The sequence below is a fragment of the Microbacterium immunditiarum genome (assembly GCF_013409785.1).
In the GTDB taxonomy this organism is placed as follows: Bacteria; Actinomycetota; Actinomycetes; order Actinomycetales; family Microbacteriaceae; genus Microbacterium; species Microbacterium immunditiarum.
Genome location: NZ_JACCBV010000001.1, coordinates 227,555 through 284,924, shown reverse-complemented (window position 1 = coordinate 284,924; position 57,370 = coordinate 227,555). Strand labels below are relative to the sequence as shown.

At 70.7% G+C, this 57,370-nt stretch carries 50 protein-coding genes (2 of these 50 cut by a window edge); 36 read left to right on the top strand and 14 right to left on the bottom strand.

Annotated features, from left to right (window positions below; genetic code table 11):
- The 5 genes from BJ991_RS01285 to BJ991_RS01265 all read left to right on the top strand — a co-directional run.
- On the top strand, positions 1–890 hold the 3' portion of the coding sequence (locus BJ991_RS01285) for a sugar phosphate isomerase/epimerase family protein (protein WP_179486772.1). The gene continues 145 nt to the left of window position 1, outside the view; only the last 890 of its 1,035 coding nucleotides appear in the window; its start codon lies beyond the left edge, outside the window; it ends in the stop codon at positions 888–890.
- Between the two features lie 20 nt (positions 891–910).
- Positions 911–1,693, top strand: coding sequence for a nuclear transport factor 2 family protein (locus BJ991_RS01280; RefSeq protein ID WP_179486770.1), 783 nt, complete (start codon positions 911–913; stop codon positions 1,691–1,693).
- Between the two features lie 9 nt (positions 1,694–1,702).
- On the top strand, positions 1,703–2,119 hold the full coding sequence (locus BJ991_RS01275; protein WP_179486768.1) for a C-glycoside deglycosidase beta subunit domain-containing protein: 417 nt from the start codon (positions 1,703–1,705) through the stop codon (positions 2,117–2,119).
- Between the two features lie 19 nt (positions 2,120–2,138).
- A complete protein-coding gene (locus BJ991_RS01270) occupies positions 2,139–3,008 on the top strand; it encodes a ThuA domain-containing protein (protein WP_179486766.1) in 870 nt (289 codons plus the stop codon).
- A gap of 83 nt (positions 3,009–3,091) precedes the next feature.
- Positions 3,092–4,249, top strand: a complete 1,158-nt coding sequence (locus BJ991_RS01265) for a Gfo/Idh/MocA family protein (RefSeq protein ID WP_179492371.1) — start codon at positions 3,092–3,094, stop codon at positions 4,247–4,249.
- A 17-nt stretch (positions 4,250–4,266) separates the two neighbouring features.
- Here the strand turns inward: BJ991_RS01265 and BJ991_RS01260 are convergent, their stop codons facing one another.
- Positions 4,267–5,718 carry a sugar phosphate isomerase/epimerase gene (locus BJ991_RS01260; RefSeq protein WP_246300998.1) on the bottom strand — a complete coding sequence of 484 codons (1,452 nt, stop codon included), beginning with the start codon at positions 5,716–5,718 and terminating at the stop codon, positions 4,267–4,269.
- A 51-nt stretch (positions 5,719–5,769) separates the two neighbouring features.
- Positions 5,770–7,038, bottom strand: a complete 1,269-nt coding sequence (locus BJ991_RS01255) for an ROK family protein (protein ID WP_179486764.1) — start codon at positions 7,036–7,038, stop codon at positions 5,770–5,772.
- A gap of 107 nt (positions 7,039–7,145) precedes the next feature.
- Here BJ991_RS01255 and BJ991_RS01250 point away from each other — a divergent pair, with 107 nt between their 5' ends.
- The 10 genes from BJ991_RS01250 (at position 7,146) to BJ991_RS01205 (ending at position 18,533) form a co-directional block, all read left to right on the top strand.
- Positions 7,146–8,177: a Gfo/Idh/MocA family protein gene (locus BJ991_RS01250; RefSeq protein ID WP_179486762.1), complete on the top strand. Its 1,032-nt coding sequence runs from the start codon at positions 7,146–7,148 to the stop codon at positions 8,175–8,177.
- The gene (locus tag BJ991_RS01245) at positions 8,174–8,944 is read left to right on the top strand and encodes a hypothetical protein (RefSeq protein ID WP_179486760.1); all 771 of its coding nucleotides are present in this window, start codon (positions 8,174–8,176) and stop codon (positions 8,942–8,944) included. Before BJ991_RS01250 ends, BJ991_RS01245 begins: the two co-directional genes overlap by 4 nt.
- Positions 8,945–9,050: 106 nt before the next feature.
- Complete coding sequence (locus BJ991_RS01240) at positions 9,051–10,070, top strand: VOC family protein (RefSeq protein ID WP_179486758.1); 1,020 nt, start codon at positions 9,051–9,053, stop codon at positions 10,068–10,070.
- A gap of 78 nt (positions 10,071–10,148) precedes the next feature.
- Positions 10,149–11,123: a fumarylacetoacetate hydrolase family protein gene (locus tag BJ991_RS01235; protein ID WP_179486756.1), complete on the top strand. Its 975-nt coding sequence runs from the start codon at positions 10,149–10,151 to the stop codon at positions 11,121–11,123.
- A complete protein-coding gene (locus BJ991_RS01230; RefSeq protein WP_179486754.1) occupies positions 11,120–12,112 on the top strand; it encodes a cyclase family protein in 993 nt (330 codons plus the stop codon). Before BJ991_RS01235 ends, BJ991_RS01230 begins: the two co-directional genes overlap by 4 nt.
- 38 nt (positions 12,113–12,150) lie before the next feature.
- A complete protein-coding gene (locus BJ991_RS01225; RefSeq protein WP_179486752.1) occupies positions 12,151–13,284 on the top strand; it encodes an FAD-dependent monooxygenase in 1,134 nt (377 codons plus the stop codon).
- Complete coding sequence (locus tag BJ991_RS01220) at positions 13,281–14,309, top strand: amidohydrolase family protein (protein WP_179486750.1); 1,029 nt, start codon at positions 13,281–13,283, stop codon at positions 14,307–14,309. The genes BJ991_RS01225 and BJ991_RS01220 overlap by 4 nt, the downstream gene beginning before the upstream one ends.
- Complete coding sequence (locus tag BJ991_RS01215) at positions 14,306–15,268, top strand: fumarylacetoacetate hydrolase family protein (RefSeq protein WP_179486748.1); 963 nt, start codon at positions 14,306–14,308, stop codon at positions 15,266–15,268. The genes BJ991_RS01220 and BJ991_RS01215 overlap by 4 nt, the downstream gene beginning before the upstream one ends.
- 158 nt (positions 15,269–15,426) lie before the next feature.
- On the top strand, positions 15,427–16,920 hold the full coding sequence (locus BJ991_RS01210) for an MFS transporter (RefSeq protein WP_179486746.1): 1,494 nt from the start codon (positions 15,427–15,429) through the stop codon (positions 16,918–16,920).
- 17 nt (positions 16,921–16,937) lie between these two features.
- Positions 16,938–18,533 (top strand): GMC oxidoreductase, encoded by a 1,596-nt coding sequence (locus BJ991_RS01205; RefSeq protein WP_179486744.1) that lies wholly within the window; start codon positions 16,938–16,940, stop codon positions 18,531–18,533.
- A 24-nt stretch (positions 18,534–18,557) separates the two neighbouring features.
- Here the strand turns inward: BJ991_RS01205 and BJ991_RS01200 are convergent, their stop codons facing one another.
- The 5 genes from BJ991_RS01200 to BJ991_RS01180 all read right to left on the bottom strand — a co-directional run bounded on the left by BJ991_RS01200 (position 18,558) and on the right by BJ991_RS01180 (position 23,415).
- Positions 18,558–19,328, bottom strand: a complete 771-nt coding sequence (locus BJ991_RS01200) for an SDR family NAD(P)-dependent oxidoreductase (protein WP_179486742.1) — start codon at positions 19,326–19,328, stop codon at positions 18,558–18,560.
- A gap of 58 nt (positions 19,329–19,386) precedes the next feature.
- The gene (locus tag BJ991_RS01195; protein ID WP_179486740.1) at positions 19,387–19,557 is read right to left on the bottom strand and encodes a hypothetical protein; all 171 of its coding nucleotides are present in this window, start codon (positions 19,555–19,557) and stop codon (positions 19,387–19,389) included.
- Positions 19,558–19,616: 59 nt separating this feature from the next.
- Positions 19,617–20,804 carry an ROK family transcriptional regulator gene (locus BJ991_RS01190; protein ID WP_343048585.1) on the bottom strand — a complete coding sequence of 396 codons (1,188 nt, stop codon included), beginning with the start codon at positions 20,802–20,804 and terminating at the stop codon, positions 19,617–19,619.
- Between the two features lie 98 nt (positions 20,805–20,902).
- Positions 20,903–21,964 (bottom strand): ABC transporter permease, encoded by a 1,062-nt coding sequence (locus tag BJ991_RS01185; RefSeq protein ID WP_179486738.1) that lies wholly within the window; start codon positions 21,962–21,964, stop codon positions 20,903–20,905.
- The gene (locus BJ991_RS01180; RefSeq protein WP_425487543.1) at positions 21,961–23,415 is read right to left on the bottom strand and encodes a sugar ABC transporter ATP-binding protein; all 1,455 of its coding nucleotides are present in this window, start codon (positions 23,413–23,415) and stop codon (positions 21,961–21,963) included. The genes BJ991_RS01185 and BJ991_RS01180 overlap by 4 nt, the downstream gene beginning before the upstream one ends.
- 345 nt (positions 23,416–23,760) lie before the next feature.
- On the opposite strand from BJ991_RS01180, the gene BJ991_RS01175 reads away from it, so the two are divergent.
- From BJ991_RS01175 to BJ991_RS01165, 3 genes are all read left to right on the top strand, one after another.
- Complete coding sequence (locus BJ991_RS01175) at positions 23,761–24,801, top strand: substrate-binding domain-containing protein (protein ID WP_179486734.1); 1,041 nt, start codon at positions 23,761–23,763, stop codon at positions 24,799–24,801.
- Positions 24,802–24,928: 127 nt separating this feature from the next.
- Entirely contained in the window at positions 24,929–26,098 is a 1,170-nt protein-coding gene (locus tag BJ991_RS01170; RefSeq protein WP_179492365.1) for a Gfo/Idh/MocA family protein, read from the top strand.
- Positions 26,098–27,105: a sugar phosphate isomerase/epimerase family protein gene (locus tag BJ991_RS01165; RefSeq protein WP_179486732.1), complete on the top strand. Its 1,008-nt coding sequence runs from the start codon at positions 26,098–26,100 to the stop codon at positions 27,103–27,105. Before BJ991_RS01170 ends, BJ991_RS01165 begins: the two co-directional genes overlap by 1 nt.
- A gap of 105 nt (positions 27,106–27,210) precedes the next feature.
- Here BJ991_RS01165 and BJ991_RS01160 read toward each other — a convergent pair whose 3' ends face one another.
- Both BJ991_RS01160 and BJ991_RS01155 read right to left on the bottom strand, forming a co-directional pair.
- A complete protein-coding gene (locus BJ991_RS01160; protein WP_179486730.1) occupies positions 27,211–28,680 on the bottom strand; it encodes a peptide MFS transporter in 1,470 nt (489 codons plus the stop codon).
- A gap of 68 nt (positions 28,681–28,748) precedes the next feature.
- Positions 28,749–30,149, bottom strand: a complete 1,401-nt coding sequence (locus tag BJ991_RS01155; RefSeq protein ID WP_179492362.1) for an MFS transporter — start codon at positions 30,147–30,149, stop codon at positions 28,749–28,751.
- 269 nt (positions 30,150–30,418) lie between these two features.
- Here BJ991_RS01155 and BJ991_RS01150 point away from each other — a divergent pair, with 269 nt between their 5' ends.
- A complete protein-coding gene (locus BJ991_RS01150; protein WP_179486728.1) occupies positions 30,419–31,126 on the top strand; it encodes a GNAT family N-acetyltransferase in 708 nt (235 codons plus the stop codon).
- Here the strand turns inward: BJ991_RS01150 and BJ991_RS01145 are convergent.
- Positions 31,123–31,335: a hypothetical protein gene (locus BJ991_RS01145; protein WP_179486427.1), complete on the bottom strand. Its 213-nt coding sequence runs from the start codon at positions 31,333–31,335 to the stop codon at positions 31,123–31,125. The two genes, BJ991_RS01150 and BJ991_RS01145, sit on opposite strands and share 4 nt — an antisense overlap.
- Positions 31,336–31,494: 159 nt before the next feature.
- On the opposite strand from BJ991_RS01145, the gene BJ991_RS01140 reads away from it, so the two are divergent.
- From BJ991_RS01140 to BJ991_RS01115, 6 genes are all read left to right on the top strand, one after another.
- On the top strand, positions 31,495–32,439 hold the full coding sequence (locus tag BJ991_RS01140; RefSeq protein WP_179486726.1) for a cyclase family protein: 945 nt from the start codon (positions 31,495–31,497) through the stop codon (positions 32,437–32,439).
- Positions 32,436–32,825, top strand: coding sequence for a hypothetical protein (locus BJ991_RS01135; protein ID WP_179486724.1), 390 nt, complete (start codon positions 32,436–32,438; stop codon positions 32,823–32,825). The genes BJ991_RS01140 and BJ991_RS01135 overlap by 4 nt, the downstream gene beginning before the upstream one ends.
- A 275-nt stretch (positions 32,826–33,100) precedes the next feature.
- On the top strand, positions 33,101–33,994 hold the full coding sequence (locus BJ991_RS01130; protein WP_179486722.1) for a hypothetical protein: 894 nt from the start codon (positions 33,101–33,103) through the stop codon (positions 33,992–33,994).
- Between the two features lie 85 nt (positions 33,995–34,079).
- Positions 34,080–35,468 (top strand): alpha-hydroxy-acid oxidizing protein, encoded by a 1,389-nt coding sequence (locus BJ991_RS01125; protein ID WP_343048584.1) that lies wholly within the window; start codon positions 34,080–34,082, stop codon positions 35,466–35,468.
- Positions 35,469–35,556: 88 nt separating this feature from the next.
- On the top strand, positions 35,557–35,940 hold the full coding sequence (locus BJ991_RS01120) for a DUF4870 domain-containing protein (protein WP_246300997.1): 384 nt from the start codon (positions 35,557–35,559) through the stop codon (positions 35,938–35,940).
- Positions 35,941–36,081: 141 nt separating this feature from the next.
- The gene (locus BJ991_RS01115) at positions 36,082–37,467 is read left to right on the top strand and encodes a glycine--tRNA ligase (RefSeq protein ID WP_179486718.1); all 1,386 of its coding nucleotides are present in this window, start codon (positions 36,082–36,084) and stop codon (positions 37,465–37,467) included.
- Positions 37,468–37,547: 80 nt separating this feature from the next.
- Here the strand turns inward: BJ991_RS01115 and BJ991_RS01110 are convergent, their stop codons facing one another.
- Positions 37,548–38,750, bottom strand: a complete 1,203-nt coding sequence (locus BJ991_RS01110) for an ROK family transcriptional regulator (protein ID WP_179486716.1) — start codon at positions 38,748–38,750, stop codon at positions 37,548–37,550.
- A 157-nt stretch (positions 38,751–38,907) separates the two neighbouring features.
- Between BJ991_RS01110 and BJ991_RS01105 the strand changes: the two genes are divergently transcribed.
- The 5 genes from BJ991_RS01105 to BJ991_RS01085 are packed head-to-tail and all read left to right on the top strand — an operon-like array spanning position 38,908 to position 45,428.
- The gene (locus BJ991_RS01105; RefSeq protein ID WP_179486714.1) at positions 38,908–40,188 is read left to right on the top strand and encodes an extracellular solute-binding protein; all 1,281 of its coding nucleotides are present in this window, start codon (positions 38,908–38,910) and stop codon (positions 40,186–40,188) included.
- A 14-nt stretch (positions 40,189–40,202) separates the two neighbouring features.
- Positions 40,203–41,168, top strand: coding sequence for a carbohydrate ABC transporter permease (locus BJ991_RS01100; protein ID WP_179486712.1), 966 nt, complete (start codon positions 40,203–40,205; stop codon positions 41,166–41,168).
- On the top strand, positions 41,165–42,022 hold the full coding sequence (locus BJ991_RS01095; RefSeq protein WP_179486710.1) for a carbohydrate ABC transporter permease: 858 nt from the start codon (positions 41,165–41,167) through the stop codon (positions 42,020–42,022). Before BJ991_RS01100 ends, BJ991_RS01095 begins: the two co-directional genes overlap by 4 nt.
- Positions 42,023–42,024: 2 nt before the next feature.
- Positions 42,025–43,704: a glycoside hydrolase family 66 protein gene (locus tag BJ991_RS01090; protein WP_179486708.1), complete on the top strand. Its 1,680-nt coding sequence runs from the start codon at positions 42,025–42,027 to the stop codon at positions 43,702–43,704.
- On the top strand, positions 43,701–45,428 hold the full coding sequence (locus BJ991_RS01085; RefSeq protein WP_179486706.1) for an alpha-glucosidase: 1,728 nt from the start codon (positions 43,701–43,703) through the stop codon (positions 45,426–45,428). The genes BJ991_RS01090 and BJ991_RS01085 overlap by 4 nt, the downstream gene beginning before the upstream one ends.
- Before the next feature lie 73 nt (positions 45,429–45,501).
- On the opposite strand, the gene BJ991_RS01080 is transcribed toward BJ991_RS01085, so the two are convergent.
- From BJ991_RS01080 to BJ991_RS01070, 3 genes are all read right to left on the bottom strand, one after another.
- Positions 45,502–46,983: a flotillin family protein gene (locus BJ991_RS01080; protein WP_179486704.1), complete on the bottom strand. Its 1,482-nt coding sequence runs from the start codon at positions 46,981–46,983 to the stop codon at positions 45,502–45,504.
- 85 nt (positions 46,984–47,068) lie between these two features.
- Complete coding sequence (locus BJ991_RS01075) at positions 47,069–47,542, bottom strand: NfeD family protein (RefSeq protein ID WP_179486702.1); 474 nt, start codon at positions 47,540–47,542, stop codon at positions 47,069–47,071.
- Positions 47,543–47,707: 165 nt separating this feature from the next.
- Complete coding sequence (locus BJ991_RS01070) at positions 47,708–48,307, bottom strand: HhH-GPD-type base excision DNA repair protein (RefSeq protein ID WP_179486700.1); 600 nt, start codon at positions 48,305–48,307, stop codon at positions 47,708–47,710.
- 87 nt (positions 48,308–48,394) lie between these two features.
- On the opposite strand from BJ991_RS01070, the gene BJ991_RS01065 reads away from it, so the two are divergent.
- The 6 genes from BJ991_RS01065 to BJ991_RS01040 form a co-directional block, all read left to right on the top strand.
- The gene (locus tag BJ991_RS01065; RefSeq protein WP_179486697.1) at positions 48,395–50,836 is read left to right on the top strand and encodes an FtsX-like permease family protein; all 2,442 of its coding nucleotides are present in this window, start codon (positions 48,395–48,397) and stop codon (positions 50,834–50,836) included.
- 2,372 nt (positions 50,837–53,208) lie between these two features.
- The gene (locus BJ991_RS18895) at positions 53,209–53,571 is read left to right on the top strand and encodes an FtsX-like permease family protein (RefSeq protein ID WP_425487542.1); all 363 of its coding nucleotides are present in this window, start codon (positions 53,209–53,211) and stop codon (positions 53,569–53,571) included.
- 31 nt (positions 53,572–53,602) lie between these two features.
- Entirely contained in the window at positions 53,603–54,679 is a 1,077-nt protein-coding gene (locus tag BJ991_RS01055; RefSeq protein ID WP_246300996.1) for an ABC transporter ATP-binding protein, read from the top strand.
- The gene (locus BJ991_RS01050) at positions 54,676–55,515 is read left to right on the top strand and encodes an ATP-binding cassette domain-containing protein (protein ID WP_179486693.1); all 840 of its coding nucleotides are present in this window, start codon (positions 54,676–54,678) and stop codon (positions 55,513–55,515) included. The genes BJ991_RS01055 and BJ991_RS01050 overlap by 4 nt, the downstream gene beginning before the upstream one ends.
- Before the next feature lie 40 nt (positions 55,516–55,555).
- Positions 55,556–57,058 carry a protoporphyrinogen/coproporphyrinogen oxidase gene (locus BJ991_RS01045; RefSeq protein WP_179486691.1) on the top strand — a complete coding sequence of 501 codons (1,503 nt, stop codon included), beginning with the start codon at positions 55,556–55,558 and terminating at the stop codon, positions 57,056–57,058.
- Between the two features lie 120 nt (positions 57,059–57,178).
- On the top strand, positions 57,179–57,370 hold the start of the coding sequence (locus BJ991_RS01040) for a hypothetical protein (RefSeq protein WP_179486689.1). It continues 228 nt past the right edge of the window; 192 of the gene's 420 nt are visible here — the first part of the coding sequence; the start codon lies at positions 57,179–57,181; its stop codon lies beyond the right edge, outside the window.

The window sequence follows — 57,370 nt, the reverse complement described above, 5'->3', positions numbered from 1 at the left end:
ACATCGCGCAGCTGCTGCGCACGTATCCCGACGTCGACGACGAGTTCACGAAGCTGTGGTTCGACTCCCTCGAGAAGTACGGTCTCGAAGCGAGCGCGATCGGCACGAACCTCGACATGGGCCGTCGCAAGGACCGCGACATGATGCCCGACGAGGAGCACGACTTCCTCGCCCGGCAGCTCACGACGGCGCACACGCTGGGCTTCACGCGCATCGTCATCCGCTCGGCGGGCAAGGAGCTGCTGCGCAGACTCCTTCCGCTCGCGGAGAAGTACGATCAGCGCCTCGGGTACGAGATCCACGCTCCGCAGGGTCCCAACGACCCCAAGGTCGTCGAGATCCGCGAGCTCTACGAGGAGCTCGGCAGCGACCGGCTCGGCTTCACCGCCGACTTCTCGTCGACGATGTACTCGCTGTCGCCGCGGCTCATCACGCAGCTGAAAGCGATGGGCCTCGATGACAAGCACATCCCCGTCATGGAGGAGATCTGGCACGAGCCCACTCCGATGCACGTGCGAAACCAGAAGTTCGAGGACTATCTCGTGAGCGAAGGCGTGGACCCGCTGCGGTTCGGCCCGTTCACGCGCCTCGCGTTCAACATGCACGGACTCGTGCCGCCGGAGGAGTGGCTCGACATCATGCCGCAGATCTTCCACGTGCACGCGAAGTTCTACGACATCGGCCCGGACGGCGAAGAGCCCGCGATGGACATCCCGCGCATCGTGAAGCAGTTCGTCGAGGGCGGGTACGTCGGCTACCTCTCGAGCGAGTGGGAGGGCCACGCCTTCCTCGACCTCGGCGAGGCGGATCCGATCGACCTCGTGAAGAAGCAGCACGCGCTCATGCGGCGTGCGATCGAAGACACCGTCGCCCAGCGCCAGCCGGCCTGAGCGGGAAAAGGAGCAGACCCATGTCCGACAGCGTCGCCGAGGCATCCGTCGCAGAGCTCGCCGCAGAGGTCGCGCGCCTGCGCGAGGAGGTCGCCGAAACTCGACGGCTCGCGGAGCGGGCCGAAGACCGCGGCAGGATCGAGAACCTCTTCAACCGCTACATGTACCTGCACAACGCGTTCCAGGACGAGCAGATCATCCCGCTGTGGGTGAAGGAGGGCACGGAGGGCATCCGCGCCCGCTACACCAACGCCGGCGTGTACACGACGTGGGAGAGCGTCACCGCATACCACCGCGGCCGCCCTGCGCCGGCGGGCAAGCTCATCCTCCACGCCACGACGACGCCCGTCATCGAAGTCGCCGCAGACGGCGAGACGGCGAAGGGCGTGTGGCTCATGGCGGGGACGGAGTCCGGGCTCACCGACCCTGAGGTGGCGAAGGAGTTCCCCGACATGTATTCGCCGCAGGAGGTGCTCGGCAAGAAGGTGTGGGCGCACTGGGTCTGGTGCAAGTACGGCATCGACTTCCTCAAGCAGGACGGCGAGTGGAAGATCTGGAAGTTCCGCTGCTACGAGCTCGCGCGCGCTCCCTTCGAGGAGAACTGGGTGAGCTTCGGCCGGAAGAACCAGGGTGCGTTCGACCTGGACCTCATGTACTTCGGCGAAGACGGCAAGCCCGTGTTCATGCCGCCGGCAGATGCGCCCGTGCCGTCGACGAACCACCCCTACAGCCCCGAGACGGTGCAGAAGCTCGAGCCGGTCCCGCCGGTGCCGCACGAGCACTTCATCGACACCTTCGCGTAAGGAACCGCCATGGCAACCCACAACTCCCTGTTCTCCGAGAAGGACGTCCGTCGCGTCGACGGCGGCATCGCCGTCTCGGTGCAGCTGCCGTGGTACCGGAGCCTGTGGCTCTCGGCGGTCGACGACGTCGCGGCATCCGTCAACGGCGTCGAGATCCCGAAGGAGTCGCTGCGGTTCGAGCTCGAGGGGCGCAGCTACCGCATCGAGGAGCTGCCGGACCAGTACGACACGCTGTGGTACGTCGCCGACCGGCCCGACATCGTGATTCCGCTCGACCCGGTGCCCGAGCCGGGCGAGAAGCTGACCGTCGAGGTCGTCCTCACGATGCGCCTGCTCTACATGCAGATCATGCCGGGACTCGACGGCGGTCCCGGCCGGTACGTCACCAACCGCGTGCCGGTCGAGCGAGAGGTCGTGCTCGCATGACGGGCGGTGTGACGGCGCCATGAGCGATCGCCTCGACGTCCTCATCCTCTCGGGCCACATGACCCGCGAGCACGACAACGAGTTCCGCAGCTTCCGTCAGCACAACCAGTGGATCACGACGCTGCTCGAAGACACGGGCCGGTTCCGTGTGCGGGTCGTGGAGGATCCGCGCGGGCTCGGCGCCGCTGTGATCGACAAGTACGACGTCGTCATCGTCGTCTTCGAGGGTCGCGACGGATACTTCGACAAGGCGGTCGGGTTCGGAGCCGAGACGGATGCCGCGCTCCTGCGCTTCGTGCACGACGAGGGCAAGGGCATCGTGTGGTTCCATGGCTCCGCCGCGCAGGAGGACGACTGGGGCCATCCGGACGAGTACAACATCATGCGCGGCTCGCGCATGACCGTCGCAGGCGGGCTCAGGCCACGGCCGTGGGGCGAGGCCCAGCTCGACACCGTCGAGCCGCGGCATCCGATCACCGAGGGGATCAGCGCCCGCTGGACCGTGACCGGCGACGACATCCTCACCGGTGTCGAGATCCTCGACGGCGCACAGGTGCTGCTCACGACGTTCGACGACCTCGAGTCGTACGAGAACGCGCCGATGTGGCCGATGTCGCACTACCCGGTCGCCATTCCCGAGGAGGGTCTGGCGGCGCTGCCGGGCATGAACACGGACCAGCCGATCGCGTGGATCAACGAGTACGGCGAAGGCCGCTCGTTCACGATCACGATCGGACACGACATCGACACGTTCCGGCGCATCGAGTTCATCCGGATGTTCCCCCGCGGCGTCGAGTGGGCGGCGACCGGCGAGGTGACGCTCACCGGCCCCGACCGCCGCGGCGAACGCAGGTTCCTGCCCTGGCCGTACTACAACCGCGAAGGCTGACCCGCGCACGGCCCCACCCGAAGTGAGAGGAAACGACGTTGACAGCTGACGACCTGCCCGGGAGGGCCACGCTCCGTGTCGCCATGATCGGACACGGCTTCATGGGAGCCGCCCATTCGGTCGGATGGCGGCAGGCGCCGGCCGTGTTCGACCTTCCGGCCGACGTCGAGATGACGGTGGTCGTCGGACGGAATGCGGATGCCGTCGCCGAGGCCGCCGCGCACTGGGGGTGGGCCGAGTCGGCCACCGACTGGCGCGAGGTGGTCGCCCGCGACGACATCGACATCGTCGACATCGTGACGCCGGGTGATTCGCACGCCGAGATCGCGATCGCGGCGCTGGAGGCAGGCAAGCACGTGCTGTGCGAGAAGCCGCTCGCGAACACGGTGGCCGAGGCGGAGGCGATGGCGGATGCCGCGGGGCGCGCCCGTGGGCGCGGGCAGCGCGCTGTCGTCGGCTTCACCTATCGCCGGGTGCCGGCGGTGACGTTCATGCGCGACCTCATCGCGCAGGGCGCCATCGGCACGGTGCAGCAGGTGCGCGCCGCGTACCGGCAGGACTGGCTGGTCGACCCGCAGATGCCGTTGGCGTGGCGCCTGCAGAAGGAGCGCGCGGGTTCGGGTGCGTTGGGCGATATCGGTGCGCACATCATCGACATGACCCAGTTCGTCACGGGTCAGTCCGTCGCCGCCGTCTCGGGGACGGTCGACACGATCGTGAAGGAGCGCCCGCTGCTCGGGTCCGGGTCCGGCCTCGCGGGCACGGCGGCCGAGGGGTACGGCGAGGTGACCGTCGACGACGTCGCCGTCTTCACCGGACGGCTCGAGAGCGGCGCGCTCGCGTCGTTCGAGGCGACGCGGTTCGCGACCGGCCGGAAGAACGGGCTCACGATCGAGGTCTCCGGCGACCAGGGCGCGCTCGCGTTCGAGCTGGAGGACCTCAACACGCTGCAGTTCTACGACCGCACGGCCCCGGGTGACCGGCAGGGATTCACGAAGATCCTCGTGACGGAGGGTGCTCACCCGTACGTGTCGGCGTGGTGGCCGGCCGGGCACATGCTCGGGTATGAGCACGGCTTCGTCCACCAGGCCAAGGATCTCGTCGAGGGCATCATCGCCGGGACCGACCCGCACCCCACCTTCGCCGACGGCCTCGGCGTGCAGCGCGTGCTCGCGGCCGTGGAGGAGAGTTCGGCGAACGACTCGATCTGGGTGCGACTGGACGCGCGCGCGACCCGATAGGAGGCAGACGTTCGCCTTCAGCGCGCCGTGACGGATGCTGCGGCCAGCGCCTCGCGCGCGAGCGCGAGGTGCGCGCGGGTCATGGTCGCGGGGTCGTCGGGCAGCCATTCGTGCCCGCCCCACTCGCTCGTGAGGGAGCCGGTGAAGCCGACGCGGCGGAGTGCCGCGCCGATGTCGGCGATGGGCTGGGAGACGCGGCCATCCGTGTCGTCGAGATCCCAGAACTTCAGGTGGACCGCGTGCGTGAAGGGGAGCAGCGGTTCGAGGTCGTCGACCGACGACCGCCCGAAGCGCACGACGAGGTCCATGACCAGCGTGTGCGCGGCGGGCGGGACGGCGCCCTCGCGAAGCGCCGCGAGGACCGCCGCATGCGTCTCAGGGGAGCGCCACTCGCGTTCGAGGCGATCGACGAGACCGCCGTCGAGGCCCGCGCGCCGCAGCTCGGCGAGGTAGGTCGGCGGAAGCGACGGCATGAGCAGGCTGATGTCGATGAGCACGCGAACGCGCGGATCGTCGAGGTCACGGAGCGTCTCGAACGCTTCGGCGACGGCCGGCACATCGAGCGTCTGCTGCCCCTGGATCTCCTCGTAGAGGACGAGGTCGAGCTCGGCGAGCACCGGCTGCACACGTCGGAGGAGCTCGGAATCGGCTTGCCCGAACGGCACGCGCACACCGGTGGCCCCGAGTCGTGTGGCCGCGCGCAGTTGCGGCACGAAGAAGTCGAGGCGCTCGTCGTCGGAGCGCCGGCGCGCGGGAAGCGCCCAATCGTCGAGGCTGCCCCCGACGATGCTCACGCGGCCGCCCACCGCCTCGAGGCGTTCCCGAAACGTGTCGACGTCGGCATCCGTCGGCTCGGGGAATGAGCGCCACAGCTGCCCCGGCTCGATCTCGATCGTCGAGGCGACGTCGTCCTCCACGATGCCGAGAACGATGTCGGATGCCGGGCGCTCCGCGCGGATGACCTTAGGCGTCCAGTTGAAGGCGCTCGCACCGAGGGTCCAGCCGCCGGGTTCGACCAGGTACGGGTCGCGCGCGCGGTCGCGGACGGCGACGGACGATCCCGTCTCGCGGACAGGCGCGGAAGACGAGACGGATGCCGCGTCCCGCAGCTCGAGCGACGCATCGGCCCGGAACGGAAGCGTCAGGGGCCCCGCCGGGCCTGCCTGCAGGTAGGGCACGGCGAGGTGGAACGACACCGACACGTCGTGGACGCCGGGGCGGAGCACCCGTCGTCCTTCCAGCGTCAGCCGGTCCTGGAGGAACCACCATCCCGGCTCATGCACGAGGGCCGCGGGCGCCACGCGCTCCCCGCCGAGCGCGACGACCACGTCGACGGGATCGCCGTCGATCGACACCGCGAGGTCCGTGACGCTCGCGAGCGGAAGCGAGCGGATCCACGGGAGCGCGATGCGGAGAGCGAAGCCGTCGTCGCGCTGCGCGAGGGAATCGGGGAGCAGGACCGGCAGCATGAGACAGGAAGCTACACGCTTTTGTCGATCTGCGGAATAAGAGCGAAGCCCTCACTCGGCCGGTTCGAAGATGGACTCGATCGTGGGTCGGCCTTCCGCGAACCAGCGCGGGAACGTCGCGTCGAACAGCTGCTCGCGCACCATCTCCGCGCCACCGCGGAGGGGCTCGCGGATGTCGTTCGCCGACTGGATGATCGTGAGGTCGCGCGTGGCGAGCGGGAGGGACAGCTCGTACACGCGCTGTCGCACCTCGGCGAGGAAGATCTCGCCGGCCGACGGCACCGCACCGCCCACGACGATCGTGCTCGGATTGAACATGTTGACGAGCCCCGCGATCGACTCGCCCACGACACGGGCCGAGCGCTGCACGAGCGCGATCGCGACGGCGTCGCCGTCCTCCGCCGCCTTCGAGATCTCCTCGGGCGTGAGCGTCTCGCCGTCCGCCACGGCGCGGGCGAGATAGCCCGTCGCGCCCTCGGCGATCGCCCGCTCGGCATCGCGCACGAGGGCCCAACCGCCGGCGACAGCCTCGAGGCATCCGAGCTTTCCGCAGCGGCATGGGACGTCGGAGTCGCGGACGCGCACGTGACCGATGTCACCGGCCGCGCCGTTGGCGCCCCGGTGCAGACGCCCCTGCGAGAGGAGCCCCGCACCGATGCCGGTGCCGATCTTGCAGTAGATGAGGTCCACGTGGTCGTCGCCCTGGCGTGCGCGCTCGTTGAGGGCGAGCAGGTTCACGTCGTTGTCGACCCACACGGGGGCGCCGTAGCGCTGTTCGAACTTGCGGCGGACCTCGAAGCCGTTCCACCCGGGCATGATCGGCGGCGCCACCGGCCGGCCCGTCGCGAAGTCCACGGGCCCGGGAACGCCGACCGCGACGCCCCAGACGGGAACGTCGGGTGTCCGGGCGAGGAGGTCGTCGATCATGCCCATCGCCGTGTCGAGCGTCTCGGCGGGGCCGCGTGCGATGTCCCATGCGCCGTGCGCGTCGTCGATGACGTCTCCTTTGAGGAGCGCGATGCCGACGTGGATGTGCAGCGCCCCGAGTGCGCACACGATGATGCGGCCACGCTCGCTCCGGAAGCGCAGGGTACGGGGGGCGCGCCCGCCCGATGAGGGTCCGAAGTCACCGTCCTCGAGGAAGCCCATCGCGATCGCCTGGTCGACCCGCTGCGTCACGACTCCGCGTCCGAGACCCGTTGAGCGGCCGATTTCGGGCCGGGTGGAGGCTTCGTGCGTGCGCACCATGTTGACGATGCGCAACAGGCTCGTGACTTCGTCGGTCTGTGCGCCGAACCGCAACGTCGACTCTTTGGCCATAGCAGATTCTGACACAACTACCCGCCTCAAGTGGCCGATTTCGCACATCTATGGTCAAACACCGGAAGACTTATGTACGCTTTCCGCTAAAGAATAGGAGGGCGAGGATGCCTCACGGTGTCGGCGTCATCGGGGCAGGACCCGGGGTTGCGGCGCTCCATCTGCCGACGCTCGCACGACTGACGGAGGACTTCCGCGTCGTGCACATCAGCGACGCCGGGAGCGGCCGTGCCGACGGCCTTGCTGCACAGCTCGGCATCCGCGCTTCGACCGGGATCGACGATCTCCTCGCCGACCCGGACGTCGAGATCGTCGCGATCTGCACCCCGCCCACCGAGCACGCACGCCAGATCGTCGCGAGCGTCGCGGCGGGCAAGCGGGCGATCTTCTGCGAGAAGCCTCTCGGCACGACGATCGCCGAGGCGGAGGAGGCCGTCGAGGCCTGCCGCAGGGCGGGGGTGCCGCTCATCGTCGGGACGAACCACTTCTACGACCCGGCGTGGGGTCGGGCGCGACACCACCTGCAGAGCTCCGGGGGTCCCGTCATCTCGATCTCGGTGACCCTCTCCCTCCCGCCGAACACGCGATACCACGACGCGGTGACCGAGTTCGAGACGCGCCCCGTCGCGCGCCCCGCGCCGGACCTCTCGCGTCCCGAGGTCGCCGCGGGCGTGGTGCGTCAGCTCATCGCGGGCCTCGCGATCCACGACCTGCCCCTCGTGCGCGACCTCGCGCCGCGACTCGAGCGCGTCGTCTTCGCGCGTGCCGTCCCCCCGATCGGCTTCGCCGCGGGGTTCGTCGCGAGCGGCATCCCCGTGCAGTTCACGACGGTGATGCGCGGCGAGGGGGCGGATGCCCTGTGGCGCGTCACGGTCACCACGACGCGCGACCGCCTCGACGTCACCTTCCCGCCGGCTTTCGTGCACGCCGGTAGTGCGACCGTCCGCGTGCGAGCGAGCAACGGCCGCGACACGACCTACTCGCGCTCCGTCGACGACGGCTATGTCGCCGAGTGGCGCGCCCTCGCCGAGGTGCTCGCGAGCGGCATCCCCGTCGAATACGACGAACTCCTCGACGACGTGCGCTACAGCCTTCGGCTCGCGAAGGACGCCGCGGCGCTCGCGGGGGAGGCGGCATGAACGCCACCGGCGTATGGACGTCCGTCGACGCATACCGCGTCGCGGTGGCCGAGCTCCCTCGGAGCGCGCGGCTCACCGAGTCGCCGCGCGACGCGATCGCGGTCGTCGCGGGCACCGACGCGTGGTGGCACCGCGCCGGGGCGGCGCTCGCGGACGGCGCCCTCGGCGTCGTCGTGTCGCGGCCCGAGAACGTGCCGGTCGATCGCCTCGACGCTCTCCTCGCCGTGGGTCGCCCCGTCACCGTCGAACGCCCGCTCCTGCGGTCCGACTCGGCCCAGCACGTCGTGGAGACCCTGGCGGCGACCCGCTCGCCCGATGTCATCGTCGTCGAATGCCACGCGTCGCCGCTGTCGTCCGCGCTCCGCGACGCGATCGCCTGGGCGCGCGCGGCGGCCGGCGACACGCTGGCGGTGCGCACGGCGTCGTTCGCGTCGGGCCGCGAGCTCGCCCTGCTCGAGTCGGCGTCCGGAGTTCCGGTGTCTCTCATGGCGGCGACGCAGGCCGGCGCTCCGCCCGACGGTCGGATCCGCATGACGGCTCTCGGCGACACGATCGTCGAGGTCGACGGCGGCGACCACCAGATGATCGTGACGGTGACGGATGCCGCGGCCCGCCGCATCGCGCCGACCCGCTTCGAGCGTCCCGAGCGTCTGGCGCTGCGCCGCGCGATCGAGGCTGTCACGTTCGGAACGACTCCACCCGACCTCGGCGAGCTGGGCCACGACGAGGACGTCGCGCGCACGGTGCGCGCCGCATCCGATTCATAAACGGTGTCGATTCGAGGGATAGGCGATATGCCATTCCCTGATATGCCGATCTCAGACCAAAGTGGATGACGGGGTCACCCCGAAGACTCACCGAAAGGGATCGAAGATGATCAAGCTGCTCTCGCATCTGTCATATGTGGCGATCACGTCACCGGACGTCGAGGCATCCGTCGACTTCTACGTCAACCAGGTCGGCCTCAACGTCGTCGACCGCGTGGACGGCGCCGTCTACCTGCGCTGCTGGGGCGACTACTACTCGTACAGCCTCGTCGTGCTGCCTGGCGACGAGCCCTCGCTCGACACGGCCGCGTGGCGCACGACGAGCCCCGAGGCGCTCGAGGAGGCGGCGAAGCGGATCGAGGCCGCGGGCGTCCAGGGCGAGTGGGTCGACGTCCACAAGATCGGCCGGGCGTACCGCTTCACGGGCCCGTGGGGCCACACGCTGACGCTCCACTGGGACGTCACGCGCCACAAGGACACCGAGGGCGACGCCGCCTCAACCTACCCCGACCGCCCGTCGCGCCGCAGCAAGGTCGCGGGCGCTCCGCGTCAGCTCGACCACGTCACGGTCGCGACGAGCGACGTCGACGCGTTCGTCAAGTGGTACGTCGACGTGCTCGGCTTCCGCTTCATGGCGCGCACCGTCCTCGACGAGGCGCCGATCTCGGTCTTCTCGGTGCTCACGACGAACGAGAAGTCGCACGACCTCGGTGTCGTGCTCGACGGCTCGAGCCGCGCGGGCCGCGTCAACCACTACGCGTTCTGGGTCGACACGCGCGAGGAACTGCTCATCGCCGCCGACGTGCTCATCGAGAACGGCTACCCGATCGAGTACGGTCCCTCGATCCACGGCATCGGCGAGCAGAACTTCCTCTACTACCGCGAGCCCTCCTCGCTGCGCGTCGAGCTCAACACGGGCGGTTACCGCAACTACGTGCCCGACTGGGAGGCGCAGACATGGAAGCCGTCCCAGGGGTCGAACAACTTCTACCGCAACAGCGCCATGCCCATGTCGATGACGGAGTCGTTCCCGGCGGCCGACGGGCCTTCGGCGACGGAGGAGGGTGTGCCGGAGGAGATCCGGGCCGCCCTCATCAATCCCTACGCCAAGCACGGCCAGGGCTGACAGGCTCGGGGGTGGGGACGCTTCGTCAGGGACGTCCCCGCCCTCGCACCACGTGGCGAACATGGACTCGGAGAACACATGACGACGACGTCAGAGGGACTGACCGCCCCCTTCGCCCTCGCGTGCTACCGCGACGGCGATTCCGTGCGTCTCGGACTGGTCGCGGGCGACCGCATCCGTCCCCTCACGCCGGAAGAGCTCGGCGCACCCGATCTGAACGGATTCCTCGCCCGCGCCGACTGGCACCGCCTGGAGGCCCTCGCGGACTCGTCGGACGGGTGGATGCCGCTCGGCGAGGTCGTGCTGACCGCGCCCGTCGAGCCGCGCCAGGTGCTGCAGGCCGGCGCCAACTACCGCGAGCACGTCATCGAGCTCGTCGTGGCGGGGCTCACGCAGGACGACACCCGCACGCCCGAGGAGGCCCGCGCCTTCGCCGCGAAGATGATGGACGATCGCGCCACCCACGGCGAGCCGTACTTCTTCATCGGCCTGCCGACGGTCATCGTCGGCGACGACGTGCCGCTCGTGCTGCCGGGTTACAGCGACGTGCACGACTGGGAGCTCGAGCTGGCCGTCGTGATCGGCTCGGAGGCGTTCCGCGTCTCGCGCGAGGACGCCCTCGACCACATCGCGGGGTACACGATCGTCAACGACATCACGACGCGCGACCGCGTCTTCCGCAAGGACATGAAGGAGATCGGCACCGACTGGTACCGCGCGAAGAACGCGCCCGGCTTCCTTCCGACGGGGCCGTTCCTCGTGCCGGCTCCGTTCGTCGACGGCTCGAACGTGACCGTGCGCCTCGACCTCAACGGCCAGACGATGCAGAACGGTTCGACGAGCGACCTGCTCTTCGACATCCCCGCGCTCATCTCGGCCGCGTCGCAGACCGCGCCGCTGCTGCCGGGTGACCTGCTCCTGACGGGCAGCCCTCCCGGGAACGGCCAGCACTGGAGGCGGTTCCTCCGCGACGGCGACGTCATGACGGGGACGATCGAGGGCCTCGGCACCCAGGTCGTGCGCTGCGTCGCCGAAGGGGGATCACGAGCATGAGCCACCCATCCGAGAACCCCGCCGACCTCGATCGGCAGAACCCCAAGGCCGAGATCGCCGCGCGCGCCGAGGCGTATCGCAACTGGGGCCGCTGGGGCGACGACGACCGGCTCGGCACCCTCAACTTCATCGACGCCGCCAAGCGCGTCGAGGCTGCGGGCCTCGTGCGCGAGGGGCGTGTCGTGTCGCTCTCGCAGTCGTTCGACACGAACGGCCCGCAGAAGGGGTGGCGGCGCCGCACGAACCCCGTCCACCTCATGACCGACACGGGGACGGATGCCGAGCGCGGCAACCAGGGCTTCCCCCACGGGATCGGCGGCGCCGATGACTACATCTCAATGCCTCTGCAGTGCTCGACGCAGTGGGATGGTCTCGGCCACATCTTCGATCACGGCAACGCGTGGAACGGGCGGCGCGCGGGCGAGGTCGTCACGAGCGAGGGTGACCAGGTCACGGGCATCGAGCACGCGGCATCCGTCATCGTCTCGCGCGGCGTTCTGCTGGACGTCGCGCGGCACCTGCGCCCCGAGACGGGCGAGCTCGAGGACGGGTACGCCATCACGGCGGCCGACCTCGACGCGACCATCGCGGCCCAGGGCTCGCCCGTGGGCCCCGGCGACATCGTGCTCGTGCGCACGGGCCAGCTCACCCGCACCCGACGGGACGGGTGGGGCGACTACGCGGGCGGACCGGCTCCCGGGCTCAGCCTCACGACGGCCGGATGGCTGCACCGCACCGAGATCGCCGCGATCGCGACCGACACGTGGGGCTTCGAGGTGCGCCCGAACGAGTTCGACGTGCCGGCGTTCCAGCCCTTGCACCAGATCGTGATCCCGAACATGGGCCTCACGATCGGCGAGCTGTGGGACCTCGACGAGATCGCCGCGGTGTGCGCCGAGGCCGGTCGCTACGACTTCCTGCTGTCGGCCGCGCCGCTTCGCATCACGGGCGCCGTCGGCTCGCCGATCAACCCCGTCGCCATCCTCTAGCACCCGAACAGGACGAACAGAACAGGGAGGTTCTGACAATGACCGCAGTCAGCAAGGTCGCGATCGCCGGAAGCGGGGTCGCGGGACTGGCCGCCGCCATCCAGCTCGCGAAGGCCGGTGTCGAGGTCGACCTTTTCGAGGCCAAGCCCGAGCTCACCGCGCTCGGCTCCGGCATCTCGCTGCAGGGCAACGCGCTCCGCGTCTTCGACGCGCTCGGCGCGTGGCACGACATCCGCGCCGCCGGTTACCCCTTCGAGGGTCTCAACCTGCGCGCGCCCGGCCCCGGTGCGCCGATCGTCGCGGAGCTTCCCGACGTCAAGACGGGCGGACCGGACTACCCGGCCGGTATGGGCATGCCGCGCCCGGAGCTCGCCCGGATCCTTCTCGCGCACGCGCAGAAGGCCGGTGCCAATGTCCGCTTCGGCGCGACGGTGACGGGGCTCGAGCAGACGGATGCCGGTGTCGAAGTCCTCGTCGACGGCGAGTCCGCCGGCACGTACGACCTCCTCATCGGCGCCGACGGCCTCAACTCGACCGTCCGCGAGCTGATCGGCATCGAGACCAAGCCGCAGCCCACGGGCATGGGCATCTGGCGCTCGTTCGTCTCGCGTCCGGCCCAGGTCGTGCGCAGCGAGCTCTACTACGGCGGCCCGGTCTACATCGCGGGCTACACGCCGACGGGCGAGGACACGATGTACGCGTTCCTCGTCGAGAAGGCGCAGGACCGCTCGGGGGTCTCCGACGAAGAGGCGACCCGCATCATGCTCGAGGAGTCGCGCGCGTACGACGGGCCGTGGAACAGCATCCGCGCCGACCTCGAGCGCGGTGCGCACGCGAACTACACGTGGTTCACGCAGCACCTCGTCGACGCGCCGTGGAACCGCGGCCGCGTGGTCGTGATCGGCGACGCCGCGCACAGCTGCCCCCCGACGATCGCGCAGGGCGCCGCGCAGGGCCTCGAGGACGCCCTCGTGCTGACGGAGCTGCTGGTGCAGTCCGAGTCGCTCGGGCAGGAGCTGTGGGACGCGTTCCACGCACGCCGTCTGCCGCGCGCGAAGGCGGTCGTCGAGGCATCCGTCCAGCTCGGACAGTGGCAGATCGACGGCAACCGCGACGCGGACGCCGGCGGCCTGATCTTCGGCATCGCGCAGCAGATGGCGCAGCCCGCATGAGCGAGGCGAGCATCGAGACGCCCGTCACCGACGTCCACGCGCACCTGCTCATGCCGTCGCTGCAGGCCGAGGTCGAGGCGCGCGTGCCCGACCTCGTCCAGGAGGCCGCGGCGCTGGAGCTGCGGCGCAACGGCGCCGAGAGCCAGGCCGTGTCGGGGCGGATGGTGGGGGAGCGCATCCCGAAGCTGACGTCGATCGCCGAGCGCCTCGTCGCGATGGACGCGCAGGGCATCGACCGGCAGTGGGTCAGCGCGTCTCCGAACCACTTCTACCCGTGGGCGCCGGAAGGCCTCGGCGTTTGGGTCGCGATGGAGGCGAATCGCCTCATCGCGGAGCACGTCGCACAGGCCCCCGACCGTCTCACGGGTCTCGGGCTCGTGCCGCTGCAGCATCCGTCGCGCCTCGTAGAGTGCCTCGACGACGCCGTGCTCGGGCGCGGGCTCGCGGGCGTCGAGATCTCGTCGTTCGCGGGCGACGTCGAGCTGTCGGATGAGCGACTCGAGCCCTTCTGGGCGCGGGCCGAGGCGCTCGGCGCGATCGTGTTCCTGCATCCGTTCGGATGCAGCCTCGACGAGCGCCTCGACCGGTTCTACCTGTCGAACACGGTCGGGCAGCCGACCGAGAACGCCGTCGCCCTGTCGCACCTCATCTTCTCGGGCGTGCTGGACCGGCATCCGGGGCTCAAGATCGTCGCGGCGCACGGCGGCGGCTACCTGCCGTTCGCGATCGGAAGATCGGATCGCGCGTGGCGCGTGCGCCCCGAGGCGCAGCGGTGCGCCCACCTGCCGTCGACGTATCTGCGCAAGCTCTGGTACGACACGGTCGTGCATGACCCCGTCGCGCTGCGTCACCTCGTCGAGGTCGCGGGCGCGTCCCAGGTGCTGCTCGGGAGCGACTTCCCGTTCGACATGGGACTCGACGACCCGGTCGCGTTCGTGCGCGGGGTCGGTCTTCCGGACGAGCTCACCGAGCGCATCCTCTCGGGCAATGCCGAGGCGCTCCTGCGAGAGCGGGTGCACGCATGAGGATCGCGAGGTGGGAGACCCCCGGCGACTCGCAGGTCGGGGAGGGGTTCGTCGTCGAGGACGGGGTCGTGCCGTTTCCCGACGGGCTGACGGTCGCCGACATCCTCGCCGGTGGGCTGGATGCAGCGAAGGCGGCGTTCGAGCGCGTCGCAGCTGACGCGGGAGCTCCGCTCGGCGACGTGCGGCTGCTCGCGCCGGTGGTCCCCGCATCGGTCCGCGACTTCGTCGCGTTCGAGGAGCACGTCGAGGGGGTCAGCGCGGGAGTCGAGGGCAAGAGCCACGTCGCGCCCGAGTGGTACGAGGCGCCGACCTTCTACTTCACCAACCCGCACACGATCCTCGGGCCCGGCGACGCCGTGAGCCCGCCGGTCACGCAGCGGCTCGACTTCGAGCTCGAAGTCGCCGTCGTGGTGGGCGGGCCGGGCGGCACGAACCTGACGGCGGATGCCGCGGCGTCGAGCATCTTCGGGTACACGATCATGAACGACTGGTCGGCGCGCGACCTCCAGGCCCGCGAGATGAAGGTGCGGCTCGGCCCGGCGAAGGGCAAGGACTTCGGCACGAGCCTCGGCCCGTGGATCGTGACTGCCGACGAGCTCGAGCCGTACCTCGACGATGAGGGGTTCCTCGCGATCCGCGCGGAGGTGCGCATCAACAGCGAGCTCGTCGGAGAGGACCTCGTGTCGAACATGGGGTGGCCCTTCCCCGAGCTCGTGGCGTACGCGTCGCGCAACGCGCGTGTCGTGCCGGGCGATGTGCTCGGCAGCGGGACGGTCGGCAACGGCGGATGCCTCGGAGAGCTGTGGGGGCGCGGGTCGACGCTCCCGCCCCTGCGTGAGGGCGACCAGGTGCGCATGACGGTCGAGGGCATCGGCGACCTCGTGGGGACGGTCGGGCCGGCCGTGCCGGCGCCCGAGCTGCCGCCTGCGCGAGCCCGTCCGCGGACCCGCCACCGCTGATGTCCGACGACGTCCGGACTTTGGTTGAAAAACGTCGAAAGAAAGTTTAGAATCGACACTGACGTCGGGACACCTCGGGTGTCCGTTCCCTCTCGCGAAGGCGCAGCAGGGGCACACACGGTCGCGCCGATCGCCCGGTCGTACGGGTCACTCCGCGTATGAGCATGTCGCCGTGGAGGCTGCGCCTCCTCATCGTCTCCCTCCTGACGGTCGCGATCCTGGGCGCGCTCGATCACACCATCGTCTCGACCTCGCTCGCGACGGTCGCCGGTGAGCTGGGCGCACTCCAGCAGATGGCGTGGGTCGTCGTGGGCTACACCCTCGCGAGCACGATCCTCCTGCCGATCCTCGGCAAGCTGGGCGATGCCATCGGCCCCCGAAGCGTCTTCCTCGTCTCGCTCGTGCTCTTCCTCGTCGCGTCGCTCGCGTGCGGGTTCGCGCAGGACATGGCGCAGCTGGTCGCGGCACGCGTCGTGCAGGGGATGAGCTCCGCCGGTCTGCACCTCATGTCGCAGACGATCGTCGCCCTCGTGACGACGCCGCGCGAGCGCCCGCGCTACCTCGCGATCGTCGGGGCCGCCTTCCCGGTGGCGATCCTCGTGGGGCCCGTCCTCGGCGGCCTCATCACGGACCACTGGGGCTGGCCCTGGGTCTTCTGGATCAATCTGCCCTTCGGGGTCGCGGCGCTCGTGCTCGCGCTCGTCGCCGTGCCGAGACTGCCTGGCATCGGTCGTCAGCGGTTCGACATCGCGGGCGCGGTCGCCTTCGCGGTCGCGATGGTCGTGCTCGTGCTCGCGGTCACGTGGGTGGGCGACGAGCGGATGGTCGCGGCATCCGTCGTGCTGTTCGCCGTCGCGGCGATGGCGTTCGCGGCCTTCTTCCTCATCGAGCTGCGCGCCACGGAACCACTCGTACCGCTCCGTCTCTTCGCGAACCGCACGATCGCGGCCGGCACGGCGCTTTCGGCCATCATCGGCGTCGGGCTCTTCTCGGTCACCGCGTACCTGCCGACCTACTTCCAGATGGCCTACGGCACGAGCGCGACCGTCTCGGGACTCGTTCCGATCGCGACGGTGTTCGGGATGCTCGTCAGCAACCTCGCGACGGGGTGGCTCGTGAGCCGCACGGGTCACTTCCGCGCCTATCCGATCGCCGGCACGGCCCTGGGTGCCGCCGGGCTGCTCACGATGTCGCTGCTGCCCGTCGGACTGCCGCTGTGGGTGCCGATGGTCGTCATGGGCGTCGTCGGCATCGGCACGGGCGCATTCATGAGCCTCGTGGTCGCCGTCGTGCAGAGCGCCGCACCGCGTCGCGACATGGGCTCGATCACGGCGAGCGTGAACCTCGTGCGCCAGGTCGGCGCGACCGTCACGACCGCGGTCATCGGCGGCATCATCGGCTTCGGCGTAGCGGCGCTCCTCCCGGCGTCGCTCGATGCCTCGACCCTCACGCCGCAGATCGTCCACGCGGCCGATCCTGCGCTCCGGGCCGAGATCGCGGCGATCTACACCCAGGTGTTCGCCCCCGTCTTCGGGGCGCTCGCCTTCGTGTACGCGGCGGGCATCGTCGCGGCGATCCTGCTCCCCGGCGGCCGCCTGTCGGACGAGTCCGAACCCGCGGCCGTCTCCAGCTCCGAACCCCTCACCGCGTGACGAGAAGAGGTACCCCCATGTCGCACACGCCCACCGTCGCCATCGTCGGCAGCGGACCCATCGGCTCGGCCTACGCCCGGACGATCATCGAGAGCGACCCCGACGTGCGCGTCGTGATGTTCGAAGCGGGACCCCAGCTCACGGCGGTCCCCGGCGAGAGCGTCCGAAACATCGCCGATCCCGACGAGAAGGCACGCGCGCGCAAGCTGTCGCAGGGTCCGCAGTCGGGGGCGCACCGCGAGAGTCTCGGCCTCCCACCCGGTGTCGTCGTCGAGGGGATGTTCACCGCCCGCGAGGGCACGCACCTGCTCGACTTCGGCGGCGAGGGCTCGGCGCACGCGCCGACCTTCCCGGCCGCGGCCGCCTCGACCAACGTCGGCGGCCAGGGAGCGCACTGGACGTGCGCGATCCCGCGTCCGGGCTTCAGCGAGAAGGTCGACTTCATCGACGACGCGGAGTGGGACGACCTCATCGCCGCCGCCGAGCGCCTGCTCCACGCGCAGACCGACGCGTTCTCCGACTCGCCGATCGGCGCTGCGATCCGCACGCTCCTCGACCGGGAGTTCGGCGCCGAGCTGCCGCCCGGATACGGCGTCGGCACCCTCCCCGTCGCGGGCGACCCGCAGCCCGACGGATCGATGATGTGGGCGGGGGCGAACACCGTGCTCGGCCGGCTCATCGAGGTGGGGACGCCCGAGTCGGAGCGCTTCGAGCTGCGCGACCTCACGCTCGTCCGCCGCGTCGAGCACGAGGGCGGGCGCGCGACGGGGGTCACGATCGAGGACCTGCGCACGAAGGAGGACTCCTTCTTCGCCGCCGACGTCGTCGTCGTGGCGGCGGACGCCTTCCGGTCGCCGCAGCTGCTCTGGGCATCCGGCATCCGTCCTCGCGCACTCGGGCGCTACCTCACCGAGCACCACGTCATGATCACGACCGTCGCGCTCGACGAGGAGCGCATGAGGGCCCTCGTGACGCAGGACGAGTTCGAGGCGGAGCTCGCGCGCCGCGCACGGAACGCCGCCGACCCCGTCGCGGCGGTCAACCGCATCCCGTTCTCCGAGCCCGACCACCCCTTCTCGCTGCAGGTCATGTACGCCGAGACCCCGCCATTCCAGCTCGATCCCGCGCACCCCGCGGCGGGCAACCGCTGGGGCTACGTCAACATGGGGTACGGCGTGCGCAAGCACCCGCGCGTCGAGGACGGCATCACCTTCCACGACGACGAGCTCGACTACCGCGGCTTCCCCAACATGACGATCGAGTACGCCCTGACGGATGCCGAGCGGCCCGAGCTCGAGGAGGCGGAGGCGCGCCTACGCCGAGCGGGCGCCGCGCTCGGCACGTTCGTCGCCGAGCCGCGGCTGCTGCCGAACGGATCGAGCCTGCACTACATGGGCACGATGCGGATGGGCGCCTCCGACGACGGCACCTCGGTCGCCGACCCGTGGTCCCACGTGTGGGGCTTCGAGAACCTCGTGGTGGGCGGCAACGCGCTCATCCCGACCGCGAACACGATGAACCCGACGCTCATGAGCGTCGCGATCGCCGTGCGCGGAGCGCGTCGACTCACGCAGGAGCTCACCGGAGCGCTCGCCGAGGACGCCGTCCGCTGACGGCATCCGCCGGGCGCGCGTCGGTCAGCGCCCCGCGATCCGGTCGGCCATGTACTTCGCGCCCGCGGACGACGTGAACCCGCCGTCGACGGGGATCTCCGCGCCGGAGAGGTAGGACGTCGCATCCGACAGGAGGAGTGCGACGACCTGGGCCACCTCGTCCGCGTCGCCGGTGCGCTCGAGGGGCGTCAGCGCGAGCTGCGCCGTGCGCATCGCCGCGGGTGCGCCCGCCGTCATCGGCGTCTCGATGAATCCCGGGTGCACGAGGTTGACACGGATGCCGCGCGGCCCGAGCTCGGTCGCCGCGACGTGCGTCAGCCCGCGCAGCCCCCACTTCGACGTTGTGTACGCGACGGGGTAGTGGGCGTTGAGCGCCGCCGACGACCCGATGTTGACGATGGACGATCCGGTGGCCATGAGCGGAGCGAGCGCCTGCATACCGAGCATCGGCCCCGTGAGGTTGACGGCGAGCACACGATCCCAGTCCGCCCGGTCGACGGCGCCGAGCCGGGCCCGGTGCGTGATGCCCGCATTGTTGACGAGCCCGCGCAGGGGCTCGTCGCCGAGTTCGTCCGCCAGCGCGGAAGCCAGCGCGGCCCAGGCGTGCTCGTCCGACACGTCGAGGCTCCGGTACTCGATGCCGTCGAGGTCGGCGGATGCGGCATCCGTCACGTCCGTCGCGATGACGCGCGCACCGCACGCCGCGAGCAGCCGCGCCTCGGCGGCGCCCTGGCCAGCCGCCGCTCCCGTGACGACCACCGTGCGCCCCTCGAGTCCGGGATAGGAGTTGCTCATGGATCGACGCTATCCGCGGCACCGCGTCGCGGGAACGGCGGATCCGTGATGCGCGATATCAGTCCTCGGCCGGCCGGAGCGCCCTGCTCGTGAAGTAGCCCACCGCGCCGTCCGCGTCCTCGATGCCGAAGACCCAGGCGCCGGACGGCGTCGCGCGAACGTCGATGACGGTGCCGCGCGAGCGCGGCGTCCGCACGTCGTCTCCGGGCTTGAAAGAAGTCTCGCTCATGTACGGGACGATACGGATGCCCCGGCCCTCGCGCCTCCCCCGCGAGGAGGAGATCGGCGTCAGCGTCCCGCGAGGGAGTGGAACGCACCCGGCGAGAGCGCGTGGTCGAGCGCGAGCATGCTCGCTCCGATGACGCCCGCCCTCCCGGCCGCGGCCGACTGCACGATCGCCAGGTGCCCCGTCGCGAGGGGCATGGAACGCGTGTACACGACCTCGCGCACGCCCGCGATCAGGTGCTCGCCGACGCGGGCCATCGAGCCGCCGAGCGCGATGACCGACGGGTTGAGCAGACTCACACACGCGGTGAGCACCTCGCCGATGTCGCGGCCGGCCTGGCGCACCGCCTGGACCGCCTCGACACTGCCGCGCTTGACGAGTGCGACGACGTCGTCGCCGTTCTCGGCCTCGACGCCCTGGGCGCGCAGCGCGCGGGCGATCGCGGGCCCCGAGGCGAGGGCTTCGAGGCATCCGGTGTTTCCGCAGTGACACGGCACACCCGCACCCCGCGCGATCTGCACGTGCCCGATGTCGCCGGCGACGCCCTGCGCCCCGCGCAGGAGCATGCCGCCCGAGATGACGCCCGCGCCGATGCCGGTCGCCACCTTCACGAAGACGAGGTCCTCGGTCGTGGGCCACGCCGTCGCGCGCTCGCCGAGCGCCATGATGTTGACGTCGTTGTCGACGAGCACGGGCACCTCGAGGTGCTGCCGCACCCACCCCGGGACGTCGAACCGGTCCCACCCGGGCATGATCGGCGGATTCACGGGCTGCCCGGTCGAATGCTCCACGGGCCCGGGCACGCCGATCCCGATCGCGACGAGCTCGCGCCGGTCGCGCTGCGTCTGCTCGAGGAGCATCGCGGCGGTGTCGAGCATCCAGGTCAGCACGTGCTCCGGGCCGAGCGTCACCGCGACCGGCTCGGTGTGCTCGGCGAGGATCGTGCCGGCGAGGTCGGCGACCGCCACTGTCGCGTGCGACGCCCCGATGTCGGCCGCGAGCACGATCCGCGCGCTCGGCTTGAGCGCGAACCGCGACGGCGGCCGTCCGCCCGTGGAGGTCGATTCGGCGAGGGGCGCGATGAGGCCCATGCGCATGAGCTCGTCGACCCGCGCCGCGATCGTCGAGCGGGCGAGACCGGTGGCGTGTGCGAGCTCCGCCCGAGTCCGTGGCTCTCCGTCCCGCAGGAGTTGGAAGAGCTCGCTCGCACCCGTCCCGCCGGTTGCGGATGGGGAGGTGATGGAGACCACAGTTCAGTCAATCATGCGAGGGTAGGCGTCAGAACTCACCGGGTCTTCTGCCGAAGCGGGTGTTCGGGTCACCGTGCTTCGGCAGAAGTCTGGGGAGCTTAGGTCGATCGCGCGCCCGCCGGCTTCGCGAACCGCTGCTGCAGCAGCACCGCGATGACGATGATGACGCCCTTCGCGACCGCCTGCACCGACGACGACAGGTTGTTCTGGATGAACACGTTGCTGAGCGTCGCGAAGACCAGCACGCCGAGGACGGTGCCGGTGATCGTGCCGCGACCGCCGACGAGGAGCGTGCCGCCCACGACGACGGCGGCGATGGCGTCCAGTTCGTAGAGCTGGCCATGGGTCGAGGTTCCTGCGGTCGTGCGGCCGAGGATCATGACCGCGGCGATGCCGGCCGTGAGCCCCGCGAGCGCGTACAGCCACACGGTGTGCCGCTTGACGTTGATGCCCGCCAGGCGTGCCGCCTCGCGGTTGCCGCCGATGGCGACCGTGCGGCGTCCGAACGTCGTGCGGTTGAGGAGGATCCAGCCGGCGACCGACACGAGGATGAAGATCCAGATCAGCACGTCGATGCCGAGGAAGTCCTCGTTGAAGAAGGTGATGAACCCGCGCTCGCGGATGACGAGCGTGCGCCTCTCGGCGATGATCTCGGCCAGGCCGCGCGCCGCGACGAGCATCGCGAGGGTCGCCATGAACGCGACGACCTTGCCGTACGCGATGACGACGCCGTTGATGATGCCGGCCGCGAGTCCCACGGCGAGCGCCACGACGACCATGAGCACCCAGTGCGTCTGGTCGACCGCGTTCTGCATGACGTCGATCGTCGCGACGACCGACGCGAGGCCCATCACCGCGCCGACCGACAGGTCGATGCCGCCCGAGATGATCACGAACGTCATGCCGATGCTGATGACGCCGATGATCGAGGCCTGTCGCAGGATCACGAGCATGTTGTTGAGGCTCATGAACGTGTCGGCGGCCGTGATCGCACCGACGGCCACGATGAGCAGCAGTGCGACGATGAGGCCGAGGTTGCGCCCGAACGAGCCGCTGAAGATGCGCCGGATGCCGGAGCGACCGGTCTTCTCGGACGGGGGCTGCGTCGGCGGCGCGGACTGTGCGTCGATGACGGCGCCGGGGTTGGTGGAGTCGCTCACGCGGCGGTTCCTTTCATGACGAGGTCGAGCACTCCGTGCTCGTCGATGTCGGAGGCGGGCACGGTCGTCAGCACGCGACCGTCGGCGATCACGAGGACGGTGTCGGCGAGGCCGAGGACCTCCTCGATCTCGCTCGAGACGATGACGACGGCGTTGCCCGCCGCGGCCAGGCGCCTGATGAGCGCGTAGATCTCGGTGCGGGCGCCGACGTCGACGCCGCGCGTCGGCTCGTCGAGCAGCAGCACGCGGGTGCCGTGCACGAGCCAGCGGGCCAGGAGGATCTTCTGCTGGTTGCCGCCCGACAGGGTCGCGGCGGGCCGATCGGGATCCGCGGGTCGCAGATCGAGCGCTTCGGCCTGCTCGCGTGCCGTGGCACGCTCGCTGCGCTCGTCGAGGAATCCGGCCTTCGCGAACCGCTCGAATGACGAGAGCGTGACATTGACGAACACGGGCTCGTCGAGCACGAGCCCCTGGCTCTTGCGCTCCTCGGGCGACAGCCCGACTCCGGCCCGCACGGCGTCGGGCACCGAGCCGCGCTTGAGCTCGGTGCCCGCCACCCTGACGGCTCCCGCCGTCGCGCGGCGCGCGCCGAACACCGTCTCGAGGATCTCGGAGCGCCCCGACCCGACGAGGCCCGCGAGCCCGATGATCTCTCCGGCGCGCGCGGCGAACGACACATCCTCGAACACGCCCGCCAGCCCGAGCCCCTCGACCTCGAGCACGAGCGGCGCATCGGGGGGGACCGGCACCGCGGGTGGAAAGACGTTCTCCACCGCGCGACCGGTCATGAGGCGGATCAGATCGCTCGTGGGCGTGTCCTTGACCGAGAGGCCGCTCGCCATGCTGCGGCCGTCCTTGAGCACGGTGATGCGGTCGCCGATCTGGCGGATCTCCTCGAGCCGGTGGGTGATGTAGACCACCGCGATGCCCTCGGCGGTGAGCTCGCGCACCACGTTGAAGAGGTTCTTGACCTCCTCGGTGTCGAGCACCGCCGACGGCTCGTCCATGATGATCAGCTTGATGTCGTGGGACAGCGCGCGCGCCATGCTCACGATCTGCTGGTTCGCCGCGCTGAGCTGCCCGACCTCGGTGTTCGGTGAGAGCGACGCGTGACCGAGGCGGCGCAGCAGCTCGCGCGCCCGGCGCGTCGCCTCACCGCGCCGCGTGAGTCCGCCGCGCTCGATCTCGTGCCCGAGGAAGATGTTCTCGGCGACGGTGAGCCCCTCGACGACGTCGAGCTCCTGGTACATCGTGGCGATGCCGAGCGAGAGCGCCGCCTGGGGGTCGGGGATCGCGACCTCGTCGCCGAGCCACACGATGGTGCCGTCGTCGGGCTGGTGGACACCGGCGAGCATCTTGATGAGGGTGGACTTGCCCGCGCCGTTCTGGCCGAGGATGCAGTGCACCTCGCCCGCACGCACCTCCAGATCGACGCCGCGCAGCGCGTGCACGCCGGCGAAGCGCTTGGTGGCTCCGCGTACCTCGAGGAGTGTCGGCGGCGCATCGGATATTGACGAAGAGTGGTCGTCTTTGATCACGACGAGACCATAACACGCCCGCGGTCGGCGGATCGAGAGCCGATTCATTGGTGTGCGAACCGATGCGACACGCGCGTCCGGCCGGACAGATGCCCGGAATCACGCGCCACGCGCGCTTTTGCCGAACATCCGACAAAAGGTGTTGCGCGGTCGGTCAGTTCTGCTACGGTGGCCCAGGTCAGCGTGGACAGCTTGAGTGTGGGCCCCCGAGCCCATGGCCACGCCGGGCGATCTGCATCACATTCAAGGAGGAACAGAATGCGTCCCAAGCGCACTATCGGGCTGCGCGCGCTCGTCGCGGGCGCCGCCGCTCTCACTACGATCGGCCTGCTCGCTGGCTGCACCGCCGGCGGCGGCGACGACGACGTCGTCGATCAGGGCACCACGAGCGACGAGAACCAGGCGACCGGCGAGACGGTCGTCATCGGCTTCTCCGGCCCCGCTGCCGACCACGGCTGGCTCGGCGCCATCAACTCGGGCGCACAGGCCGCAGCCGAGAGCTTCGACGACGTCGAGCTCCGCGTCGCCGAAGGCACGAACGACGCGAACGCGCAGATCGCGGCGGTCGAGACCTTCATCAACGAGGGCGTCGACGCGATCGTGCTGCTGCCGACCGACGGCGCAGCCCTCACCGAGGTCGCGATCGAGGCGATGCAGGCGGGCATCCCGGTCATCAACGTCGACCGCGAGTTCTCGAGCCCGTTCGCCGCGCGCTCGACGATCCTCGGTGACAACTACGGCATGGGTGTGAGCGCCGGCACCTACATCTGCGAGCAGCTCGGCGGCGAGGGCTTCGTGGCCGAGATCGCAGGCATCGACTCGCTTCCGCTCACGCAGGACCGCTCGCGCGGCTTCGCCGACGCGCTGTCGGACTGCGGCCTCGAGGTGAACGCCCGCGTCGCCGCGGACTTCACCGTTGCGGGCGGCGAGGCGGCGGCGTCCCAGTTGCTGGCCGCCAACCCGCAGATCGATGCGATCTGGAACCACGACGACGACCAGGGCGTCGGTGTGCTCGCGGCCATCGAGGCCGCCGGTCGCGACGAGTTCTTCATGATGGGCGGCGCGGGCAGCCGCAACGCGATGGAGGCCATCGAGGCCGACGACACCGTCTTGAAGGCGACGGTCATCTACCCGTCGACGCAGGCCGCCGACGGCATCGCGCTGGCCCGCCTCATCGCTCAGAGCAAGACGATGAGCGACCTGATCACGCCGAGCGTGCCCAACCGCATCGTGCTCGACGCACCGGTGGTCACGAAAGACAACGTCGACGAGTTCATCGACCTCTCGTTCGCATCCTGACACCGCCGCGGGGCGCCCGTCCTCAGGGCGGGCGCCCCGCGCGCACATCCACGACGTCTGACGAGGGAAAGGACCCCGCGTGACTGCTGAGCACCGCGACCCCGAGGCATCCGGTCTCCGGGTCGCCATGATCGGACACGGCTTCATGGGAGCCGCCCACTCCGTCGGATGGCGGCAGGCGCCCGCCGTGTTCGACCTCCCCGTGCGGCCGCACATGGCGGTGGTCGTGGGCCGCAACGCCGAGGCGACGGCCGCGGCGGCCGAGAAGTGGGGCTGGGACGAGGCCGCGAACGACTGGCGTGAAGTCGTCGCCCGCGACGACATCGACATCGTCGATATCGTGACGCCGGGTGATTCGCACGCCCAGATCGCGATCGCGGCGTTGGAGGCGGGCAAGCACGTGCTGTGCGAGAAGCCGCTCGCGAACACGGTGGCCGAGGCGGAGGCGATGACGGATGCCGCGACCGCCGCCGCGGCCGAGGGCGTGCGGGCGATGGTGGGCTTCACGTACCGCCGCGTTCCGGCCGTGACCTTCATGCGCGACCTCATCGCGGCCGGCAAAGTGGGCCGCGTGCAGCAGGTGCGCGCCGCCTACCGGCAGGACTGGCTGGTCGACCCGCAGATGCCGCTCGCGTGGCGCCTGCAGAAGGAGCGCGCGGGTTCGGGTGCGTTGGGCGATATCGGTGCGCACATCATCGACATGACCCAGTTCGTGACCGGGCTGTCGATCGACCGGGTCTCGGGCGTGCTCGACACGATCGTGAAGGAGCGCCCGCTGCTCGGTTCGGGTTCCGGGTTGTCCGGCACCGCCGCCGAGGGCTATGGCGAGGTCACGGTCGACGACGTCGCCGTCTTCACCGGACGGCTCGAGAGCGGCGCGCTCGCGTCGTTCGAGGCGACGCGGTTCGCGACCGGCCGGAAGAACGGGCTCACGATCGAGGTCTCCGGCGACCAGGGCGCCCTCGCCTTCGAGCTGGAAGACCTCAACACGCTGCAGTTCTACGACCGGACCGCGCCAGGTGAGGTACAGGGCTTCACGCGGATCCTGGTCACCGAGCCGCAGCATCCGTATGTGTCGGCGTGGTGGCCGGCCGGGCACATGCTCGGGTACGAGCACGGCTTCGTGCACCAGGTGAAGGACCTGGTCGAGGGCATCGTCGCGGGTGAGGATCCGCACCCGACTTTCGCGGAGGGGCTCGCCGTGCAGCGGGTGCTGGCCGCGGTGGAGGAGAGTTCGCAGAATGGTTCGGCGTGGGTCGGCACCGGTGCCGGCACGTCGGAGGAGGAGGAGCAGTAATGGCACGACCGATCACCCTGTTCACCGGCCAGTGGGCCGACCTGCCGTTCGAGGAGGTGGCACGGCTCGCGGGCGAGTGGGGTTACGACGGCCTCGAGATCGCGTGCTGGGGCGACCACCTCGACGTGTCGCGATGGGACGACGCCGACTACGTGCAGTCGCGCCTCGACATCCTCGAGCGCAACGGTCTGAAGGTCTGGACGATCTCGAACCACCTCGCAGGCCAAGCGGTGTGCGACGACCCGATCGACGAGCGCCACCGCGACATCCTGAACGACCGGGTGTGGGGCGACGGCGACCCCGAAGGGGTGCGGCAGCGCGCCGCCGAGGAGCTCAAGATGACCGCGCGGTTCGCCGCGAAGCTCGGCGTGAAGACCGTCGTCGGCTTCTCCGGGTCGTCGATCTGGAAGGCGGTGGCGATGTTCCCACCTGCATCCGACGAGTTCATCGCCGCCGGGTACAAGGACTTCGCCGACCGGTTCGGGCCGATCCTGGACGTGTTCGAAGAGGTCGGGGTCCGGTTCGCGTTGGAGGTGCATCCTTCGGAGATCGCATACGACTACTGGACGGCCAAGGCCACCCTCGACGCGATCGGGCACCGCAAGAGCTTCGGGTTCAACTTCGACCCGTCGCATTTCATGTGGCAGCAGCTGGACCCGATCGCGTTCGTGCTGGACTACGCGGAGCACATCTTCCATGTGCACGTGAAGGAGTCGATCACGAACCTGGACGGCCGCAACGGGGTGCTCGGCTCGCACCTGCCGTGGGCGAACCCGCGTCGCGGCTGGACCTTCGTCAGCACGGCGCACGGTGAGGTCCCGTGGGAACCCCTGTTCCGCGCCCTCAACGCGATCGGCTACACCGGGCCGACGAGTGTGGAGTGGGAGGACGCCGGCATGGACCGGCTGCAGGGCGCGCCCGAGGCGCTTGGGTTCGTGCAGGACCTCAACGCGATCACGCCGCCCGCGGCGGCGTTCGACGCGGCGTTCTCGACGAAGGCGGAGTAGGGCCGGGAGAGGCGTGCGGCGCCGGGGTTGTTCTCGTGGCCTCGGCGCCGCGGCACCTTCACATCACGGATGCCGCCGCCGCGGCATCCGTCACGTCGCGTGCTCTCAGCGCACGCCCTTCATGAGCGCCAGCACCGGCTTCACCGCGAGGAGCAGGCCGATTCCCACGACGATCGCGATCGCGCCGAGGATCGAGAAGTACGGGACCTCGTCATCGGGGTTGTAGAACTGCGCGAGCCACCCCGAGATCGCGGTGCCGAGCGACACCGACAGGAAGAACAGCGCCACCATCTGCGTGTGGAAGGCTCCCGGCGCGAGCTTCGTGGCGACCGACAGGCCCACGGGCGAGAGCAGCAGCTCGGCAACCGTGAACACGAAGATGATGCCGATCATCGCGATGAGCGGCGTCGTGTTCGGGCCGCCGCCGGCGAACGGCAGGAACAGCAGGAACGCGATGCCCATGATGATCACACCCAGGCCGAACTTGACGGGAGTCGAGGGCTGGCGTGTGCCGAGCTTGGTCCAGATCGCGGCGAACACGCCCGACAGGATGATGATGAAGACCGGGTTGATCGACTGCACCCAGTCGGGCGGCATCTGCCAGCCGAAGATGTTCAGGTCGAGCCTCTGCTCGGCGTAGATCGGCACGACGGTGAACTGCTGCTGGTAGAGCGACCAGAACGCGACGCTCGTGATGAACAGCGGGATGAATCCGAACACGCGTGAGCGCTCGGTCGAGTCGATGCGCCGGCTCGACAGGATGACGGCGAAGTAGGCGATCGTCGCACCGACGACCGTGACGATGATGACGACCGAGAGGTTATCGGGGCGGATGACTCCGGTGAGCACGAGCACGACGATCACCGCGACGGCGGCGAGGCCGATGCCCGCGAAGATCCAGCGCCCGCGGATCGGGAGCGGGTTCGGCACGACGCGCGACTCGGCGGGCAGCTGCTTGCGGCCGAACGAGTACTGGATGAGGCCGAGCGCCATGCCGACGGCCGCAGCCCCGAAGGCCCAGTGGAACCCCAGGTTCGTGCGCAGGAAGCCCGTCACGAGCGGGCCGAAGAACGCGCCGATGTTGATGCCGAGGTAGAAGATAGAGAAGCCGGCGTCGCGCCGCGGGTCGGCCGGGCCGTACAGCGTTCCGACGACCGACGTCGCGTTCGCCTTGAGGCCGCCCGACCCGATCGCCACGAGGATGAGGCCGATCGTCACCCCGGCGTACCCCGGGATGAGCGCGAGCCCGAGGTGCCCGCACATGATCACGATCGCGCTGTAGAAGAGGACGCGCTCGGATCCGAGCAGCCGGTCCGCGACCCACGCGCCGAGGATCGTCGCGAGGTAGACCGACCCGCCGTACGCGCCGATGATGCTCACGGCCGTGGACTCGGGCATCCCGAGCCCGCCCTCTGACGTCGAGAAGTAGAGGTAGTAGACCATGACGATCTGCATGCCGTAGAAGCTGAACCGCTCCCACATCTCGACGCCGAAGACGTGCGCGAGCGCCCACGGCTGGCCGAAGAACCGCGTGTCGCGGTCGCTTTCCGCTGGTGCCGGGGTGGTCGTCGTCATGAACGCGAGGCTAGACCCCCGTGGGCGGAGTGCGACAGTGGGTGCGTGACAGCGCGCGTCGGGCGCGCTCAGTCCGGCAGGGACGGATGCCGCTCCTCGGGCGCCCTGCGAGAGGGGATGAACAGCGCGATCCCGAGTGCGACGATCGCACCGACTCCGCCGAGCAGGAACGCGACGTCGAACGCGGTCGGCGTCGGCAGCTGCACCCCGCCCTGCTCGATCGAGAAGGTGGCGAGCACGGCGCCGACGACCGCGGCGGCGCTGCTCGTGCCGACCGACCGGAAGAGCGCGTTCAGACCGTTCGACGCGCCTGTCTCGGACTGCGGCACGGACCGCATGATGAGCATCGGCATCGCGGCGAAGCCGAACCCGATGCCCACGCCGATGAGGAGGTTGGCGACGAGCAGCTGCCACACGTCGGTGCGGAAGAAGTAGGTGAAGCTGTAGGCCATGACGAGCGCCGCCGCGCCGATGAGCAGAAGGACGCGCGGCCCGACGCGGTGGGAGAGCCGCCCGGCGACGGGCGAGAGCACCATCATGACCAGGCCCGACGGCATCACGACGAGGCTCGCGGCCAGGAGCGACAGCCCGAACCCTCCGACAGCCGTGGGCAGCTCGAGAAGCTGCGGGTAGACGACGTTCGACGCGAACAGAGAGAACCCCATCGCGACCGACGCGAGGTTCGTGAGCAGCACAGGCCGGCGTGCGGCCACGCGCAGGTCGAGGAGCGGGTCGTCGACGCGCAGCTCGTACCAGCCCCACACGAGCAGCACCGCGATGCCGCCGAGCCCGCAGGCGAGTGTCGCGGGCGAGGTCCAGCCCCATTCGTTGCCGCGCGAGATGGCCAGCAGAATGCCGATGAGACCGATCGCGAGCCCCGCGACGCCCACGAAGTCGATGCGACCGCCCGACCGCAGCACGCTGACGGGGACGATCCACACGACGAGGCCGATCTGGATGACGCCGAGGATCGCCGACAGCCAGAAGATCATGTGCCAGTCGCTGACCTCGGTGACGACCGCGCTGATCGGGAGGCCGAGCGCTCCGCCGACGCCGAGGGTCGCGCTGATGAGGGCGATCGCGGAGTCGACGCGGTCCTCATGCAGGACGTCGCGCAGGATCGAGATCCCCAGCGGCACGACACCCGTGACCGCACCCTGCAGTGCGCGCCCGATGATGACCCCCACGATGTGCGGGGAGAGCGCGGCGATGATCGAGCCGATCACGAGCGTCACGAGGAGGGCGATGACGATGCGGCGTTTGCCGTACATGTCGCCGAGTCGTCCCGAGATCGGCGTGCACACGGCCGCAGCCAAGAGCGTCGCCGTGACGACCCACGCCGTGTCTTCGCGGCTCGCGTTCAGCAGCTCGGGAAGCTTCGACTGGATCGGCACGACGAGCGTGAACATGAACGACGAGCTCAGGCCCGCGATCGCGAGCACCGCGACGATGGCGCCCTGCGGTGGCATCCGGGTGAGGCGTCTGCGCGCCGCGTCACCCATACCCATCGATTCAGGCTATCTGCGGATGCGGCATCCGAGCCGCGCCGCGGGCGCATCGGCCTCCCGCCGAGTGGGGCCGGACGGTCGCCGACACCCGGCTTCGAGGAAGCGTCGGCGACAGTCCGTCCGGGAAAGCGCCCGGAACCGCGGGCCACGCTATCAGCGCGGTTCCGCGGGCGCCACCCCGAATCCGTGCGCTCTCGCTCAGCGGTCGCGGTCCGGGCCAGACTGGGGACATGGCCGACGACGACGAGATCGTGATCCGCCCCCTGAACACCCTCGACGAGGTCTTCGCCGCGTCGGAGGTGTTCGACGCGGTGTGGCGCGGCGACCGCTCCGGCATGCCGCCGAACCTCCTGCGCGCGCTCGCGCACTCGGGCAACTACGTGGTCGGCCTGTTCGCGGGCGACGAGATGGTCGGGGCATCCGCCGCTTTCTTCGCCGAGCCGGCCGTGCGCTCGATGCACTCGCACATCACCGGTGTGCTTCCCGAGCACCAGAGCCAGGGTCTCGGCCGGCGCCTCAAGCAGCACCAGCGGGAGTGGGCGCTCGAACGTGGCGTGGGGCACATCACGTGGACGTTCGATCCACTCGTCGCCCGCAACGCGCACTTCAACCTGCGGGTGCTCGGCGCGCGTGTGACGGAGTACCTCGTGAACCAGTACGGCGCGATGGACGACGGCGTCAATCGCGGCGACCAGACCGACAGGCTCATGGTCTCGTGGGCGCTCGCGGCGCCGCCGTGGCCGATGCCCCCCGATGAGAAGGTCCGCGCGTCGGTCGAGGTCCCGACCGACATCTCGGCGATCCGGCGCGAGAACCCCGCGGAGGCCACCGCGTGGCGGCTCCGTGTGCGGCGGCGGTTCCTCGAACTGCTCGAGCAGGGGCTCGTGATCGGCGGGTTCGACGACCGGGGATACCTCTTCGTGGAGGCGTCCGGCTAGGCGTCCTCCGGCTCCTCCATCGGGTTGCCCGGGCGCACGTCCGCGTCGTCGCGGATGTCGATGCGCGTGACGCCGTCGCGGTGCGTCACGTCGATGCGGGGTGCCGCGTCCTCCTCGGTCGCGCTCGGCGCGGACGTGAGCTGGTCGTGGCGTTTCGCCTCGTCGCTCATGCCCGTGGCGTCGGTCGTGCCGGTGTCGTCAGTGTGCATGGCTCGACGGTACGATCGCCGGCGCGGCGAGGCGATGGGCTTGCGACGCGTGCGGCGCTCGGGTAGCGGTCGCCGGAATCCTGCCGCAGGCGCTCGGCGGCCTGCCAATCCGGCGGGAGACGGTGGGAGAGCGGATGCAGCAGCCGTATGCTCGCGGGCATGGCCACGGCACCCTCCTTCCGCGCGCACTTCGACTTCTTCATCCGCTTCGCGAACGGCGGCGACCTCGCGGGCACCGGCTTCCGGCTCGACCTGCCGTCGGCGGACGCCGGCGAAGACGAGATCGCACGCCTGCTCGTGCAGCACCTCGGGCTCGCGCTCGTCGACGAGGTCGAGCTGCGCGGCCTCCGCATCGTGGAGGAGCCGCATCGCGGATCGCGCGGCATCGCGTCGGTCGGCGGAGGAGCGGACGCACCGGATGCCGCGACCCGCGTCATCGACCTGAGCCACCCCATCCGCGCGGGACTCGTCACATACCCCGGTCTCCCCGCGCCGACGATCACGCCGCACCTCACGCGCGAGGACTCGCGTGCCCGGTACGCACCCGGCACCGAGTTCGCGATGGACATCATCACGCTGGTCGGCAACACCGGCACGTACCTCGACTCGCCGTACCACCGCTACGCCGGCGGGACCGACCTCGCGGGACTCGACCTGTCGACGCTCGTCGGGCTGCGCGCCGAGGTCTTCCATCTCGAGGACGCCTGGACGCCCGAGCGGCGCGGCATACGTGCTGAGACGCTCGCCGACCGCGACGTGCGCGGTGCGGCGGTGCTGCTGCACACCGGATGGGACCGCTGGTTCGGGCAGCCGGAGTACGGGGAGGGCGCCCCGTTCCTTACGGGCGAGGGCGCGCAGGGGCTGATCGACGCGGGCGCGGCGCTCGTCGGCATCGACTCGCTCAACATCGACGACACCGAGTCGGGCGGCGAGCGGCCGGCGCACTCCCTGCTGCTGGCGGCGGGCGTGCACGTCGTCGAGCACCTCACGAACCTCGCGGAGCTGCCTCCGTCGGGAGCGCTGTTCACGGCCGCGCCGCCCGCGGTGGAGGGATTCGGCACGTTCCCGGTGCGCGCCTTCGCGCAGGTGGCGGATGCCCCGTGAACGGCGACTGGACCCCGCACAGACGCGACGACCGCGAGCTCATCGGGTGGATCCGGCCCGAGGGGGAGGGCTGGGTCGCCGTCGACGTGCTGGGGCGCGAGGCATCCGGACCCCTCGACTGGCTCGACGCCGAAGCGGCGCTCGAAGAGGTCGGACTGCGGTTCCTCGCCGATGTGTGGATGCTCGAGCGCGACGGCGACCCGCCGCTGCGCGTGCGCATCGTCGAGGTGACGCCTCCACGGCCGGGGGAGGGGGGTCGCGTCGTCGTGCAGACCGACGACTTCGGCGCGATCGACGCGCCCGTCGAGAGGTTCGAGCTCGCGTGGCCCGCGCCGGACTCGCTTCGCCCGATGCGGCCCGGCGAGGGCGGTTCGCCGTGGTGCTGATGCACGGCTGTATCTGACGGCGGGAGTGCTGCTCCTTCGAGGCGAGACCGGTTCACCGGATCGCCATCGGAAGGAGGCCGCCATGAACGTGCAGGTCGAGACGAATAGAGTCGCCCGATCGGTGCAGCGCTGGCGCGAACGTCGCGCGCGGCGGCACCTCGGACCGCGGCGGTGCCGTTCGACCTTCCGTCCCGTGACCGAGACCGTGTCGCTGCACACTGCGTGACACCGATCCGCGTGGAGCACGCGTCGGATGCGGCGACTACCCTGTGCGCATGCGCACCCTGTCGACCGGCCGTCTGCGGCTCCTCGGTGCGGCGCTCGTCGCGGTAGTCGTGCTCGCCGTGGCGGGCTGCTCGGCGGACGCCGGCACGGATGCCGGCGGTGCGGCACTGCCCGACGGAGTCGAGGTCGAGGTCGTCCAGCTGCGCGCCGACGTCTCGACGCGGACGGCGCAGGTGGCGGTGCACAACGGCTCCGACGAGACGCTCGTCATCGGCGAGGTGCGCGTGAGCGACCGGCGGTTCGCGAGCGACGCTGTGCGCGACACCGAGCGCGAGAGCCGCGTCGCGGCGGGCATGACGGTGAACGTGCGCGTGGAGCTTCCCGAGGTCGCCTGCCCCGCGCCCGACGACGCCGAGCCGCGCGTGACGCTCGCGTTCACGCGCGAGGACGCCACGACGGGGGAGGCGACGGTGCCCGCATCCGACCCGCTCGGGTTCATCGCACCGCTCAACGAGCGCGAGTGCCGTGCTCGAGAAGTGGCGGATGCGGCGGCCATCGCCTTCGAACGGTTCACGCCGTCCCCTCCCGGCCAGCCCGCGCGACTCGACCTCGCGATCGAGCCGGCAGGGGGCAGCGGACTCTCCATCGAGGGCGTGCAGGAGACGAACCTCCTCTCGTTCGGCACGGCCACGGTGGACGGCGCTTACCCCGTCGGGCTCGACGTCTCCACGGGCGGGGCCGACCGGACGGTCATCTCCCTGCCGATCGTGCCGTTCCGCTGTGACCCGCACGCCGTGCAGGAGGACAAGCGGGGCACGATCTTCGACGTGCGCGTCGTGCTCAACGGCGAGCCGGGCGAGATCGAGGTGTTCGTCGGCGAGGACATGCGCGGCAAGATCCTGTCGTGGGTCGCGGACTGGTGCGGTTTCGGGCCGGGCGCCTGAGCCGGGGACCCCTATCGTTGTCCGCATGAGCACCCCCACGCCTTCTCCACACGGCGCTGGCGCCCCGCGCGGAGCCTCCGGGCGTGTGGGCCCAGTCGCTCCCGAAGACCCCGCAGCAGCCGCACGCGGCATCTCGCGCCGCACCCAGTCCGAGATCTACCGCGCCGGCATCAGCGGCACGCGCCCCGCAGTCCCCGTCGATCCGTTCGCGCTCGAGCGCGCGGCCCGCAAGGCGTCGAGCGCCGAGGCGTTCGCCTACATCGTCGGAGGTGCCGGAGCCGAGCGCACCGTTGCCGCGAACCGCGCCGCCTTCGAACGGTGGCAGGTGTGGCCGCGGCCGCTGCGCGACGTGTCGAGCCGCGACCTTTCCATCGAGTTCCTCGGCAAGCGACGCGCCACGCCGCTCCTGCTCGCGCCGCTCGGCGTCATGGAGCTCGTCGACGGCGACGCCGACCTCGCGGTGGCGCGGGCCGCGGCATCCGTGGGTGTTCCCTACGCGCTCAGCAACCAGGCGTCCTTCCCGATGGAGGCGGTGGCGGATGCCGCACCATCCGGCTCCCGCCTGTTCCAGCTCTACTGGTCGTCGTCCGACGAGCTCAACGCGTCGCTCCTGCGGCGGGCCGAGGCATCCGGGTGCGAGGCGATCGTCGTGACCCTCGACACGCACCTGCTCGGCTGGCGCACGCGCGACCTCGATCTCGCGTACCTGCCGTTCACGCGCGGCCTGGGGATCGCGCAGTACACGAGCGACCCGGTCTTCCAGGAGCTCGTGCGCGAGCGCACGCGCGGTGCCTCGGCGCCCGGCGCGGCGGAGGCCGCGGGCGGGTCGGAGACGAACGCCACGACCCCCGCCCGCGCGGTCGAGACGAACCCGCCCGTGAGGCTCACGCCGAAGGCCGTCGCGGCCGGGGTGCGCATCGCGCGCAAGGGCTCGGCGCTCACGGGTTCGAAGAGCCTGCGTCAGAACCTGCGATCGCCGCTGCCACGGGCGGCGGTCGAGATGTTCCTCGAGGTGTTCTCGACGCCCGCGCTCACGTGGGACGACCTCGCGAAGGCGCGCGAGTGGACGAGCCTGCCGATCCTCCTCAAGGGCATCGTCCACCCCGACGACGCGACCCGCGCGCTCGACGCAGGCGTCGACGGGATCTGGATCTCGAACCACGGCGGCCGCCAGATCGACCAGTCCGTGCCGACCCTCGCCGCGCTGCCCGAGATCGAGCGGCGGGTCGGCGGGCGACTGCCGATCGTGTTCGACTCGGGGGTGCGCGGCGGCGCCGATGTCGCGATCGCCCTCGCGCTGGGTGCGACGGCGGTCGCGATCGGCCGGCCTTACGCGTACGGGCTCGCGATCGCGGGCGAGAACGGCGTGCGCGAGGTCGTGCGCAACATCCTCGCCGAGCTCGACATCACGATGGGGCTCGCGGGCGTCACGAGCATCGCGGAGCTCGACCGCGGGGTGCTGCGGGAGGCGTGAGTCCCGGGGCGAGGCATCCGGTCACCCCGCGGAAATCGGGGGGATGTCCCCCGCGCGTGACGTCGTCGCGTGCCCCTACGCTGAGAGCATGACCATCCCTCCGTCCCCTCAGCCCCCGGCGTACGGCTACTCGGCGCCGCCCCCTTCGATGTCGCCCGCGGACGAGAAGCTCTGGGGCACGCTCGTGCACCTCGGCGGACTCTTCTTCGGCTTCCTGGCGCCGCTCGTCGGCTACCTGATCCTGAAGGACCGCGGACCCTTCGTGCGCGCGCACACGGCGACCGCGCTGAACTTCCAGCTCACGCTGCTCATCGCGTACGTCGTCGGCGCGGTGCTCTCGATCGTCTTCATCGGCTTCCTCATCCTGTTCGCCGCGTACATCCTGAACATCGTCCTGTGCATCGTCGCGGCCGTGAAGTCCAACGGCGGTCAGTGGTACACGTATCCGGCGTCCATCCCCTTCGTGAAGTGACCGCCTGACGTCTCGCGTCCGCCTGGCTCCGGTCGTGCGTGCGGGCGGCGGGGCGTGCGGCATCCGCTCGGTAGAATCGACGGATGCCGCGGCACTCGCCGCCCGCACTCTCGCACAACTCTTCCGACCATTGGAGCCACCGTGGCCGAGCCCTCCCGCCTCGACAAAGTCATCTCGCTCGCCCGCCATCGTGGGTTCGTGTTCCAAGCGGGTGAGATCTACGGCGGATCCCGGTCGGCGTGGGACTACGGCCCCCTCGGCACCGAGCTGAAGGAGAACATCCGCCGCCAGTGGTGGCAGACCTTCGTGCGCGGCCGCGGCGACATGGTCGGCCTCGACTCGTCGATCATCCTGCCGAAGCGCGTGTGGGAGGCATCCGGCCACGTCGCGACCTTCACCGACCCGCTCGTGGAGTGCCTGCACTGCCACAAGCGCTTCCGCGCCGACAACCTGCTCGAGGACTTCGAGGCGCGCAAGGGCCGCAAGGCCGAGCACGGTCTGGCGGATGTCCCGTGCCCGAACTGCGGCACGAAGGGTCAGTACACCGACCCGAAGCCCTTCTCGGGCCTCGTCAAGACGTACCTCGGCGTCGTCGACGACGAGTCGGGCCTGTACTACCTCCGCCCCGAGACCGCACAGGGCATCTTCGTGAACTTCTCGAACGTCGTGACGGCGTCGCGAAAGAAGCCTCCGTTCGGCGTCGGCCAGGTCGGCAAGGCGTTCCGCAACGAGATCACGCCCGGGAACTTCATCTTCCGCACGCGCGAGTTCGAGCAGATGGAGATCGAGTACTTCACTCCTCCCGCCGAGGCGCCGGAGTGGTTCGACCACTGGGTCGAGGAGTGCTGGAACTGGTTCGTCGACCTCGGCATCGACCCCGCCAACATGCGCCGGTTCGACGTCCCTGAAGACGAGCGCGCGCACTACTCCGACGCCACGATCGACCTCGAGTACCGCTTCGGGTTCCCGGGCAAGGAGTGGGGCGAGCTCATGGGCGTCGCCAACCGCACCGATTTCGACCTGACCTCGCACAGCGAGGCATCCGGTCATTCGCTCTCGTTCTTCGACCAGGCCTCGGGCGAGAAGTACATCCCGTACGTGATCGAGCCCTCGTTCGGCCTCACGCGCGCGATGATGGCGTTCCTCGTCGACGCGTACCACGAGGAGCAGGCGCCCAACGCGAAGGGCGGCTTCGACACCCGCACGGTGCTCAAGCTCGACCCGCGCCTGTCGCCGGTCAAGATCGCCGTGCTGCCGCTGTCGCGCAACGAGCAGCTCTCGCCGATCGCGCGCGAGACCGCCGCCACGCTGCGCGGCCGCTGGGTCGTGGACTTCGACGATGCCGGCGCGATCGGCCGGCGCTACCGCCGCCAGGACGAGATCGGAACGCCGTTCTGCGTCACGGTCGACTTCGACTCGCTCGACGACCGTGCCGTCACGGTGCGCGACCGCGACACGATGGCGCAGGAGCGGGTGCCGCTCGACGCGCTCGAGGGCTACCTCGCGGAGCGCCTGCGCGGCGCCTGACGCGTCGCGGGGTCGCGGGCAGGCCTTCCGCGCGCGCATGGTCCGGGCATCCGTCGTTCTCGCATCGATGTCTGCGCGCGTCAGCGGCGCGTGAGCTGACCGTGCTCCTGCGCTTCGGTCGTGTCGAGTTCCCGTCCGAGGGCGAACGCCTGGATCGCGAGAACGGCGGCACCGCGGCACCAGTCGGTGCTATCGCCCGGCATGAGGGCGATGGGGATCTCACGGGTCCGCGGATCGCGGTCGGCCCGCATGCCCACCGCCGTCGCGTCGCGGGCGACCGTCGCGAGGCGCACGCCCTCTCCGCCGAGGATGATGGCCTGCGGCAGCGTGAGGTTGGCGACCGCGGCGAGCAGGCGTCCGAGTCCGCGGCCCGCGTCGTCGACGACGCGACGCGCCGCCGGATCCCCGCGCTCGGCCGCATCGAGTGCACCGTCGTAGTCGAGTTCGACGCCGAGGGCGGTCGACACCGCAGTCGTGATCGCCTCCTGCGTGAGCATGCTTCGGGCGCAGCCGCGGTGCCCCGCGGGGCAGAGGGGGCCGAGCGGGTCGAGGGGCCAATGCCCGACAAGGCCGATGCCGTAGTCCCCGTCGAGGACGATCCCTCCATTGGCGACGAGCCCGTAGCCCACTCCGGCACCGAGGGTGATGACCGCGAAGCGGTCGAGGCCGCGGCCCGCGCCGAACCAATGCTCGCACTCCGTGAGCGCGACGAGATCGTTGTCGACGATCGTCCGGGTGCCGGTACGTTCCTCCACGCGCGCCTGGAGCGGCACGTCCTGCCACTCGAGGAAGGGTGAGCTGACGACCACCCCGCCATCGCCGACGAGGCCGCCGACACCGACTCCGATCGCCGTGATGGTGCCATGCGCACCCGCGAGCTGCTCGACGAGTCGGGCGATCGCCTCGACGACCGACGAGGGGTCTCGCGCAGGCAGCCCGACTCGTGCCGTGTCGACGACGTCGGCGCGCAGGTCGGTGACGACGCCGAGCACCTCGTCGGCCGTGAGCTTGAGCCCGATGAATGTGCGGGAGTCCGCGACGACGTCGAGCAGGCGGGACGGGCGGCCCGCACCCGTGGAGGCGCGCTCGCCGATCTCACGGAGCAATCCGGCCTCGACAAGCTCGGTTGCCAGCCGCGTGAGTGATCCGGAGGAGAGGTTGAGGCGCCGCGCGATGTCGCTGCGTGACAGCGGCCCGTGCCGCAGCACTTCGAGCGCGACGGCGTGCAGAGTCCCACGGTCGGGAACCCAAGAACTGGAGAGAACCGGATCAGTTAGTTTCATCGCGTAGATAATCTAGCGCCATCTTCGCCGCAGTTCGATGGTTGACAGCCTAATTTCCTTTGCGGTAGAAGTAATTCGTGCAAGCCGACGTCAATCGAACGCTCGCGACGCCGCGAGCACCGGCACCCTGCCGATATCAAACGACTGGAGAATCGCAATGACGCGCATCACCCGAGCCGCGGCCGCGGCCGCCGTCGGCTCTGTGCTGGCCATCGCAATCGGCGGATGCTCCGCCGCCGGCGGTGTGCCGCAGGGCACGGAGGACGATCCGATCACGATCACATTCTGGGGTTCCTACGGAAACGGCGGGAATTCCGCGCAGCAGGAGGTGCTGGACAAGACGCTCATCCCCTCGTTCGAGGAGTCGCACCCCGGCGTCGAGGTGAAATACGTCGATGTGCCCTACGACGACCTGCTGCAGAAGCTCACGACCTCCGCCGCTGGCGACGAGCTGCCCGACCTCGTCCGCGCCGACCTCGGATGGGTTCCTCGGTTCGCCGATCTCGGCGTGCTCGTGCCCCTGTCCGACGTGATGGACGACTTCGACGAGCTCGCCGACGCGACCTACCCGGGGGTCCTCGCCACGAATCTGTTCGACGGGAAGTACTACGGCCTGCCGCTCGACACGAACACGCGGGTGCAGATCACAGAGCCGGGGGCGCTCGCCACGGCCGGCGTCGACACGCCTCCCGCGACGTTCGAGGAGTTCGTCGCCCTCGGTGAAGCGCTCGAGGGCACCGGGGTGACGCTGTTCGCCGACGGCGGCCTCGGCGCGTGGAACATCATGCCGTGGATCTGGTCCGGCGGCGGGGACATCGCCGACGAGGACCTTACCGCCTCGACGGGTGTGCTCGACAGTGACGAGAACATCGCCACGATCCAGATGCTCGTCGACCTGTTCGACTCCGGTCAGGTCTCGTCCGGGATCATCGGCAACGAGGGCGCCGTCTCGACCAGCGAGGGCCTTCCCAACGGCGACTACGCGACAATCCTCGACGGTCCCTGGATGACCGGCATCTGGGCTGACCAGTTCCCGGGCTTCGAGCCCGTGTACTCGCCCGTGCCCGCGGGACCCGGCGGATCGATCAGCGTCGTGGGCGGGGAAGACATCGTCCTCACGGCGTCGTCGCAGCATCAAGAGGCGGCGCTCGAGTTCATCCGGTTCACGCAGTCGGAGGAGTTCCAGCTCGCACTCGTGCCCACCGGCCAGCTCACTGTCGTCGAGGCGCTCGGTCCCAAGCAGGTCGAGCTCGTGCCGGGTCTTGAGGTCTTCACGGCGCAGCTCGAGACGGCGAAGAACCGCCTCGCCATCACGCAGGGCGCAGAGGTGGACACGATTCTGAACGAGGAGCTCACGCCCGCGTTCGAGGGAACCGTGTCGGTCCGCGAGGCCCTCAGTGCGGCGGCGGCCCGCATCGACGAGCTGCTCGCTGGCTGATGACCAGCGGCACGATGTCTCCTGAGCTCCGGTCCGCGGGCGATCCGTCCGCCGACCGGGGCTGGAGGGGCGCCCGTCCCGCCGGCACCAGGCCGCCGGATGCGACCCGCGCCCGGGCGCGCCGGCTCTCCATCACGCCATACCTCTTCCTCTTCCCCGGCATCGCCCTCTTCGCCGTCGCGGTGCTCTACCCGATCCTGCAGGCCGTCCACATGAGCCTGTTCGACTGGAAGATCGTCGGGAGTGCGACGAGCGAGTTCCTCGGACTGGAGAACTACCGGCGCGCCTTCGCCGACGAGCACTTCTGGCTGGCCCTCGGCAACACGGCGTTCTACGCGGTCGCCACGATCATCCCCCAGATCGTCATCGGACTCGCCGTCGCGCTCCTGCTTCACCGTCGCAGCCCCGTGCAGCCCTTCCTGCGCGTCCTCTACTACCTGCCCGTGGTCACGAGCTGGGTGGTCGTGTCGCTGCTGTTCCGATTCCTGTTCGCCGACCAGGGCCTCGTGAACTTCGTGCTGGGCACCGAGACGTCATGGCTTGCAGACAGGTGGACCGGCATGCTGGCCATCAGCGCGCTCGGCGTGTGGAAGGGCATCGGATGGTCCATGATGATCTTCCTCGCGGCGCTCCAGGGAGTTCCGCGCTCCCTCTTGGAAGCGGCGGCGATGGACGGAGCCGGTCCGTGGCAGCGCTTCCGGGTCGTCACGCTCCCAGCCATCTGGGCGGCGCTCGCGTTCGTCACGATCATGCTGGTGATCGGCGGCTTCAACGTCTTCATCTCCGTGTACCTGATGACCGGCGGCGGGCCGGCCGGCCGTACCGACGTTCTGCTCACATACATGTACGAGCAGGCTTTCGGCAGCCTCGAGTTCGGATACGGAGCGGCGATCGCGGTCATCCTCACAGCACTCGTGCTGTGTCTCTCCCTCATACAGCTGCGGATGTTCCGCGATCGGAACGGGGGGTTCGCGGAATGACGCTCATCGCCCGCGGCGCGCGCCGGACGTGGCTCGCCACGACTCTTCGGATCGGAATCCTCTCGCTCGGCGCTCTGGTCATGGTCGCACCGTTCCTCTACATGGTGTCGATCTCGTTCACCGAGTCGACGTACGTGCTCACGACGCCGCCGCAGTTCATTCCCGATCCTGCGACGCTCGCGAACTACGAGCAGGCGCTCATGACGCAGGGGCTTCCGCTCGCCTTCGCGAACTCGCTGTACATCGCGGCGATCTCTACGGCGGTCTCCTTGCTCATCAGCTCGATGATGGCGTACGCGTTCGCTCGGTTCTCGTTCCCTGGACGCGAGCTCATCTTCCGCATCCTGCTCGTGGGGCTCATGATCCCTGCCGTGATGCTGCTGATCCCGCAGTTCATCCTCGCGAAGCACCTCGCGCTCCTGGACAGCCACCTCGGCCTCATCGTGTTCTACGTCGCCGGCTCGCTGGCTCTCAACACCCTCCTGCTGCGGGGATTCTTCGAGGCCATCCCCGGCGAGTTGGACCAGGCGATGCAGGTGGACGGTGCGAACGCGTGGACCCGGTACTGGCGGCTCGCCATCCCGTTGGCGCGGCCGGGCCTTGCGACCGCCGCCATCTTCACGTTCTTCGCTTCGTGGGATGAGTTCGCGTGGGCACTCACGATCATCAACACGCCCGAGCTGCGGACCCTCCCGATCGTCATCCGGCTCTTCGCAGGAGCGGGGAACAACGCCGTGCAGTGGGGCCTGGTGTTCGCGGCATCCGTCATCGCGATAATCCCCGTCATCGTCGTGTTCCTGGCCTTCCAGCGGCACTTCGTGCAGGGCTTGACGTCCGGCGCGGTGAAGGGATGACCATGGGCGACATCGAATTGCTGCCCGAGCGTGGGTGGGTGCGCCTCGGTGAGCCCGTCGTCGTCGAGGTCCGCCGCGTCGCGAGCGCGGCACAGGCGACGGATGCCGCGACCGGCGGCGAGATCGTCGTATGGCACCTCGGCGAGCCGATCCGTCGCATTCCCTACACGGGCGAGGCGGCAGTCGATCTCGGGGCGCTTCCCGCCGGCGGCTACGGAATCGAGCTCCAGACGGACGCCGGGAACGTGCGCACCGCGATCGACGTGCGGGACGACCCGCGGGCGCGTCTGCGCTACGGCTTCGCCGCGGATTTCTCTCCCTCGCGTGACATCACGGGCCTCGCCGACCTGGTTCGACGACTGCACCTCACAGCCATCCAGTGCTACGACTGGGCCTACCGTCACGCGGACCTCCTCGGCGGTGGGGAGGAGTACGCGGACGCCCTCGAGCGCCCTGTGTCGTTGCGGACTGCGCGGGAGATCGCGCGCGCAGTGCAGGAGCGAGGGGCCGATGCACTGGGCTACGCCGCTGTATACGCGGTCGGAGGCGACGAGTGGGGTGCCTGGAGCCACGATGCGCTGCTCACGGCGTCAGGCGAGCCGTACGCGCTGGGCGACTTCCTGCGGGTCGTCGACCCCGCGGCGCCCGATTGGCTCGCGCATCTCACCGACGAGCTCGTTGCCGCGACGGAGAACATCGGATTCGACGGATTCCATCTCGACCAGTACGGGTGGCCGAAGCGCGCCGAGCGGGCCGACGGTACGCAGATCGACGTCGCCGAGTCGTTCGCCGCGATGCTTCACGCCGTGCGCTCCCGGCTCCCGGGCGCTCGGCTCGTGTTCAACCAGGTCAACGACTTCCCGACGTGGCGCACGGGAACGAGCGCACAGGACGCCGTCTACATCGAGCCATGGGAACCGCAGTCGACGCTCGGCGCGCTCGCGGCGACCGTCGAGCGCGCCCGGGCGGCCGGAGGAGGCAAGCCCGTCGTCGTGGCGGCCTATCAGCACGTCTACGATCTCGAACCTGCCGAGGTCGCCGACCGAGCGGTGGCGCTCACGATGGCGACGCTCTTCTCCCACGGTGCGACGCAGCTGCTCGCGGGCGAGGCGGATCGGATTCTCGTCGACCCCTATTACGTGCGCAATCATCGCGTCGAGGCTTCAACGGCGGAGCTGCTCAAGCGCTGGTACGACTTTCTCGTCGCGCACGACGAACTGCTCATGCCGCCCGGGATCGTCGATGTCACCAACGCATACGCGGGCGAGTACAACGACGACTGCGACGTCTCGTACGCGAGGGAGGCGTCGCCCCCAGTGGATCTCGAGCCGGTCGCCGGGGCGGTGTGGCGGCGCATCCGCGATGTGCAGGGCACGCTCGTCGTGCACCTCGTGAACCTCACGACGCAGCCGGACACCCGGTGGGATGCGCCGCGGGCACCGCTTGAGCCGGTCGCGGGCGGCCGGCTTCGCGTCCGACGGGTGCGAGGCCGAATGCCGCGTGTCCGTGTCGCCGACCCGGACGGAGCCGGGCGTCTCATCGACGTGCCCGTCCGCGCGGAGGGGGAGGACCACGCCGTCGCGGAGCTGCCACCGCTGCGCGTGTGGCAGCTCGTCGCGGTGGATCCCACGGGAAGGTCCGACGATCGCGCGGGCGAGGACGCGGCGGAGGCACGCGCATGACGACGGATGCTCGCGCGCTCGCCGCGCCCGTCGACGACCGCGACCCGCATTCGTGGTGGCGGACGTCGGTCGTGTACCAGATCTATCCGCGCAGCTTCGCCGACTCCAACGGCGATGGCGTCGGCGACCTGCGCGGCATCATCGAGCATCTCGACCACCTCGTCGATCTGGGGATCGACGTCGTATGGCTCTCTCCCATCTACGCCTCGCCCCACGCCGACAACGGCTACGACATCAGCGACTACCGCGCGATCGATCCCGTGTTCGGCACGCTCGACGACTTCGACGAGCTCGTCGAAGCGCTCCACCTCCGTGGCATGCGACTCGTGATGGATCTCGTCGTCAACCACACCTCGGACGAGCACCCGTGGTTCGTCGAGTCGGCGTCAGGCCCCGACAGCCCGAAGCGGGACTGGTACTGGTGGCGGCCGCCTCGCGCGGGTCGCATCGGTGGATCACCGGGCGCGGAGCCGAACAACTGGGGGTCGTTCTTCTCCGGTCCGGCCTGGACGTACGACGAGGCATCCGGGGAGTACTACCTGCACCTGTTCGCCCGCAAGCAGCCCGACCTGAACTGGGAGAACCGCGAGGTGAGGGCCGCCGTGCACGACGTCATGCGATGGTGGATCGACCGTGGCGTGGACGGCTTCCGCATGGATGTCATCAACCTCATCTCCAAGCACCCGGATCTGCCGGACGGCCCCGTCCGGTCCGGCGGCGCGTACGGGGACGGGTTTCCGCACTACAACTGCGGGCCACGTCTGCACGAGTTCCTGCAGGAGATGCACGAGCATGTGCTGGAGGGGCATCCGTCGCATCTCCTCACGATCGGCGAGATGCCGGGGGTGACGATCGACCAGGCCCGCCTCGCGACGGACCCCGCGCGGCGCGAACTCGACATGGTGTTCCAGTTCGAGCACGTGAGCCTCGACCACGGTCCCACCGGGAAGTGGGAGCCGACGCGCACGAGCATCGATCGCGTCTTCGACACCCTCGTCGAATGGCAGGAAGGGCTCGCGGCCGCAGGCTGGAACGGCCTCTACTGGAACAATCATGACCAGCCTCGTGTCGTCAGCCGATTCGGCAACGATCGCGAGCACTGGCACGCGTCGGCGACGGCGCTGGCGACCGTGCTGCACATGCAGCGCGGCACGCCGTTCGTCTACCAGGGCGAGGAGCTGGGGATGACGAACATGCCGTTCTCGGACATGGCGGAGCTCCGCGACATCGAGAGCCTCAACCACATCGCCGAGGCGGTCGCCCGGGGTGCGGAACTCGACGGCGTCTTGGCGGCGATCCGCTGGAGCGGCCGCGACAATGCCCGTACTCCCATGCAGTGGACGCACGGTCCGCATGCGGGCTTCACGACGGCCGAGCCGTGGATCGGGGTCAACCCGAACCACGATCGCATCAACGCTCACGACCAGCGTGGCGTGCCGGGCTCGGTGTTCGAGCACTATCGGGCTCTCATCGCACTTCGGCGCACCGACCGCGTCGTGAGCGACGGGACGTTCGCGCGGCTCACGACGACAGACCCGCTCGTCGTGGCGTTCGAGCGGAGGCTCGGAGACGAGAGCCTCCTGGTCGTCGCCAACCTCTCAGATGTCCCGCGTCATGCTGTCGAGGCTCCTGCCGACGCGGTGCTCGTCCTCCGGAACGTCCTCGGGCCGGTCACGAACCTGCTCGCACCCTGGGAGGCGCGTGTCCACCGCATCCGTCCATGATCACTGCTGAGACGACGGATGCCCCGACTCACGCGGGTCGGGGCATCCGGGTTTCTGTGCCCGAGGCGGCCGGTCAGTTCTTCGCGATCGCGCCGTCGGGTGACACCGGCAGCACGTCCGTGGGCGCGCCCGCCTTCAGCGCGAACGACTGCAGCAGCGCCGCGAGGTCGAGGCCGGTGAGGCCCTTCACGACCTCGGTGCCCTCGCCGAGCACCTTGCCGACGGTCTTCGTGACGTCGGACGCGCCGTCCGTCGAGACGACCGTGAGCTTGTCGATCGCGGCGATCGGCTCGGCGGCCGCGCGGACGATCTCGGGCAGACGGGAGATGATCTCCTGCGCGAGGGCGGCCTCGCCGTACTTCTGCAGCGCGAGCGCCTTCGCGTCGGTCGAAGCGGCCTCCGCGAGACCCTCGGCCTGGATCGCGGCGGCGCGAGCCTCACCCTCGGCCTTGACACCTTCGGCGAGCGCGACCTGCTTGTCGCGCTCGGCCTGACCGGCGAGGCGCACGGCGGCGGCGGCCGCTTCGGCGTCCTGGACCGCGGCGACCTTGTTCGCCTCGGCGATCTTGGTGCGCTTGTACGCGTCGGCCTCGGTCGCGGCGTTGGCGGCGTCGCGGCGGGCGGTGGCCGCCTGCACCTCGGCGTACGCCTGGGCTTCGGCGGGCTTGCGGATCTCGATGTCGAGGCGCTCCTGAGTCACGAGTGCCTGTTCGGTGAGCGCCTCGCGCTCCTGCACGGCGACGAGCTTGTCCTGCTCGGCCTTCGCGAGCTGACCGGATGCCTCGGCCTCGGCGTTCGCGCGGTCGGTGTCGGCCTTGATCGACGCCTGGCGCAGCGATAGCGCCTTCTGGCGTTCGGCGATCTGCTCCGCAGCCTCGATGCGCGCGAACTCGCTCGCACGCGCGGCTTCGGCCTCGCTGATCTCGGCGACCTGACGCGCACGCGCCGCCTCGGCGCGACCGAGGTTGGCGAGGTAGTCGCTGCCAGGCGTCGAGATGTCGCTGATGTTGAGCAGGTCGACCTGCAGGCCCTGCTCGACGAGGTCGGCCTTCGTCTCGGCGACGACCCGGTCGGACAGGCTCTTGCGGTCGGAGATGATCTGCTCGATCGTCATGTCTCCTACGATCGAGCGCAGTGAGCCTTCGAGCGACTCCTTGATGATCTCGGTCAGGGCGTCCTGCTGCGACAGGAAGCGCTGCGCGGCGCGCCGCACGCCCTCTTCGGTGCCGCTCACCTTGAAGTTGATCGACGCCTTGATCGCGATCTTGATGCGGTTCTTGTCGACGCCCTCGACCGTGATGCCGATCTGGCGCTGCTCCAGCGAGATCGAGAAGCCCTGCTGCAGGATCGGCCACACGAACGTGCGACCGCCGATGACGACGCGTTGGCCGCCGGGCGCCTCGCCGGGCGCGGGCTTGCCGGCTCCGCGGCCGACGATCACGAGAGCCTCGTTGGGGGGTACGCGACGGATGCGTCGCGCGATGAACACGAGCAGTCCGAGGACGGCGACGATCAGCGCGATGACAGCGCCGATCTGGATGACATCGACCGGCATGTGGGTGTCCTTTTCGGGTGTGGGGGATGGATCGGGTGCCGCGGCGCGGGCACCGGGGCATCCGTCGCCGCTTCGCGGCTGGGTACTAGTCGGCGACGACCTTGACGCGCGTGCCGGTGTGCTCGACAACGCGGATGCGCACGCCCTCGGCGATCGTGTCGTCGGCGAAGGCGAAGCGCCGCTCGACCTCGTGCGGCCCGTCGAGGCTCACCTCACCGCCGGCGGGCGACACCGTGGAGCGCGTCACGCCCGTGAGGCCGATCGCGGAGACGGGCACGCCGTCGGAGCTCTTCGTCAGCCGACGCACGAAGAAAACCGCGAGCAGGTACGCGAGGAGCGCGAGCACGCCCGCGAGCACGTACGCCCAGACGAGGTCGAGTCCCGCCGTCGTGGTGAGCACGCCGGATGCGCCGAAGACGACCGCCGCGACGCCGAGCGCCGTGCCCGAGATGGCGCCGTCGCCGATCTCGAAGTGGTCGAAGATGTCGCCGACGAGGAGCGAGATGACGAGCACGAGCAGCCCGATGCCCCCGATGACGATGAACGGCGTGAGCTCCAACGGCTGCTCCTCCCCAGCGGCGGTCCGCACCTCGGTGTGGGACCGGTTCCCTCCACCCTAGGGGTTCGCCGGATGCGGCATCCGCCGGGGTTCAGCCCTGGGGATAACGTTCGCAGCCGCACCGTCGGGGGGAGCGGAGTCAGCCCTTTCGGTCGACCTGGCGCATCAGACGCCTCCGCCGCCGGACTTCGCGGCCGCCTTCACCCCGCGCTTGTACTCGCGCACCTTCGCGAGCGAGTCGGGCGAGACGATGTCGGCGACGCTGCGGTGCGAGCCCACTTCTCCATAGGGGGCGGATGCCTCGCGCCACCCGTCGCCGTCGTAGCCGTACTGCTTGCCGAGCAGAGCGAGGAAGATCTTCGCCTTCTGGTCGCCGAAGCCCGGCAGCTTCTTGAGGCGCTTCAGGACTTCGGCTCCGTCGGGCGCTTCGGCATGCCCTGCAGCCGGGGTGGTCCAGATCGCGGATGCGTCGCCGCCCCAGTCCTGATCGATCGCGGCGCACAGCGCCTGAACGCGCGCGGCCATCGATCCGGGGAAGCGGTGGACGGCGGGCGGCTTCTTGAACGCGTCGGCGAATGCCTCCGGGTCGTATCCGGCCAGCGCCGCGGCGTCGAGCGTGCCGACGCGCTCGCGGATCTTGAGCGGGCCCGCGAACGCGGTCTCCATCGCGACCTGCTGGTCGAGCAGCATGCCGATGAGCAGGGCGAGGGGATCGTCCGTGAGGAGTCGATCCGCGTCGCTGTCGCCGGTGATGTTCAACGTCATGCCGCAAGTCTCCCACCGGCTCGGTTAGGTTGTCAGAGAACTCTCGCGCCCTGGGCGCGAACCCGACAGCCCAGGACCGTGGACCGCATGCCGATTCCCCGCTCGTCGCCGCTGACGACCGGCCGCCTCTGGCGGGCACGCGCGCTCGCGCGCGCAGGGTTGCTCGCGAGCGCGGCCGCGACCGTGGCGGTCGCCGTCGCGACGGTGTGCCTCGTGCCGGCGGCGCTCGCTCGCGCGGCGGGGGAGGCGGGGCATCCGCCGCCACCCGGCCTGTCGGCCGAGGACGTGGCCGACCAGATCGAGCTCGGATCGACGGCGCTCGCGACAGCGGCACCGGCCCTCGTGCTCCTCGTCTCGATCCTCGCGGGCACGGCGATCGCGCAACTCGCACGGCTCATCGCGGCAGCCCGCGACGACGAGACGGCGACGATCCGGGCGCGCGGCCTGTCGTCGGGCCAGGCACGACTGCTCGACGCGGGCGAGGCGCTCGTCGTGGTCGTCGTCGGCGGCATCGTCGGCGTGGGTCTCGCCTCCGTGATCTCGGCCGTCGCCGGCGGTTCGGCGCTCGAGGCGCTGGCGCAGTGGCCGTGGGCGCTCGCGGCCGTGGTCGTGCTCGGGATCGTGTTCACGATCGCGCTGCGCCGCGGCGAACGCCGGGCCGGATCGAGCCGCACGACCCGCGCCACGACCGCCGCCCTCGTGGTGGTCGTGCTGCTCGCGGCGGCGCTCGTCGTATGGCAGCTGCCCGCCGCGCGTGCGGGAGGCTTCGACCCGATCGTCGCGATCGCGCCCGCGGTCGTGCTCATGGCGGGCACCCTCGTCGCTCTCGCGCTCTTCGGCGTCGGTTCGGCCGCGGTGGCGCGACCGTCGGCGGCGATCCCGTCGCTGGCTCCCGCGTACCCCACGCGCCAGGTGTCGCGGCGCGTGCCGATCTATGCGGTCGCGGTGCTGCTCGTCGGGCTCACGGTCGCCGAGACCGTCTTCGCGTCGGCGTATGCGGCGACGTGGAGCGCGATGACCACGGACTCGGCGGCGGTGCGCGCGGGAGCCGATCTGCGCGTCGACACGAAGCCCCAGTCCGTGAATCCCGCCCAGGTCCTCGAGGCCGCGTCGATCGACGGCGTCGAGGCCGCGTCGGCGGCGCTCGTCGAAGGCGTCGAGATCGGCCAGACGGATGCGCAGCTCGTCGGCGTCCCCTCGGCGATGATCGACGAGGTCGTGGCGACGGCGGGCGGCATCGTCGACCGTGACGCGCTCGCCGCCACAGCCGAAGTCGCCGACGACGACTTCCTCGTGAAACCGGAGCCCGTGCCGCTCGGCGACACTGCGACCGGCCTCCGCGTGCGCCTCGACATCCACGTCGTGGACGGCTTCCCGCAGGGCTTCACGGTCATCGCGCTGTTGCTGGACTCGACGGGCGCGCCCTTCGCGCTCCCGCTGGACGGCGGCCTCTTCTTCGACGCGGACGACCTGCCGCAGTTCACCGGCGACCTCGACTTCGAGGGGTACTTCGAGGGCGAGGCCGAGCTGCCGGAAGGTCAGGGGCCGTGGCAGCTCATGGCGGTCGCGACAGGGCTCGGGCCCGTCGCGGGCGGACAGATCACGGTCGAGGTCGCCGCGGCCGAAGCCATCGGCGCAGGCCCGCTCGACATCTCCGGCACGGGGATCATGACGGGTCAGAACCCCGACGCCATCGCGTGGCTGGGCGACGGCGGCGTGCTCGCCGAGGCGCCGCCCGTGCAGGGCGACGGCGTCGACTCGAAGCGCCCGCCCGTCCAGGTCGCCGCGACGAAGGCCCTCGCGTCGCGGCTCGGCGTGGGACCCGGGGACCTCGTGGAGCTGCGGTACGCCGGCACGGGGCGACGCGTCGACGTCGTCATCTCGTCGCTCGTGGATGCCGTGCCCGGGGCATCCGGCTCGCTCGCCCTCTTCGCGCCGCTCGAGCACCTGCTGACCTCGCAGCTGCAGCGGGGCACGTCGATCGTGCCGCCCAATTCGCTGTGGGCCGCGGGCGACACCGGGGCGGATGCCGCGCTCAGCGCCGCGATGAACGACCGTCCCGTCGCGACCGCGGCGCCGAGCCTTGCGGCGAGCGTGGTCGGAGCGCTTGTGCCGGGATGGTGGATCGCGACCGCCGGGTCCGCGGTGCTGTCGCTCGTCGCGGCGTTCGCGATCGTGCAGACGCTCGCGATCGCGCGGCGGCGCGAGCTCGGCGTGCTGCGTGCGGTCGGCATCACGGCCAGACGGCAGGCGCGCATGCGCGCGGCGGAGCTCGGCGGGGTCTTCGGCGCGGCTCTCGTGCTGGGCGCCGGCGCGGGCGTGCTCGTGTCGTGGCTCGTCGTGCCCGATCTCGTGCGCGCCGTCACCCCGGGCATCCTCGCGCTCGCCGGCGGCATCGATGTCGCGTGGGCACCCCTCGCGCTCGCGGTCGCCGCGCTCGCTGTGGGCCTCGCCGCGATCGTCGCGTACGCGGCGTTCGGCGTCTCGCGCGCGGCGCGCACCGCGACCGTGGGGGAGGAGTCGCGATGAGCCGCCGCGTCACGACCCGCGCCCTGGTCTCGCACCACCTGCGCTCGCGCATCGGCGGCGGCGCGGTGGTGGCGCTCCTCGTGCTCGTGCTGTCGCTGCTCGCGACGGCGGCGCCCGTCGTGCTCGGGCTGCTCTCCGACGCGGCGCTGCGCGACCGGCTCGGCGTGCTCGGCGCGCTCGAGCGGGACGTCGTCTCCGAGACCGCGGGAGCCCCGCAGCTCGGCGCCCACGACTTCTCGACCCCGTCCACGACGGATGAGGTGTGGGGCACGTTCCTCGAGGCGGTCGAGCGCATCCGCGCCGACGCCGACGATCCCCTCCCCGAGATCCTCGGCGAGGGTCGCGCCGTGACGACGGTGACCGACATGCCCGTCGCCGAGGCGCCGCGCACGCGGGCCGTGAGCATGGCGTTCGCGCCGGGCATCGAAGACGAGATCGTGCTGGTCGAAGGGCGGATGCCGGAGCCCGCGCCCTCGTACCTGCCCGAGCCCGTCGCGTCGGCGTCGATCCCGGGCGGCACCGTCGGCAACCGCGTCGAGGTCGTCCTCTCGGCCGACACCGCCGAGCAGATGGAGTGGGCTGTCGGCGAGACGCGCTCGGTCGGAACGCCGTCGGTGCTCGTCGAGCTCGTGCTCGTCGGCGCATTCGAGCCGATCGACCCCGATGCGGGCTACTGGGAGCATGTGCCGTCGTCGCTCACGCCGAAGATCTTCGACGACGGCAACCGCCCGCGCGAGGTGACGGGAATGGCGTTCCCACACCCCGCTTCGCTCGTCATGAGCGGCCTGCAAGGGCTGTACTCGACCACGGTGTGGTTCCCGACCGACACCGACCGCATCAGCGCCGCGACGGCGGAGGACACCGCGGCGGCCCTGCGCAAGCTGACGGCCGTCTCGCACACGATCGGCTCGTCGTCGGGGGGCATCGGGATCCTGAGCCTGCGCTTCCAGGCCGATGTCACGGGCGAGATCGAGCTCGCTCTCGCGCAGGGTGCATCGACGGTCGCCGTGATCGCGATGATCGTGGCCGGGCCGATCGGCGTCGCCGCGGCGGTGCTCGTGCTCGGGTGCCGCCTCATCCTCGAGCGGCGCCGCCCGAGCCTCCGACTGCTGTCGGCGCGCGGCGCATCGCTCGGCCAACTGCGCGGGATCCTCGGGCTCGAGGGCGTCGCGGCCGGGGTCGTCCCGGCGGCGATCGGTGCCGCGATCGCGGCGACCGTCGGTGCGGTGGTCTTCGGCGCCGCGCCGACTGTGGCCGACTTCGTGCCGGCGCTCATCGTCGGCCTCGCCCCGATCGCGATCCTCGTCGTGCTCGCGCCCGCCGCGGCCGAGCGCCGCGCGCGCACCGACCTCGACCTCGGCGGCTCGCGCGTGCGGCTCATCGTCGAGGGGATCGTCGTGGTGCTCACGGCGCTGACTCTCGTCCTCCTCTTCGTTCGGGGGTACAGCTCGGGCCTGGATCCGCTGCTGGCCGCGGCCCCGCTGCTCCTCGCGATCACCGCGTGCCTCATCACGCTGCGGCTCTACCCGATCCCGCTTCACGGCATCTTCGATCGCGCTCGCCGTTCGAGCGGCCTCGACGCGTTCGTCGGATCGGCGCGTGCTCTGCGAGAGCCGTCGATCGGGCTCACACCCGTGCTCGCGCTCGTCGTCGGGGTGTCGGTGGCCGTCTCATCCGGCATCCTCCTGTCCGCGCTGCAGTCGGGCATCACGCACTCCGCGCGGGCGCAGGTCGGCGCCGACATGCGCGTGACCGGGGGCAGCTTCACGCTCGAGCAGCTCGACCGCCTGCGCGAGCTCGACGGCGTCGCGGCCGTGACCGGCATCTCAGGAGCCGAGCCCTCGACCCTCGATGTGAACGGCGCGAAGCGCGCGACCTCGGTCTTCGTCGTCAACGCCGCCGAGCTGCGGGAGGTGCAGGGCGACGAGCCCGGGCTCCTTCCACCGGGCGCGTCGCTCGAGCCCGGCGACGGGGAGCCGATGCGGATGGTCGTCGCAGGCGCGACCGACAGGATCATCGGCGGCTCCGACGAGCTGCGGCTCGGTTCGGTGCCCGCACAGGTCGCAGGCGTCACGAGCGGGCCTTCGCCGATCGGCGCACGCGAGAACTGGGCGGCGATCGACGAGGCGCACGCCGAGGACGTGCTGGGTCGGGGCCCGAGCGACCGCACGGTGCTCGTTCGGCTCGAGACGGATGCCGCACCCGGAGCCGTCGAGGAGCAGCTGCGCGCGGCGTTCGCGTTCGACGTCCGCATCGACACCGCCGACCGCATCGCCGACCGGATCCAGTCCGGACCAGCCGTGCAGGGCGTGCGCTGGGCGCTGCTCATCGCGACGGCGGTGACCGCCCTGCTGAGCGCCCTTGCCATCGTCATGACCCTCACGCTCGCGACGGAGCCCCGCAACCGCCTGCTGGCGCTCCTTCGCACGCTCGGCGCTCCGCGTCGCGCGGCGACCTCGCTCGCGCTGTGGGAGGTCGGCCCGCCCGCCGTCGCCGCCATCGTCGCCGGCACGGTGTTCGGCGCGATCGTGCCACTCGTCGTGCTCGCGGCCGTCGACCTGCGGCCCTTCACGGCGTCGACCGTGCAGCCGTCGTACCAGCTCGACCCGGCGATCCTCGCCCTCACGCTCGGCGGGTTCGTCGCGCTCGCCGCCGTGCTCACCGCCATCGCGCTGCTCGTGTCGCGTCGCATCCGAGCCGCCCGCGCCCTGCGCACGGTCGAGGAGGGCACATGACCGCGCCGCACCATCGAGGAAGGATGGGACCATGGCCCACATGACCGCCCCTGATGCGGACATCCTGTGCGTCGACCTCGTGCGCATCTTCAAAGTGACCACCGGCACGGGGCCGGGCGTCGAGGTGCAGGCGCTGCAGGGCCTCAACCTGCGGATCGACCCCGGCGAGCTCGTCGCCGTCGTGGGGGCATCCGGCTCGGGCAAGTCGACGCTGCTGTCGATCCTGTCGAGCCTCGATCAGCCCACCGCCGGCGTCGCGTGGGTCGCGGGGCACGACCTGCTGTCGATGAAGGAGAAGGAGCGCGTCGAGTTCCGGCGGCGCAGCGTCGGGTTCGTGTGGCAGCAGACGTCGCGCAACCTCCTCCCGTACCTGTCGGCGAGCGAGAACGTCGCCGCCAGCCTTGCGGTCAGGGGCGAGGTCAAGGGCGCGGCGGCCCGGCGTGCGCGCGTCGACGAACTGCTCGACCTGCTCGAGGTCTCGCACTGCGCCGAGCGCAAGCCCGCCGAGATGTCGGGCGGCGAGCAGCAGCGCGTCGCCATCGCCGTGGGCATCGCGAACCGCCCGCGCGTGCTGCTGGCCGACGAGCCGACCGGCGAGCTCGATGACACGACGAGCGCGCACGTGCTCGAGGCGATGCGCTCGGTCAACCGCGAGCTCGGTGTGACGACGCTCATCGTGACGCACGACCCGGCCGTGTCGGAGCACGTCGCCCGCACCGTGCAGATCCGCGACGGACGCACCTCGACCGAGGTGCTGCGCTCGACGCGCACCGACGAGACCGGCGCCGAGCACCACGTCGCCGAGGAGTATGCGGTGCTCGACCGCGTCGGGCGCCTGCAGCTGCCCGACGAGTTCGTCCAGGCGCTCGACCTGCGCGAGCGCGTGCGTCTCGCGCTCGAGCCGGATCACGTGGGCGTGTGGCCCGGGCAGACGCGGAGACCGGATGCCGCCGCGGCGGATGCCCCAGGCGCCGAGCGGGCGCAGCAACCCGACACGGACGCTGCGCGAGCGGAGCGAGACGAAGCGCCACCCGAAGAGGACCCGCTTCGTCTCGGTCGCTCCGCTCCCTCGCTCAGCGACCCGGAGAACGAGGAGGATCACGCATGACCGTCGCGCTGCGCGCCGAGAAGCTCACCCGCGTCTTCACGTCGAGCGCGGGCGACGTGCACGCGTGCGTCGACATCGACCTCGAGGTGAACGAGGGCGAGCTCGTCGTCGTGCGCGGGTCGTCCGGCGCGGGCAAGACGACGCTCCTCAACCTGCTCGGCGGACTCGACCAGCCCACGTCGGGCCGCGTGTGGATCGGCGACGTCGAGGCGACCGCGCTCAGCGAGGACGACCTCGCGGAGCTGCGTCGCGAGAAGCTCGGGTTCGTGTTCCAGTCGTTCGGGCTCATCCCGGTGCTCTCGGCCGCCGAGAACGTCGAGCTTCCGCTGCGCATCGCGCGCACGGATCCCGCCGAGCGTGAGGAGCGCGTCGCCGAGGCGCTCCGCCTCGTGAACCTCGCCGACCAGGCGCCGCAGCGCCCCGCGGAGCTCTCGGGCGGACAGCAGCAGCGCGTCGGCATCGCCCGCGCGATCGTGTCGCGCCCGCGCGTCCTCATCGCCGACGAGCCGACCGGGCAGCTCGACTCCCGCACCGCCACCACCGTGATGGACCTCATCGGCGAACTCGTTCACACGCGCGGGATCGCGGCCGTCGTCTCGACGCACGACCCGCTGCTCGTGCGGCGCGCCGATCGAGTGATCGAACTGCACGACGGCCGGGTCACGTCGGTGTCGTCCGGCAGCGTCGCGGAGGCCGATGTCGCGGCGATCGAAGAGATCACGGATGCCGCGCCCCCCGTCGCCCAGCCGGCGCAGTCCGAGGAGCCGGCGGGCGAGGCATCCGAGTCGGCCCCGCTCACTCGCGCGGAGGCGCGCGCCCGCCGCAAGCGCCGCTGACGCGCGACCCAGCCGCACGGAGTTCTCGGCGGATGCGAGGATGGGGGACGTGTCCGGCGCCTCGAACGACCTCGCGTCACACGTGCAGCACGCCCGCGTCGCGGTGATCGGCGGCGGCATCGCAGGCCTCGTCGCGGCACTCGAGTGCGCGAAAGTCGGTTCGCGCGTCACGGTGTTCGAGGCATCCGAACGCCTCGGCGGCACGATCGCGTCCGCCCGGATCGCGGGCGCCGACATCGACGTCACCGCCGAGGGGTTCCCCGAGTCGGCGTCGGCAGTGCGAGCCCTCGCGGACGAGCTCGGGCTCGGCGAGACGGTGGTGTCGACGCGCGTCGGTGACACGTGGATCGCCGGACTGCCGTCGGGCGCCGCGTCCCTTCCGCGCGAGACGCTCATCGGGATCCCGCAGAACACGTGGGATGAGTCGGTCCGGCGCATCATCGGCTGGTCCGGGGCGTGGCGCGCGTACATCGACCGGCTGCGCCCGCCGCTCACGATCGGTCGTGAGCGCAGCCTCGGGCGGCTTGTGCGCTCGCGCATGGGCGAGCGCGTGCTCGACCGGATGGTCGCGCCGCTGTCGCTCGGCGTCTACGGCATCCACCCCGACGAGGTCGACGTCGACGCCGCGGTCCCGGGACTCAGCGCCGCCCTCACGCGCACGGCATCACTCGGCGCGGCAGTCGCCGATCTCCGCGTCGGGATGCCGGCCGATCCGGTGCTTCTCAGCATCAGAGGTGGCGTCGCCCGCCTCATCTCGGCGCTCGAGGAGCGCCTCGCGAATCTCGAAGTCGATGTGCGCACGAGGCAGCGCGCCGCCTCGATCGCGGCGGAGCGCGGTCGGTGGCGCGTCTCGGCACAGGCGGCAGGCGGCAGGTCCCCAGCCGCCGCGCCGCCAGAGACCTTCGACGCCGTCATCGTCGCCACTCCCGAAGCGGAGTCCCGCCGGATGCTCGCGCCCGTCGTCCCGCGGCTGGGGTCGGGCTCGGCCGAGTCGACGCCGCTCGAGCTCGTGACGCTCGTGCTCGAATCGCCTGAGCTCGACGCGGCGGTCCCCGGTGACGGCGAGAGCACGGGATCCCGGGCTGCCGCGGTCACCGTACACCCCGTCGCCGGCACGCATCGCGCGTCGGGTCTCCTCGCGCTGTCGCGCCGCCACCCCGAGCTCGCCGAGGCGACCGGCGGACACGTCCTGCGCGTGAGCTTCGGCACGCGCGGCCAGCGGCCGGCGACCGAGGCCCTCGACGATGCCGAGGCGTTCGCGCTCGCGGTGGCCGAGGCATCCGCGTTCCTCGGCGTCGACTCCGCACGCGTGCGGCTGCTCGGTGCCCACCGCTGGCGCGCGGAGCTCCCGCGGCCGGCGTCGGCGATCGGGCGCGCGGAGGTCAATGCGGCGGCACGGCACGCGGTGGCGGGCGTCGCGGGGCTCGGAGTCGCCGGCGCGTGGCTGGCGGGACCCGGGCTCGCGCAGATCGTCCTCGACGCGCGCGAGGAGGCGGACCGTGTGCGGCGGACCATCCTGTGGGGCGACGCCGCGATCGGATGACGGGGCGGTCGGGGCATCCGTTCACCCTCTCGGCCCGCTTGTCAAGGGAGGATGCCCGAAACGGAATACGGGACTAACCTTGGGTGGCATCGGACACGCGAACGAGCGTCAGGAGACCTCATGAGGGGCAAAGTAGGACTGGTCATCGGACTCGCAGCAGGGTATGTGCTGGGCACGCGCGCCGGCCGCGAGCGCTACGAGCAGATCAAGGCTCAGGCTCAGAAGGTGTGGAACCTCGACCCGGTCCAGCAACAGGTCGAGAAGGTCAGGGAGTTCGCGAAGTCGAGCGCGATGGCCCTCCCCAGCACGCTG

Bases quoted from the DNA above. Each gene is read 5' to 3' on its own strand.
- BJ991_RS01100 (WP_179486712.1), top strand. From the start codon at position 40,203: ATGTCTCCTGAGCTCCGGTCCGCGGGCGATCCGTCCGCCGACCGGGGC.
- BJ991_RS01145 (WP_179486427.1), bottom strand. From the start codon at position 31,335: ATGCACACTGACGACACCGGCACGACCGACGCCACGGGCATGAGCGAC.
- BJ991_RS01200 (WP_179486742.1), bottom strand. From the start codon at position 19,328: ATGAGCAACTCCTATCCCGGACTCGAGGGGCGCACGGTGGTCGTCACG.
- BJ991_RS01250 (WP_179486762.1), top strand. From the start codon at position 7,146: ATGCCTCACGGTGTCGGCGTCATCGGGGCAGGACCCGGGGTTGCGGCG.
- BJ991_RS01225 (WP_179486752.1), top strand. From the start codon at position 12,151: ATGACCGCAGTCAGCAAGGTCGCGATCGCCGGAAGCGGGGTCGCGGGA.
- BJ991_RS01280 (WP_179486770.1), top strand. From the start codon at position 911: ATGTCCGACAGCGTCGCCGAGGCATCCGTCGCAGAGCTCGCCGCAGAG.
- BJ991_RS01130 (WP_179486722.1), top strand. From the start codon at position 33,101: ATGCGCACCCTGTCGACCGGCCGTCTGCGGCTCCTCGGTGCGGCGCTC.
- BJ991_RS01140 (WP_179486726.1), top strand. From the start codon at position 31,495: ATGGCCACGGCACCCTCCTTCCGCGCGCACTTCGACTTCTTCATCCGC.
- BJ991_RS01050 (WP_179486693.1), top strand. From the start codon at position 54,676: ATGACCGTCGCGCTGCGCGCCGAGAAGCTCACCCGCGTCTTCACGTCG.
- BJ991_RS01230 (WP_179486754.1), top strand. From the start codon at position 11,120: ATGAGCCACCCATCCGAGAACCCCGCCGACCTCGATCGGCAGAACCCC.
- BJ991_RS01265 (WP_179492371.1), top strand. From the start codon at position 3,092: ATGATCGGACACGGCTTCATGGGAGCCGCCCATTCGGTCGGATGGCGG.
- BJ991_RS01150 (WP_179486728.1), top strand. From the start codon at position 30,419: ATGGCCGACGACGACGAGATCGTGATCCGCCCCCTGAACACCCTCGAC.
- BJ991_RS01255 (WP_179486764.1), bottom strand. From the start codon at position 7,038: ATGGCCAAAGAGTCGACGTTGCGGTTCGGCGCACAGACCGACGAAGTC.
- BJ991_RS01085 (WP_179486706.1), top strand. From the start codon at position 43,701: ATGACGACGGATGCTCGCGCGCTCGCCGCGCCCGTCGACGACCGCGAC.
- BJ991_RS01175 (WP_179486734.1), top strand. From the start codon at position 23,761: ATGCGTCCCAAGCGCACTATCGGGCTGCGCGCGCTCGTCGCGGGCGCC.
- BJ991_RS01065 (WP_179486697.1), top strand. From the start codon at position 48,395: ATGCCGATTCCCCGCTCGTCGCCGCTGACGACCGGCCGCCTCTGGCGG.
- BJ991_RS01270 (WP_179486766.1), top strand. From the start codon at position 2,139: ATGAGCGATCGCCTCGACGTCCTCATCCTCTCGGGCCACATGACCCGC.
- BJ991_RS01080 (WP_179486704.1), bottom strand. From the start codon at position 46,983: ATGCCGGTCGATGTCATCCAGATCGGCGCTGTCATCGCGCTGATCGTC.
- BJ991_RS01235 (WP_179486756.1), top strand. From the start codon at position 10,149: ATGACGACGACGTCAGAGGGACTGACCGCCCCCTTCGCCCTCGCGTGC.
- BJ991_RS01045 (WP_179486691.1), top strand. From the start codon at position 55,556: ATGGGGGACGTGTCCGGCGCCTCGAACGACCTCGCGTCACACGTGCAG.
- BJ991_RS18895 (WP_425487542.1), top strand. From the start codon at position 53,209: ATGACCCTCACGCTCGCGACGGAGCCCCGCAACCGCCTGCTGGCGCTC.
- BJ991_RS01215 (WP_179486748.1), top strand. From the start codon at position 14,306: ATGAGGATCGCGAGGTGGGAGACCCCCGGCGACTCGCAGGTCGGGGAG.
- BJ991_RS01090 (WP_179486708.1), top strand. From the start codon at position 42,025: ATGGGCGACATCGAATTGCTGCCCGAGCGTGGGTGGGTGCGCCTCGGT.
- BJ991_RS01110 (WP_179486716.1), bottom strand. From the start codon at position 38,750: ATGAAACTAACTGATCCGGTTCTCTCCAGTTCTTGGGTTCCCGACCGT.
- BJ991_RS01160 (WP_179486730.1), bottom strand. From the start codon at position 28,680: ATGACGACGACCACCCCGGCACCAGCGGAAAGCGACCGCGACACGCGG.
- BJ991_RS01210 (WP_179486746.1), top strand. From the start codon at position 15,427: ATGAGCATGTCGCCGTGGAGGCTGCGCCTCCTCATCGTCTCCCTCCTG.
- BJ991_RS01105 (WP_179486714.1), top strand. From the start codon at position 38,908: ATGACGCGCATCACCCGAGCCGCGGCCGCGGCCGCCGTCGGCTCTGTG.
- BJ991_RS01165 (WP_179486732.1), top strand. From the start codon at position 26,098: ATGGCACGACCGATCACCCTGTTCACCGGCCAGTGGGCCGACCTGCCG.
- BJ991_RS01120 (WP_246300997.1), top strand. From the start codon at position 35,557: ATGACCATCCCTCCGTCCCCTCAGCCCCCGGCGTACGGCTACTCGGCG.
- BJ991_RS01095 (WP_179486710.1), top strand. From the start codon at position 41,165: ATGACGCTCATCGCCCGCGGCGCGCGCCGGACGTGGCTCGCCACGACT.
- BJ991_RS01220 (WP_179486750.1), top strand. From the start codon at position 13,281: ATGAGCGAGGCGAGCATCGAGACGCCCGTCACCGACGTCCACGCGCAC.
- BJ991_RS01155 (WP_179492362.1), bottom strand. From the start codon at position 30,149: ATGCCACCGCAGGGCGCCATCGTCGCGGTGCTCGCGATCGCGGGCCTG.
- BJ991_RS01240 (WP_179486758.1), top strand. From the start codon at position 9,051: ATGATCAAGCTGCTCTCGCATCTGTCATATGTGGCGATCACGTCACCG.
- BJ991_RS01170 (WP_179492365.1), top strand. From the start codon at position 24,929: ATGATCGGACACGGCTTCATGGGAGCCGCCCACTCCGTCGGATGGCGG.
- BJ991_RS01245 (WP_179486760.1), top strand. From the start codon at position 8,174: ATGAACGCCACCGGCGTATGGACGTCCGTCGACGCATACCGCGTCGCG.
- BJ991_RS01205 (WP_179486744.1), top strand. From the start codon at position 16,938: ATGTCGCACACGCCCACCGTCGCCATCGTCGGCAGCGGACCCATCGGC.
- BJ991_RS01195 (WP_179486740.1), bottom strand. From the start codon at position 19,557: ATGAGCGAGACTTCTTTCAAGCCCGGAGACGACGTGCGGACGCCGCGC.
- BJ991_RS01055 (WP_246300996.1), top strand. From the start codon at position 53,603: ATGGCCCACATGACCGCCCCTGATGCGGACATCCTGTGCGTCGACCTC.
- BJ991_RS01260 (WP_246300998.1), bottom strand. From the start codon at position 5,718: ATGCTGCCGGTCCTGCTCCCCGATTCCCTCGCGCAGCGCGACGACGGC.
- BJ991_RS01070 (WP_179486700.1), bottom strand. From the start codon at position 48,307: ATGACGTTGAACATCACCGGCGACAGCGACGCGGATCGACTCCTCACG.
- BJ991_RS01275 (WP_179486768.1), top strand. From the start codon at position 1,703: ATGGCAACCCACAACTCCCTGTTCTCCGAGAAGGACGTCCGTCGCGTC.